Source organism: Olsenella uli (assembly GCF_016899935.1).
Taxonomy (GTDB): Bacteria; Actinomycetota; Coriobacteriia; order Coriobacteriales; family Atopobiaceae; genus Thermophilibacter; species Thermophilibacter uli_B.
In genome coordinates this window covers 1-53,745 of sequence record NZ_JACJJK010000007.1, presented here as the reverse complement: position 1 = coordinate 53,745, position 53,745 = coordinate 1, and the positions used below count along the sequence as shown (strand labels likewise).

Here is a 53,745-nt window from a genome sequence, read left to right as displayed (position 1 = left end):
GTATCAGTGACGAGCTCCCCATGTGCGCCGCGCGTCCGGGCGCACCTCTGGGAGGCACACGTTCGGAGGAACACCAATGATTCAGATGGAGACCATGCTCAACGTCGCTGACAACAGCGGCGCGAAGCGCGTCAAGTGCGTCAAGGTCCTCGGTGGCTCCAAGCGTCGCTACGCGGGTCTTGCCGACGTCATCATCGGCGCCGTGCAGGAGGCCACGCCGGGCGGCTCGGTGAAGAAGGGCGACATCGTCCGCTGCGTCATCGTGCGCACCACCAAGGAGACCCGTCGCAAGGACGGCAGCTACATCAAGTTCGACCAGAACGCCTGCGTGCTGGTCGACAAGGAGGGCGAGCCCAAGGGCACCCGTATCTTCGGGCCCGTCGCTCGTGAGCTCCGCGACCACAAGTACATGAAGATCGTCTCGCTCGCGCCTGAGACGCTCTAGGGAGTGAGTGAATATGGCGAAGATGAACGTGAAGAAGGGCGACAAGGTCGTCGTCCTCTCCGGCAAGGACAAGGGCAAGGAGGGCCAGATCATCCGCGCCCTCCCCGCCGAGGGCAAGGTCGTCGTCGAGGGCGTCGCCGTCGTCAAGAAGGCCGTCCGCCCCAACGCCCAGAACCAGCAGGGCGGCTTCGTCGAGAAGGAGGCGGCGATCGACGTGTCCAACGTCATGCTCGTCTGCCCCAAGTGCGGCAAGCCCACCCGCGTCGGCCATGACGTGAACGACAAGGGCGACAAGGTCCGCGTCTGCAAGAAGTGCGGCGCCCAGTTCTAAGAGCCTGACCTGAGTGCCATCCGGGAGGCCCCCCGGTTCATCTCCGAGAAGTGCGCAACGCGGAACTTCTCTCCGATGAACCGGGGGCCTCTTCGTATAGACGCACGCGCTCGGGTTCGTTCTTCTCACCGCCCTGTCATTTGGCTCGTTGGGGAGAGAGTGCCGGATTTTAGCTTCGAGAAGCGGAATTCTGGCACTGGCGCCCCAACGAGCGGAGGCGGCGGGCGAGAAGAACGTGCGGTTTGTGCAGGAACGGTGCCGAGCAGTTCGTCGTTTCCTTTTGTGGAGAAAGGGCGTAATATGTTTCCTTGCGTCCGTAGGTGGGGAGGATTCTGCCTCGGCCGCGTGACAAGGCTCCCGGCCCCGCCAAGGCAGGGAGGCGCGAGGTTGGAAACCCCGCGCTGAGAACCCCAGGATCTAAGGAGTAGACATGGCAGACAAGTACGTCCCGCGCCTCAAGGAGCAGTATTTCGCCACCGTGCGTGACGAGCTCCAGAAGCAGTTTGGCTACAAGAACGTCAACCAGATCCCCAAGATCGAGAAGATCGTGGTGAACATGGGCGTCGGCGAGGCCGCCACGGACGCCAAGGCCATCGACGGCGCGGTCGCCGACCTGCGCGCCATCACCGGCCAGCAGCCGCTGATCACCCACGCCCGCAAGTCCATTGCCACCTTCCACCTGCGCGCCGGCATGCCGATCGGCGCCAAGGTCACCCTGCGCGGCGACCGCATGTGGGAGTTCTTCGACCGCCTCATCTCCATCGCCATCCCGCGCATCCGCGACTTCCGCGGCATCTCCCCGAAGAGCTTCGACGGCCGCGGCAACTTCTCGATGGGCGTCACCGAGCAGCTCATCTTCCCGGAGATCGACTTCGACAAGGTCGACCACACCCGCGGCATGGACATCACCATCGTGACCACCGCCCAGACTGACGAGGAGGGCAAGGCGCTTCTGTCCGCCTTCCACTTCCCGTTCAAGGCTGAGTAGGTCGAATACCAACAAGGGACGCCCCGCCCCGGCGGGGTGCCCGGGATTGCACTGAAGGAGGATTTGTGGCTAAGACATCGATGATCGTCAAGGCTCAGCGCGAGCCGAAGTTCTCGACGCGCAAGCAGAACCGTTGCCAGCGTTGTGGGCGCCCCCACTCCGTCTATCGCAAGTTCGGCCTCTGCCGCGTGTGCTTCCGCGAGCTTGCGAGCAAGGGCGAGCTTCCTGGCGTCCGCAAGGCGAGCTGGTAGGACGCGGGGCTCTGGCGCCCAGGCGCACGCGCCACGGGTGCGGGCGAACCGGGCACTCAGGTTCATCATTACCGAAGGAGAATGATCCATGAAGATCACTGATCCCATTTCCGACATGCTGACGCGCATCCGCAACGCGAACGCAGCCAACAAGGCCGAGGTGTCCATGCCCTCGACCAAGGTGCTCGTCGAGGTTGCGCGCGTCATCTGCGAGGAGGGCTACATCGCGGGCTACGAGGTCGAGGACACCACCCCGCAGAAGACCCTCCACGTCACGCTCAAGTACGGCGCTCGCCACGCCAAGGTGATTCGCGGCATCCGTCGCATCTCCAAGCCCGGCCTGCGCATCTACGCCACCGCGGACAAGCTCCCGCGCGTGCTCGGCGGCCTCGGCACCGCCGTCATCTCCACCTCCAAGGGCATGATGTGCGACCGCGACGCCCGCAAGCTGGGCATCGGCGGCGAGGTCATCGCCTACGTCTGGTAACTCTCGGCAGGAATGAAAGGAGACAGCCGTGTCTCGTATTGGTAAGCAGCCTGTCCAGGTTCCGGCCGGAGTCACTGTGACAGTCAACGGTTCCACCGTCACCGTCAAGGGTGGCAAGGGCGAGCTCACCCGCACCTTCTCTGAGCTCGTCGAGATCAAGGAGGAGGGCGAGGAGCTCCACGTCGTCCGCGTGGACGAGTCCACCGCCTCCAACGCCCAGCAGGGCCTCACCCGCACCCTGCTCCACAACATGGTCGTGGGCGTCTCCGAGGGCTTCGAGAAGAAGCTCGAGCTCACCGGCGTCGGCTACCGTGCCGCGCTCAAGGGCAAGGACCTCGACCTCTCCCTCGGCTACTCCCACCCGGTGCTCTACCCGGCCCCCGACAACATCACCTTCGAGGTGCCCGACAACACCCACATCACCGTCAAGGGCATCTCCAAGGAGCAGGTCGGCCAGGTCGCGGCCGAGATCCGCATGAAGCGCCCGCCCGAGCCGTACAAGGGCAAGGGCATCCACTACGAGGGCGAGCACATCCGCAGGAAGCTCGGCAAGGCCGCCAAGTAGCCTCGAGGCTTACAAAAGACCGTCACCCCGTCAGGTGGCGGCACGTCTAAGGAGAAGGAATGAACAAGCAGCAGGCGAAGAAGGCCGGTCTCAAGCGCCGCGAGCGCCGCGTCCGCGCCAAGATCTTCGGCACCGCTGAGCGTCCGCGCCTCAGCGTGCACCGCACCAACGCAAACATCTACGCTCAGGTCATCGATGACGCCGACGGCAAGACCATCTGCTCTGCCTCGACCCTCGACCCGGAGTTCCGCGCCACGGGCAAGATCGGCTCCAACAAGGAGGCCGCCGAGTTCGTGGGCGAGCTCGTGGGCAAGCGCGCCGTCGAGAAGGGCGTCACCGAGGTCACCTTCGACCGCGGTGGTCGCATCTATCACGGCCGTGTCAAGGCTCTGGCAGACGGTGCCCGTAACGCGGGCCTGAAGTTCTAGGAGGATTCAATGGCACGAGATCGCAAGCGCCAGCAGGACACGGATCTTCAGGAGCGCGTCGTCTTCATCCACCGCGTCTCCAAGACCGTCAAGGGCGGCCGTCGCATGTCCCTCGTCGCGCTCGTCGTCGTGGGTGACGGCAAGGGCAACGTGGGCCTCGGCATGGGCAAGTCCGCCGAGGTGCCCCTGGCCATTTCCAAGGGCGTCGAGGACGCCAAGAAGAACATGTTCCACGTCCCCGTCACCGAGGCGGGCACCATCCCGCACACGGTCGAGGGCCACTACGGCGCCGGCCACGTGCTGATCAAGCCGGCCATCGAGGGTACCGGCGTCATCGCCGGCGGCCCCGTCCGCCCGCTCTTCGAGCTCGCTGGCATCACCAACGTGCTCTCTAAGTCCCTCGGCACCAACAACGCCATGAACATCATCAAGGCCGCCGCCGAGGGCCTCAAGGAGCTCTCCAGCCCCGCTCAGACCGCCGAGCGCCGCGGCATCACGGTCAGCGAGATGTTCGCCGGGAAGGAGAACTAACGATGGCTCAGTCCCTCAAGATCAAGCTCGTCCGCAGCGCCGTGGCCTCCGTCAAGAAGGATCAGACGGCCACCTGCCGCGCCCTCGGTCTCCGCAAGATCGGCGACGTCGTGGAGCAGCCGGACAACCCGAGCATCCGTGGAATGATCTTCAAGGTCAAGCACCTTGTCGTCGTGGAAGAGAACTAGGAGTCACTCATGCAGCTCAACGATCTGCGTCCCGCTGAGGGCTCGCGCAAGAACCGCAAGCGCATCGGACGCGGCAACTCGTCCGGTCACGGCACCACCGCCGGCCGAGGCACCAAGGGCCAGCTCTCCCGCTCCGGCGGCGGCAAGGGCAAGGGCTTCGAGGGCGGCCAGCAGCCGCTCGCGATGCGCCTCCCCAAGCTCCCCGGCTTTAAGAACCACAACCGCGTGGAGTACGCCCCGGTGAACGTCGCCCGTCTCGACGCGCTGTTCGCCGACGGCGAGACCGTCGACGCCGATTCCCTGGTTGCCAAGGGCGTCATCAAGTACAACTATGTTCCCGTGAAGGTCCTCGGCGACGGCGAGCTCACCAAGAAGCTGACCGTCAAGGTGGACAAGGTCTCCGCCTCTGCCCAGGCCAAGATCGAGGCGGCCGGAGGAAAGGTCGAGCAGGCGTGCTAAAGGGAATCGCCAACGCGTTTCGCGTTCCGGAACTCAGGCAGAAGCTGCTCCTGACGGCGGCCATTCTGCTGCTGTATCGCTTCGGTGCCTATCTGCCCGTTCCGGGCGCGCCGTTCCAGGATCTGCTCGGCGCCTACCAGGCCGGCCTCTCCTCGAGCGGCGCCATGGCGGTGCTCAACCTGTTCTCGGGCGGAGCACTCTCCCGCATGTCGGTGTTCAGCCTCGGAATCATGCCCTACATCACGGCGCAGATCATTCTGCAGCTGCTGCAGGCCGTGATTCCGTCCCTCGGCGAGCTCGCCAAGGAGGGCGAGGCCGGCCAGCGCAGGATCACGCAGTACACGCGCTACCTGACGATCGGCCTCGCCCTGCTCAACGCCATCGGCTACCTGTTCCTGTTCCGCAGCTACGGCGTGAGCCTCGCTGACGCCGGCGCCCCCGAGGCCCTTCTCGACGTCATGGTCGTCTTCACGATGGTCGTCGGCGCGATGATCATCATGTGGCTCGGCGAGATCATCACGCAGCGCGGCGTCGGCAACGGCATGTCGCTCATCATCTTCGCGAACATCATGTCGGGCCTGCCCACGTCACTCATCTCCTCGGTCACGGGGACGGGAAACGTCGTGCTCACCGTGGTGACCCTGCTGGTCATCCTGGCGATCATCCCGATCATCGTCTTCGTGGAGCGCGGCCAGCGCCGCATCCCCATCCAGTACGCCAAGCGCGTCGTGGGCCGTCGCATGATGGGCGGCCAGGCCACCTACCTGCCGATCAAGGTCAACACGGCCGGCGTCGTCCCGATCATCTTCGCCTCGGCGATCCTGTACCTGCCGGCGCAGCTGGCGGTCTTCTTCCCCGGCGTTGACTGGGTCCAGGGCTTTGCCAACGCGCTCTCCTCGGGCTGGATCAACTGGGTGCTCTCGGTGGTGCTGATCGTCGCCTTTGCGTACTTCTACTCATCGATGGTCTTCAACCCCACCGAGACGGCGGACCAGCTGCGCAAGCAGGGCGGCTTCATCCCGGGCGTCCGTCCGGGCGCCGCCACCGCCGCCTACATCAAGAGCGCCATCGACCACGTGACGCTGCCGGGCGCGCTGTTCATGGCCGTCCTCGCCGTGGTCCCCACGATCATCTTCTGGTTCACGGGCAACTCGCTCATCCAGGCGTTTGGCGGCACGTCGGTCCTGATCATGGTCGGCGTCGCCATGGACACGCTCTCCTCCATCGAGAGCCAGCTCAAGATGCACAACTACGACGGGTTCTTCAAGTAGGGCCCGTCGTCGGCACGGTCAGGTCAGCAAGCTAGGAAAGGCGGTCCGCATCATGAACATCGTTCTTCTCGGCGCCCCCGGAGCGGGCAAGGGAACCCAGGCACAGAAGCTCGTGGCTGAGTACGGCCTGGCCCACATCTCCACCGGCGACCTCCTGCGTGCCGCCATCAAGGAGGGCTCCAAGCTCGGCAAGAAGGCCAAGGGCTACATGGACGAGGGCAAGCTCGTCCCCGACGACCTGGTCATCGACCTGGTCAAGGAGCGCCTCGAGGCCGACGACGCCCAGAAGGGCTTCATCCTCGACGGCTTCCCGCGCAACACCGCGCAGGCTGTGACGCTCGACTCCGAGCTTGCCGCCATGGGCCGCACCCTCGACGCGGCGCTGCTCGTCTCCGTGGAGCCCGACGTCATCGTCGAGCGCCTGAGCTCGCGTCGCACCTGCCGCTCCTGCGGCTACACCGCCCCTGCCGGCGTGGACGTCTGCCCGCGCTGCGGCGGCGAGATGTATCAGCGCGACGACGACAAGCCCGAGACGATCCAGCACCGCCTCGACGTCTACCAGTCCCAGACCGCCCCGCTCGTCGAGTACTACCGGGGCCACTCGATTCTCAAGGAGGTTGACGGGGACCGTCCGGTCGACGAGGTCTATGCCGACGTCAAGGTCCTTCTCGGTCTATGATCAAGATCAAGACACCTGAGCAGATCGAGCAGATGAAGGCCGCCGGGGCTCTGTCCAAGGCGGCCCTTCGTCGTGCCGGCAGCCTGGTGAGGCCCGGCGTCACCACCATGGAGATCGACCAGGTGGTGGAGGGCTTCATCAGGCTCCACGGCGCCGTTCCCACCTTCAAGGGGTACGGCGGCTTCCCCGGCAGCGTCTGCTCGTCCGTGAACGAGCAGATCGTCCACGGCATCCCCTCCAAGGGTGTCGTCCTCCAGGAGGGCGACATCGTCTCCATCGACACCGGCGCCACCTACCAGGGCTGGGTCGGCGACAACGCCTGGACCTTCTACGTCGGCACCCCCTGCGAGGAGTGGCGCGCGCTGTGCGAGGTCACCCGCGACTGCCTGAAGGCGGCCATCGAGCAGGCCGTGCCGGGCAACCACCTCGGTGACATCGGCGCGGCGGTCCAGGAGCTCGCCGAGTCCCACGGCTACGGCGTGGTCCGTGACTACGTGGGTCACGGCGTCGGGCGCGTGATGCACGAGGAGCCCGAGGTCCGCAACTACGGCAAGCGCGGCCGGGGCGTCAAGCTGCAGGCTGGCATGGTCATCGCCATCGAGCCGATGATCACGCTCGGGACCTACCGCTGCCACACGCTGCCCAACGCGTGGACGGTCGTAACCGACGACGGCTTGCCCGCCGCGCACTACGAGAACACCGTCGCCGTCACCGAGGACGGCCCGGTCATTCTCACCCAGGACGAGAAGGGCCCGTGGTGCCCCATGCAGGGCGGCACGGACGAGTAACGGGGGTCCCGCAACGGGGTCTCTTGTGTGCGTCTCATGCAGCGCCGACGGCGCCGTGTGGAACGCTCATGGATTTTAGGTATGATGTTAGGTCGCTGTCGGAGTGGAGAGGGCGAGGATTTGAGCAAGCAGGACGCAATCGAGCTGGAGGGCAAGGTCGTCGAGCCCCTGCCCAACGCCATGTTCAACGTTGAGCTCGAGAACGGTAAGACCATTCTCTGCACCATCTCGGGAAAGATTCGGATGAACTACATCCGCATCCTCCCGGGCGACCGGGTCGTCGTGGAGATCTCTCCCTACGACCTCACGAGGGGGCGCATCACCTACCGCTACAAGTAGGCGCGCCCGCTCTTCAGCTGTGGATATTCACGCCAGCGGCTGGGCGAGGAGATAGTTCGTATCAGCACTACCGGAAGGAAGACGCATGAAGGTACGTCCTTCGGTCAAGAAGATGTGCGACAAGTGCAAGGTCATTCGTCGCCATGGCAAGGTTTACGTCATCTGCGAGAACCCGCGCCACAAGCAGCGTCAGGGCTAAGGAAGGAGCTCCAAGTTGGCCCGTATCAACGGCGTCGACCTGCCGCGTGACAAGCGCGTCGAGGTCGGACTCACCTACATCTTCGGCATCGGCCAGACCCGCGCCACCAAGATTTGCGCGGAGACCGGTGTCAACCCCGATACCCGCGTGAAGGACCTGACGGAGGACGAGGTCACCAAGATCCGTGACTTCATCGACGCCAACTACACCACCGAGGGTGACCTTCGCCGCGAGGTTCGTCAGAACACCGCCCGTCTGATGGAGATCGGCTGCTACCGCGGCCTCCGTCACCGCAAGGGCCTTCCTGTCCACGGTCAGCGCACCCACACCAACGCTCGCACCCGCAAGGGCAAGAAGCGTCAGATCGGTGCCAAGAAGAGGGGCTAGGGAGTAGACAATGCCGCAGAAGAAGAACCAGCGCACCACCCGCGTGCGCCGCTCCGAGCGCAAGAACATCGCCGTGGGCCAGGCCCACATCAAGAGCACGTTCAACAACACGATCGTCTCGATCACCGATCCCCAGGGCAACGTGATCTCCTGGCAGTCCGGCGGCACCGTCGGCTTCAAGGGCTCCCGTAAGTCCACGCCGTTCGCCGCGCAGCTCGCCGCCGAGGCCGCCGCGAAGGCGGCCATGGAGCACGGCCTGCACAAGGTCGCCGTGTTCGTCAAGGGCCCCGGCTCCGGCCGCGAGACCGCCATCCGCTCCCTGCAGGCCGCCGGCCTCGAGGTGTCGGGCATCCAGGACAAGACCCCCATCGCGCACAACGGTTGCCGTCTGAGCAAGCGTCGCCGCGTGTAGCTAGGAGGAATATCAATGGCTATCGATAGGACCCCGGTCCTCAAGAGGTGCCGTCAGCTCGGCATCGACCCCGTCGTGATGGGCATCAACAAGACCTCCAACCGCGAGCCCAAGCGCCGTCGCCGCCAGGAGAGCGAGTACGGCATCCAGCTCCGCGAGAAGCAGAAGGCCAAGTTCATCTACGGCGTGCTCGAGAAGCAGTTCCGTCACTACTACGTCCTCGCCATGAAGCGCGAGGGCATCACCGGTGACAACCTGATGAGCCTGCTCGAGTGCCGCCTCGACAACGTGGTCTTCCGTCTGGGCTTTGCCCGCACCCGCAAGGAGGCCCGTCAGACCGTCCGTCACGGCCACATCACCGTGAACGGCAAGCGCGTCGACATCCCCTCCTACCAGGTCAAGGCCGGCGACGTCGTCGCCGTCGCCGAGAAGGCCCGCGACCTGCTCCCCATCAAGGAGGCCCTCATCTCCTCCGAGCACATGGCCGTCCCCGCCTGGCTCGAGGTTGACATCGAGAAGCTCAAGGGCACCGTCCTCCAGCTCCCCACGCGCGATCAGATCGACCTCGACATCGACGCGCAGCTGATCGTCGAGCTCTACTCCAAGTAGGCCCGACCAGATTTGGAGGTAGCAATGTCCGAATTCATCCGACCCCAGGTGTCGGTCGAGGAGATCAACGAGAACCTCGCCCGCGTGAGCGCCGAGCCGCTCGAGCGTGGCTATGGTGACACGCTCGGCAACTCCCTGCGCCGCGTGCTCCTGTCGTCGCTCTCCGGCGCTGCCGTCGAGGCCATCCAGATCGATGGCATCCAGCACGAGTTCACCACCGTCGAGGGCGTCTACGAGGACGTCACCGACATCGTGCTGAACGTCAAGGGCCTGGTCTTCCGCTCCATGGGCACCGGCGACGAGGCCGAGGCCTCCATCTCCATCGACGGTCCCGCCACGGTCACCGGCGGCGACTTCGACGTTCCCGCCGAGTTCGAGCTCGTCAACCCCGAGCACGTCATCTGCACCCTCGGCGCGGGCGCGCACCTCACCATGCGCATGCGCATCGGCGTGGGCCGCGGCTACGTCTCCGGCGAGGACAACGAGCGCGAGAACGACCCGATCGGCATCATCCACGTCGACTCGCTCTACTCGCCCGTGCGCCGCTGCGCCAAGGCCGTCGAGGCCTGCCGCGTCGGCCGTCACACCGACTACGACCGTCTCGTGCTCGAGGTGGAGACCAACGGCTCCATCTCCCCGCGCGACGCCGTGGTCGAGGCGGCCAACATCATCAACCAGCACATGACCGCGTTCATGTGCCTGGCCGAGGAGGACGAGCCCGTCGAGGACGCCTCCATCTTCGCGACCGGGGCCGTCGAGGACAACGTCGAGCTCGACAAGCAGATCGAGGACCTGGACCTCTCCGTCCGCTCCTACAACTGCCTCAAGCGCGCCGGTATCCACTCCGTGCGCCAGCTCGTGGAGTTCTCCGAGAACGACCTTCTCAACATCAGAAACTTTGGCGTCAAGTCCATCGAGGAAGTCAAGGACAAGCTCGAGACCATGGGCCTGTCTCTCAAGGCCTAGGCGCGCCGGATTTAGGAGAAGCGACAAATGCGACACAACAAGAAGAAGGGCATGAAGCTCGGCACCGACGCCAGCCACACCAAGGCCATCAAGAAGAGCCTGGTCCGCGCCCTGTTTGAGAACGACCGCATCAAGACGATCGACGTGCGCGCCAAGGCCATCCGCGGCGACGTCGACCGCGTGATCACGTGGGCCAAGAAGGGCGACATCGCGAGCCGTCGTCACGCCATCGCCGCCGTGGGCGACAAGGACCTCGTCCGCGAGGTCTTCGAGAAGGCCGCCCAGGGCATGTGGGCCGACCGCAACGGCGGCTACACCCGCATCATGAAGCTCGGCCCCCGCAAGGGCGACGGCGCCGAGATCGTCATCATGGAGCTCGTGACCGAGCCCGTGAAGGCCAAGGCCAAGAAGGCCGCCCCCGCCGCCAAGGTGACCAAGGTCGAGGAGGCCCCCGTCGAGGAGCCCAAGGCCGAGGAGACCGAGGCCGTCGAGGAGACCACCGAGGAGAGCGCCGAGTAGCCCAGACGGGAACGGCGTGTGCAGGGGCCCCGGCCGCGTGCCGGGGCCCCTTTCGTATGAGGGGAGGCAGACGTGATCGAGCTCAGGGACGTGAGCTTCTCGTATGACGGCTTGACGCCCGCGCTCGACCACGTCTCGCTGACGGTGGGGCCCGGCGAGCGCGTGGCGCTCCTGGGTCCCAACGGCTCGGGGAAGTCCACGCTCGGGCGCCTGGCCAACGGGTCGCTCGTCCCGGACGCGGGCGAGGTGCTCGTGGACGGGGAGCGCGAAGGTCTGGCGCGCCTCGTCGGCTACGTGCGACAGGACCCCCGTAACCAGATCGTGAGCGCGGTCGTCTCCGACGAGGTGGCCTTTGGCCCGCGCAACCTCGGCCTGCCGCGCGAGGAGGTCCTCGATCGCGTCGACGAGGCGCTTTCGGCCTGCGGGATCGAGGGGCTGCGCGATCGGGTGACCTCCGAGCTCTCCGGCGGCCAGCAGCAGCTCGTGGCGATCGCCGGCGTCCTGGCGATGCACCCGCGCTACCTGGTGCTCGACGAGGCGACCTCGATGCTCGACCGCAAGACGCGGGCGCGCGTGGCGCGCATCGTGGAGGAGGCGGCCGCCCGGGGGGTCGGCGTGCTGGAGATCACGCATCGGCCGCTCGCCGCGCCCGACCGCGCGGTGAGGCTGGAGGGCGGTCGCCTCGTGGCGACGTCCAGCGGCCTCGAGGTCCCGGCGTGTCCGCCGCGCCCGCGCACGCCCGTCGACGGCAACGTGCTCAGCGGGTCCGGACTGACGGTTTCGTATGGCGACGTCGCCGCCCTGACGGACGTCTCGCTGGAGGCGTGGGGCGTGACGCTGCTCACGGGCCCCTCCGGCGCGGGCAAGACCACGCTCGCGCGCGTGCTGACGGGCGTCCTCGCGCCCGACGCCGGCGAGGCGACGCTCTCGGGGCGTCCTGTCCGCGCCGGCGATGTGGGGCTCGCCTTCCAGCGCTCCGAGGACCAGCTCTTCTGCGAGACGGTCCTCGACGACATCGCGTACGGCCCGCGCGCCCGGGGCCTCTCGGAGGAGGGGGCGCTCGCGGCCGCGCGCGAGGCGGCGGCGAGCCTGGGGATAGGCGAGGACCTGCTCGACCGGTCTCCCTTCGAGCTCTCCGGCGGCCAGATGCGCCGCGTGGCGCTCGCCGGCGTGGTCGCGGGGCGGCCGGGGGCCTACGTGCTCGACGAGCCCACGGCAGGGCTGGACGCGCGCGGCATAGCCGACCTGCGGAGGCTCGTCTGCGACCTCGCGAACGATGGGGCGAGCGTCGTAATCATTACGCACGACCCGGAGGAGTGGCTCCCGTGCGCGAACGCGGTCGTCCGCCTCGAGGGCGGCCGGGTCGAGGGGGCGGGCGCCCATGCGTAGGGCATGCGTGCCGGGCGCGTACGCGCCGGGCGACACCGTGGCGCACCGGCTCGACCCCCGCGCCAAGCTCGTGCTGCTCCTCGTCGCCACGGTCGCCGCCTTCGCGGCGGGGGCGCCCTGGGGGCTGGCGCTCGCGGCGGCCGGGCTCGTCGTCGCCCTGGTCGCGAGCCGGACCTCGCCGGCAACGGTCCTGCTCGGCCTGCGTCCCGCCGCCGTCATCCTGGGCGTCTCTGTGCTCTCCAACGCGCTCGTGCTGACGGGCGGCCCGGGCTTCTCGCTTGAGGGCCTGGCGAGAAGCGCCGCCGTGGTGTGCCGGATCGCGCTCGTCGTGGGCTTTGCGCTGTCCTTCTCGTCCACCACGCGTCCGCCCGCGATTGCCGACGCGCTGGCCTCCCTCATGGGGCCGCTGCGGCGCCTGGGGGTCCCGGTGGGCGCCCTGGCGATGTCCTCCTCCATCGCCCTGCGCTTCATCCCGCTCGCCGTCGAGGAGGTGGACCGCATCCGGTGCGCCCAGCGTGCTCGGGGAGCGCGCCTCGACGAGGGAGGGCTCCTGGCGCGCCTGCGCGGCTGGGGGCAGGTCCTGGTGCCGCTCGTGGCGAGCCTTCTGCGCCGCGCGGACGAGCTGGCCTCGGCGATGGTCGACCGCTGCTACACCGGCGAGCAGACCGCGCTCCTGGGCCCGCTCGCGGGGCGGGACCGGGCCGCGCTCGCCCTCGGCGCGCTGTGGGCCGCGGCGACGGTCGTGCTCTGACGCGGTCGCGTGCGGCCCCGTCCCCGTCACGTGATACGCTAGGCGCGTCGAAGGGAGAGAGATGGACGAAGGCGGAACGCTCGTCATACGCCTTGGCTACCGGGGGGCGGGCTTTTCCGGCTTCGCCGAGCAGCCGGGCGTGCGCACCGTGGCCGGCGAGCTGCGCCGCGCGCTGGAGACCACGCTGCGGCGGCCCTGCGAGCTCACGTGCGCCGGACGCACCGACGCCGGCGTGCACGCGATCGCCCAGTACGTGAGCCTGCCCGTGGGCGAGGACGAGCTCTCCCTCCCGGGGAGCCGGCTCATGCGCAGTCTCTGCGCCCTCACGCCCGACGACCTCTCCGTCCAGGCGCTCCTTCGCGCGCCTGCGGGCTTCTCGGCGCGCTTTGACGCGCTGAGCCGCAGCTACCGCTACCGCATCGCCGCGTCCCAGGCGCGCCCCGTGCTCACGTGGGGCCACAGCTGGTGGTATCGCGGCGAGCTGGACGCGGACGCGATGGCCGAGGCGGCGCGCCCGCTCCTGGGCGAGCACGACTTCAAGAGCTTCTGCAAGGCGAGCTCCGCCGAGGGCAAGCCGACCTGCCGCTTCGTCGCGGCCCTCGACGTGGCGCGCGTGACGGAGGCGGGCGAGGAGCTCGTGGTCGTGGACGTTACGGGCAACGCGTTCCTGCACAACATGGTCCGCACGATCGTGGGGTCGCTCGTCGAGGTGGGGCGGGGCCATCGCCCGGTCGGCTGGCTCGCGGACGTCCTCGCCGCGCGGGACCGGAGGGCGGCCGGGCCCTGCGCCCCCGCGAAAGGCCTCACCTTCGTCGGGGTAGAATACCCTGAGCTAACTCTTTCGCCCTGGGAGTGACCCTCCCGGCGGTCCCGCTTGGGAGGCAAACCGTGGACTTTCTCCTGCACGTCCTCGAGCACAGCGTCCTCGACACGCTGCCGCTCGTCCCGCTGCTCTTTGTGACCTACCTCGCCATGGAGGCGATCGAGCACACCGCGAGCGCCCACGTGCGCGCGGTCGTGGAGCGCTCGGGCGCGGCCGGCCCGGTCGTGGGCGCCCTGCTGGGCGCGCTGCCCCAGTGCGGCTTCTCCGCCATGGCGGCGACCCTCTACGCCGGGCGCGTGGTCACGGTCGGCACGCTCGTCGCGGTGGTGCTCTCCACCTCGGACGAGATGGTGCCCGTGTTCCTGGCCCACCAGGAGCCGCTGGGGCGCCTCTTCGCGATCATGGGGGTCAAGGTGCTCGTGGGCCTCGCGGTGGGCCTCGTCGTGGACGCGCTGCTGCGCGCCTGGCACCGCGCCGGCGACGGCCACGTGCACATCCACGAGCTGTGCGAGCGCGAGCACTGCCACTGCGACGACGACCACGGCCACGACCACGCCCACGGCCGCTGGGCGATCGTTCGCTCCGCGCTGGTCCACACCGTCCAGGTGACCCTGTTCATCCTCGCGGTGACCTTCGTCTTTGGCCTCGCGATCGAGTACGTGGGCCAGGACGCCCTCGGCGCCCTTCTCGCCAACCACCCGGTCCGGGCGACCTTCCTCGCGGCGCTCGTGGGGCTGATCCCCAACTGCGGCGCGAGCGTCGCGATCACGGAGCTCTACCTCGACGGCGTGCTGGCTACGGGCCCGATGCTCGCGGGGCTGCTCGCCTCCGGCGGCGTGGGCCTGCTCGTGCTCTGGCGCACCAACGCCGACGCGCGGCAGAACGCCCTCGTGACCGCGTTCGTGTACGTCGTCGCCGTCGCGACGGGGCTGCTCGTGGGCGCGTCGGGTATGCTGGTGTAGGACGGTCTGGCGAGAAGGGCGGTGCGTCATGGCAAGAAAGCGCGAGAGGTTCGAGCGGACCGACGTTCCCGAGCCCAGTCCCCGGCGCAACCTGGTCGGCGGCATCGTGGCCGCGGCGGCGCTCGTGGCGACGGCCGTGATCGTCATGCTCGCCTGGAACCGCGCGAGCCTGGAGAGCCGCATGGGGGACGCCTCACTCTCCGGCGCGCTCTCCTCGCAGGGGGCCGCGGCGGGCCCCGCCGAGGGCTACGTGGACACCGGCAACGAGATCCACAGCACGCTGCTGCTCACCTCGGACAGCCTCGACGCGGGCGGCTCCCTCACGGACGCGCGCATCCTCTCCGTCAACGCCACGGCGGGGACCGCGACCCTCGTGAGCCTGCCGACGGACCTCGCCCTCACGGTCGACGACCAGCCGACGACGCTCGCCGAGCTCTTCTCGTCCGAGGGCTACGCCGCCTGCGTCGTCCCGCTCGGGAGCGCGGCGGGGATCGACTTTGACAACGTCGTCCTGGCGACCGGCGACGTCCTGGAGGAGGCCGCCCAGCTCGCGGGGTCGGGGACGGAGAACCTCGTGCGCTCGGCGTCGGGGTTCCTCTCCCGGATCAGGACCAACATGGACGCGCCGGGGCTGCTCTCCTTTGCCGAGACGCTGTCCTCGATCGGGGTCGCCAACCTCGTCCCCGCAGACGCCCCGCTCACGGCCGAGACCACGACCGACGAGGCCGGCACCGTGACGGAGACCGGGCGCCAGGTGCTCGACCAGACGCAGCTCGGCGTCACCATCGGCCGCTTTGCGGCGGCGTAGCTTACCCGCACCTTCCACAACTCTGTCGTTTTTCTGCAGGGACGGCGGGCCCGCCGGGCGCTGATACCCTAGAGGGAGTGTCCCCGGGACGTCCCCGGTCGGGCGAGAGGATGCGGAGATGGCGCGCGGCACAACCAGAGGGCCTGTCGTCTCGGTGCTCATGGCGGTCCATGACGCCGAGGGGTCCGTGCGCCGCGTCGTGGAGAGCGTCCAGAACCAGTCCCTGCGCGAGCTCGAGCTCGTGGTGGTTGACGCCGGTTCGCAGGACGGGACCGTCCGGATCCTGGAGGGCGTCGCGGAGCGCGACCTGCGCGTGGAGGTCGTCCGCGCCGACGCCTGTTCGCGCGGGACGGCCCTCGACCTCGCCCTCGAGCGCGCCTCGGGCACCTACCTCACCGTCATGGACGCCGACGCCTACGCCCGCCCGAACATGCTCGCCGACCTCGTGGGCCTCGCCGGGGAGCGCTCGCTCGAGCTTGCGGTCGGCGGGCTGGAGCTCTGCCTGGTCGGCGCGGGCGGCCGCGCGACGGAGGTCGAGCTCGCCTCCGAGGCGACCGTCTTTCCCACGCAGCACGACCTGCGGACCAACGCCTGGAAGCTCCTCTCCTCGGGCCAGCTCCTGCCGGCGGCGGGCAAGCTCTTCTCGCTGGCGCGCGTGCGCGAGCTGGGCCTGGGCTTTGCCGCCGACGGGCTTTACGACCACCGCTTCGTGCTCGGCTACCTCGCGGACGTCGAGCGCGCGGGCGTCCTCGGGGGCGTCTGCTGCCGCGTCGAGCGCGCCGTGGCGCCCCAGGAGCGCAGGCTCGGGCGGGCCGAGGGCTACCAGCTGCTGGAGCGCGAGCACGCGGCGCTTCTCGACCTCTACCGGCACTGGGGTCTCGAGGGGGACGCCGCCAGCATGGAGGCGCTCCAGAGCCGCTACATGGAGCAGCTCGTGGCCTGCGTGGAGGAGACGTGCGCGAGCGGGCTGCCCGCCGCCGAGCAGCGGCGTGCGGTGGCGGCGATGATCGGGACCGACCAGGCGCGCCTCGCGGCCTCCGTGGCGCGGCCCGCGAGCAGCGCGGCGCGCTCGATGCTCGCCCCGGTGCGCGGCGGCAACGTCCGCCTGGCCTGCGCGCAGGCGCGGCTCCTCTCGCTGCTCGGGCGCGGCAGCGCGGCCTGGGCCATGCCGGACGCCTACGTCTGAGGGCGCGCCCGCGCCTACCCCAGCCTGCCCCCGCGCCGGCTCAGCGCCGTGCGCACGGAGAAGGCGAGGCCGTTGGTGCGCACGCGGTAGAGCCCCTCGCGCGCGAGGTACGCCAGGTGGGCCGCCCGACCGCCGCGCGGCGCGCGGACGCCGCGGACCCGCGCGAAGAGCTCCCGTCCCGCCGACGATATCCCTGGCTCCGAGAAGACCACCTTGGGGTCGAGCCGTCCCATCGACCGCTCCAGCAGCTCCCGCACGCCGGGCGCGTCCTCGCCGGCGCCCTCGAGCGTGATCAGGGCGTAGTTCACCCCGCGCAGCGCGAGGGCGGAGAGGACCCGGCGGTCGCTCACCCCCGCGCGCTCGGCGGCGTCCATCATGTCGTTCCAGCGCTCGAGCGGCGTCAGCGGCGAGCGCGCGGCGAGCGACTCGGCCTCGCGCAGGTCGCGCTCGCGGTAGACGTAGACGCAGCGGTCCGTGTACGCGATCTTTTTGGTGCGGCAGAGCGTCTCCACCAGAAACGGGTTGTCCGCCCAGCCGGCCCCGGGCACCTCGACGAAGCGGATTCCCTGCTCGACGAGGTAGGCGCGCCGGTAGGCGCCGGCCCAGATCGCGGGGTGGTGACGCAGCAGCTCAACGCCGTCCCCGACCGCGAAGGGCTGACGACGCGGCCTGACGCGGCCCCGGTACGGGCAGCTCACGCGCGCCTCGCCGCCGCGCCCGTCCGCGACGACGCGCCAGTAGGCGCCGCGCACGACGTCGACCGCGCCCGCGCCGCCCAGCTCGTCCGCCCGGGCGAGAAGGTCCTCGTAGGCCGTCGGGGGCAGGACGTCGTCCGGCTCGAGGATGGCGACCCAGGTGCCGCGCGCCGCGCCGACGCCCCGGTTGCAGGAGGCGCCGTAGCCCTCGTTGGGCTTGTCGATGAGGACGATGCGGCTGTCGCGGGCGGCATGGTCGCGCGCGATCCGCGCCGACCCGTCCGTGGAGCCGTCGTTCACGCAGATGATCTCGAGCTCGCGGTGCGTCTGCGACTCGACGCTGGCCAGGCACTCGTCGAGCGTGGCCCCGGCGTTGTAGATCGGGATGACCACGGAGACCAGCTCGTGGTTCTCGGATGGGTTTATGGCGCCCATGCTCCTCCCTGGGTCGGGGGCTCCCTGCGTCGTACCCTATAATACTAGGGCGCATGACGGGCCGGGAGAGACGGGGGAAGCCATGAGGCGAGCCGCGATCGTGATCGTGACCTTCAAGCGCCAGGAACTTCTCGCCGGCCTGCTCGAGTCCGTGCTCGCGCTGAGCGAGGCGCCCTGGCGCGTGGTGGTGGTGGACAACGAGGACTCCGCCGAGACCGCGCGCATCGTGGCGGACTTTGCGGCCCGCGCCGACGCCCTCTGGGGCGCCACGACGGACGACCCGGACGCCTCGGGCGGCATCTCGCGCGCGCTCTACGTGGGCATGAAGACCAACACCGGCGGCTCGGGCGGCTTCTCCGAGGGAGTCCGCCGTGCCTTCGAGCTGGGCGCCGAGTGGTTCTGGGTCATGGACGACGATGTCCGCGTGGACCCGGACGGCCTGGCGACGCTGGGCCGCTGGAGCGCCGAGGCGCAGGCCGTCATGGGCCAGCGCCGCGACTTCGACGGCGGCCACTTCTACTGGCAGTACCGCTTCTGGCCGCGCCTGTGCATCTACAACCCCGTCTCCCGCGACCGCTGGCGCCCGGGCGAGCGCTACAAGCTCGCCAACGCGCTGTGCTTCGAGGGCGGGTTCTTCTCGCGCGGGGTGGTCGAGAAGATCGGCGTGCCCGATGCCCGCTTCTTCATCTACTTCGACGACGCCCTCTACGGCTACCTGGCGAGCAAGGTGACGGACGTCTACTACGTGCCGGACTACGTGCTCTCGCGCAGCCGCGAGGTCGCCAACCAGGGGATTGGCTCGGTGCGCCAGCTCAACTCCACCTCCGACATGACTCGCTACTACATCACGCGCAACCGGGGCTACCTGGCGCGCTACGCCCGCCTCCACGGGGACTACAGCGCGGTCGGCTTTGCGACGGGGACGCTGCTCACCTTTGCGAAGGAGCTCGTGCGGCTGCTCGTCGTGGACCGCGCGCACCTCGGCTCGGGCCTGCGCCGCCTGGCGGCCGGCCAGCGCGACGCCCGCAAGATCCTGCACGACCCCGCGTGGGAGCCGATGCCGCCGCTCGCGTAGCGCGGGCGTACAATGGGAGACCGTGACGCGAGGGGGAGAGGAAGGGGACCCGTGGCCGAGAAGAGAGACTTTCTCGATGAGCTCATAGACCTGCAGAGCGACTGGCGCTCCCTCAAGGAGATGCCCAACCAGATGGTGGGCTCGATTATGGACGACGGGGAGCAGAAGGTCTACAACCCCGCCGACTACAAGGAGAAGCCCTTCGCCAACTCCGGGCGCTGCCTGCGCGTGGCGGGCCAGCGCACCGACGTGTGCTCGCGCTGCCTGGACGTGTGCCCCACGCACTCGATCACGATTCACAACAAGTCCGTCTCGGTGGCGGACGACTGCCGCAAGTGCGGCCTGTGCGCCGCCGTGTGCCCGACGGAGGCGTTCTCCACGCGCCGTCACATGCCGCGTCAGCTCTACGACCAGATCGCGCGCGTGGCGTCGTCCTACGAGCAGTGCTACGTGACGTGCACCCGCGCGCTGGGGCGGCTGCCGCACGGCAACGAGGTCGTGCTCGCGTGCGTGGGCGCCGTGCCGCGCGACCTGTGGTTCTCGCTGCTCGCGGACTACGACAACATCAGCGTCTACCTGCCCGTGGGCATCTGCGACCGCTGCCGGACCACCACCGGGGAAGAGACCTACGTCGACGCCATCGGCACGGCGGAGGAGTGGGCGGACGCGCCGCTCGGCCTGGAGGTCGAGGAGTCGGCGATGACGCACGAGCTCACGCGCGCCTACAAGCGCAGCCAGTTCGTGAGCGGGGCCGTGACCTCGGTCGAGCGCCTCGTCACGCGCACCGCCCCGGCGCTCGCCGGCGCGAAGGCGGTGGCCAAGAAGATCTCCGACCACTCGCAGCGCCTCAACCGCCTGCAGAAGGAGCTCGAGAACGCCGTGGGCTCCAAGACGGCGGGCAACCACGTGCGCCTGCTCACCCAGGGCCGCAAGCTCATGATGGGCGCGCTGCAGCATGACGAGTCGCTCGCCGCGCTGGTGCGGCTCGAGGTGCCCGTCTGCGACCACGCGCTGTGCACGATGTGCGGCGACTGCGCCAAGGTCTGCACCACGCACGCGCTCGACCTCGGGCGCGACGGCATGGTGACGGTTCAGAGCGCCTACTGCGTGAGCTGCGGCGCCTGCGCGACCGTGTGCGAGGAGGGCGCGCTCTCGATGGAGCCCATGGACGTGCGCGAGCTCGTGGTGCCGGACAAGGTGGCCGAGGAGGTCGCCCGCAAGAAGGCCGAGGCCAAGGCCAAGGCCTCCGAGTACGTGGCCAAGGGCAAGAAGCAGCTCGGGCGGGTCGCCGACGCCCTGGAGAGACTCGACGACTCCGCCGCCCCCGCTCCCGCGAGTCCCGCCGCCCCCGCCGCCGAGAAGAGCAAGAAGTAAGGAGAAGGACGTGTCGCTTTCCATTGGCATCGTGGGCCTGCCCAACGTGGGCAAGTCGACGCTTTTCACCGCGCTCACCAAGAAGGGCGGCCTCGCGGCCAACTACCCCTTCGCCACGATCGACCCCAACGTGGGCATCGTGGACGTGCCCGACGAGCGGCTGGGCAAGCTCGCGGAGATCGTGCACCCCGGGCGCATCGTGCCTGCCACGGTGGAGTTCGTGGACATCGCGGGCCTGGTCAAGGGCGCCAACGAGGGCGAGGGCCTCGGCAACCAGTTCCTGGCCAACATCCGCGAGACGGACGCGATCTGCGAGGTCGTGCGCTACTTCACCGACCCCAACGTCATGCGCGAGGTCGGGCGCGTGGGCGAGTTCGTGGACCCCGCCGGGGACGCGGACACGATCATGACCGAGCTCATCCTCGCGGACATCCAGAGCCTGGAGAAGCAGCTCCCTCGCCTCGAGAAGGACGCCAAGCGCGACAAGGAGCTCGCCGTGAAGGCCGACGTGGCGCGCCGCCTGCTCGCGTGGCTGAACGAGGGCAACCGCGCCGCCACGATGGAGATGACCGACGAGGAGCGCGCCGAGACCAAGGGGCTCTTCCTGCTCACGATGAAGCCGATCCTCTACGTGGCCAACGTCGACGAGGATCAGCTCGGCGAGGAGCTGGCCCCGATTGACGGCGTGACGCCGATCCCCATCTGCGCCAAGGTGGAGGCCGAGCTCTCCGAGCTCGAGCCCGAGGAGGCCGCCGAGTACCTGGCGGACCTGGGCCTGGAGAAGAGCGGCCTGGAGACGCTCGCTCAGGCGGCGTATAGGCTGCTGGGGCTGCAGAGCTACTTCACGGCCGGCGAGATGGAGGTCAAGGCCTGGACCGTGCGCGTGGGCGCCAAGGCGCCGGAGGCCGCCGGCGTGATCCACTCGGACTTCGAGCGCGGCTTCATCAAGGCCGAGGTTGCCAGCTACGCCGACTACGTCGCGCTCGGCGGCGAGGCCGGCTGCAAGAACGCCGGTAAGCTCCGCATCGAGGGCAAGGACTACGTCGTCCAGGACGGCGACGTCATGCACTTCCGCTTCAACGTCTAGCACTTGCCTAAAATGCCTAAAAGGGGTCAGACCCCTTTTAGGCAAGTTTTACGCCTGATCGGCGCCCAGGACCACGATGACGTCGTAGCCGGTGGAGTAGCCGACGGTGTTCTCGGCGACGTTGGACTTGTCGATGCCGAGGGTCTGCGCGACGCCGAGGGCGGCGGAGCGGTGGCTGCCGTTGTAGTAGACCGTCGAGGTGGCGTGGTCCATCGAGTCGGCGCTGTCCGCGTAGGGTGAGAAGCCCGCGCCCTCGAGCTCGGTGGACGTGCTCGCGGCGAGACCTCTCACGTTCGTGCCGTTGAGGACGAGGACGCTGCCGGAGAAGGTTGCGTCGCCGGTCGAGGAGCCGGAGCCCGTGCCCGAGGCGTCGCCGTCTGAGCCGCTGCCCGAGGAGACGCCGATGGACCCGGCCACGCCGTGGGTGAAGTCCTGGCTCTCGTCGGCGTAGGGGGTCTCGCCGGCCTTGACGCGCTCCATCATCTCGTCCCAGGCGACCTCGTCCGGCATCTCGTACCAGACGTCGTTGACGTACTCGGAGATGGTGGGCGTCTGGCCCGAGTAGAAGCCGGAGTCCACGTCGAAGTTCTGGAACTGCACCGCGAGGCTCACGATGTCGGTGACCGTGAGGGGGTAGACCGTGACGCTCTCCGCCATGGCGGAGACGGCGTTGACCATGCCCACGGGGTCGAGCGTGAGGACCTTCTTGATGATGGCGCCGATGACCATGCGCTGGTTGGCGGCGCGGTAGAAGTCGCCGCCGCCGTACTCGTCATAGGCGTGGCGCGCGCGGCACAGGCCGAGCGCCTGCTCGCCGTTGAGGGTCTGGGTGCCCTCGGGCAGGTCGATGTTGGCGTAACTGTCCTTGACGGCGACGGGCAGGGTGACCTCCACGCCGCCGATGGTGTCGACGATGGAGGTGAACTGCTCGAAGTCCACCTCGGCGTAGGCCGTGATGTCGACCCCGGCGAACTCCTCGACGACCTCCATCATGTAGGCGCCGCCGCCGATCGAGTAGGCGTCGTTGATCTTGCGCTCGCCGTTGGCGCCCATGTCGACGAGGGTGTCACGCGGGATGGAGACGAGGGTGACCTTCTGCGACGGCGCGTCGATGCGGGCGAGGATGATCGTGTCGGAGCGGAAGTTGGAGGTGGCGTCGCCCCAGTCCTCGGCGCGGCCCTGGCTCTTGTCGACGCCCAGAAGCAGCATGTAGAACGGGTCCTGCATCTCGACGGGCTCGGTGAGCTGGGCACGGATCTCGTCGGTGACGTCCTCCTGGAAGGAGTTGTTGATACGGACGATGTAGGCCGCCGCAGCCGCGCCCACGCCGACGAACGCGACGAGGAGCAGAACCAGGATTGTGCGGAGCACGCGTCCGCGACGCTTCTTCTTGCGGCGGGCGGCGTAGGACTCGGCGCCCTCGGCGCGCGTGGCGATGTGCCTCGGGCTGGTGGTGACGCGGCGCGTGGTGCGGGGGGTCTGGTCGGCCGCGACGCGGGCGGCGCGGCCCCCGCCGTGGTTGCTCTGGGAGCGACGAACCTGCTCGGCGCCGGTCATGCGTCGGTGGGTTTTCCTGTCGGCCACGCGGGCCCTCCTTGCGGTCTTGAGGTGCGGTTGCTCCGCCGGCTTCGGCTCAGACGCACAAATGATAGGCAAGCGAGATGTGGGACGCGTGTAGGGGCACAAAAAACGCGGTATTCTCTATAAACTGTCACTATCTGACGACGCGAGAGGAAAGAGGATTCATGAGCGAAGCTAGCCCGAGGCAGTTTGTCGCGGTTCTCGACTTTGGCGCCCAGTACGGGCAGCTCATCGCGCGCCGCGTGCGAGACCTGCACGTGTACTCCGAGATCGTGCCGTGCGACATCCCGGCCGACGAGCTCGCGGCCATGGGGCCTGCGGCGCTCATCCTCTCCGGCGGCCCGGCGAGCGTGTACGCCGAGGACGCGCCGAGCGTGGACCCGGCGATCTTCTCGCTTGGCGTGCCGGTGCTCGGCTTCTGCTACGGTCACCAGATCATGGCCGTGACGCTGGGCGGCGAGGTGGCGCACTCCGAGGTGGGCGAGTACGGGCCCGCCGCGATCACGCGTAGCGGCGAGTCCGCGCTGTTCGCGGGGACGCCCGACGAGCAGACCGTGTGGATGAGCCACCGCGACGCCGTGAGCCGCGTGCCCGAGGGCTTCGTCGTCACGTCGTCGACCGACGTCTGCCCCGTGGCCTCGATGGAAGACCCGGCGCGCCGGTTCTTCTCGACGCAGTTCCACCCGGAGGTGCGCCACACCGAGCACGGGCGCAAGCTCCTGGAGAACTTCCTCTTTGGCATCTGCGGCCTCACGGCCAGCTGGACGATGGACAACATCATTGACGAGAAGGTCGCGGAGATCCGCGCGCAGGTGGGAGGGCGCAAGGTCATCCTGGGCCTCTCCGGCGGCGTGGACTCCTCCGTGGTGGCCGCGCTCGTGCACCGCGCGATCGGCGACCAGCTGACCTGCGTCTTCGTGAACCACGGGATGCTGCGCAAGGGCGAGCCGGAGATGGTCGAGGAGGTCTTCCGCGACCAGTTCCAGGTGCCGCTCGTGCACGTGCACGCCGAGGAGCGCTACGCGCGCCTGCTCGCCGGCGTGACCGAGCCGGAGGAGAAGCGCCGTCGCATTGGCACGGAGTTCTGGAAGGTCTTCTTCGACGAGGCCCAGAAAATCGGCGACGTGGAGATGCTCGCTCAGGGCACCATCTACCCGGACATCATCGAGTCCGGCGCGCGCAAGACGGGAGGCAAGGCGTCCACGATCAAGAGCCACCACAACCTGATCCCCTTCCCCGAGGGCGTGCACTTTGACCTGATCGAGCCGCTCGACCACTTCTTCAAGGACGAGGTGCGCGAGCTGGGCGTGGCGCTGGGGCTGCCGGACCGCATGGTCTACCGTCAGCCGTTCCCGGGCCCGGGCCTGGCGATCCGCATCATCGGCGAGGTGACGCCGGAGAAGCTGGAGATTCTGAAGAACGCCGACGCGATCGTGCGCGAGGAGCTGGACGCCTACAACGAGCGCCTCTTCGAGGAGACGGGCGAGCGCAACTCCGAGCACAGCTGCTGGCAGTACTTTGCCGTGCTGCCGGACATCCGCTCCGTGGGCGTCATGGGCGACGAGCGCACCTACGCGCGCCCGGTGATCGTGCGCGCCGTGGAGAGCTCCGACGCGATGACGGCGGACTGGGCGAAGCTGCCGTACGACGTGCTGGGCAAGATCTCCAGCAGGATCGTGGCGGAGGTTCCTGGCGTGAACCGCGTGGTGTACGACGTGACGCCCAAGCCGCCCGCGACGATCGAGTGGGAGTAAACGTTACCAGAACTCCACCACCTTCTACCTGCGGCTTAGCAACAGTGTAGGTACATCAACGGCAAATATCAAGCCCCTTTTGATGGACAGATGATGTACAATCCCGAACATCGGGTGGGAGTACATCACGAGCCATTGAAAGGGGCTTTTCCTATGGCTGAGGACTTCTACAAGGGCACAGGGCTTGTCTGGCGAGACAACAAGGGCAAGTGGCAAGGAAACCTCTACTGGTACGACGAGGACGGCAAGAGACACCAGAAGAGCAAGCTCTTCACCGCCAAGAAGCGTGAGTCCCAAGCACTCTTCGAGGAGTGGAAGCACGAGCTGAACCGCAAGGCACGCACCACAAACCCGATTGAGACAGTCAAGGACACCAACCGCAAGACTGTCGGCGAGAGGTTGCGGGAATACCTCAACTACCTACAGCACGAGGTATCGAAGGGTACTTACGAACAGTCAACCCTAACTGCCAAGTGGCAGGTTGCCAACCTCTATATCTTCCCCGACCCGATAGCCGACAAGTCCTATACCAGACTCTCCAAGAGCGACATAGAAGAGTGGGAAACCCGTATGCTTGAGGACAAGGGAATCTCTACTGGCACTCTTGGAATCCCGTACTCTCTCTTGCGGCGAGTCTATAACTTCGACTTGGAGAGAGAGAAGATTGAGGACACCCCCTTCCGCTTCCTCAAGTCCCCCAAGGCGGGCAAGCGTGAAAAGGCTTACGCCACGGACGAATCACTCCGTAGGCTCACGGAAGCCCTTGAGAGGAGATGGAAGAAGGAGCGTGGGGACGTACACGCGATGTGCTATTTCCTCGCCTTGTACACGGGTATGAGAGGGCAAGAGATTTGCGGGCTTCGTTGGAGGGACGTTTACCTCTCTCAAGACAAGATGGCGATACGCAACGCCATAGCCCGCAACGGCAACGAGCCTTACGCCAAGAGTCCAAAGACGAAGAACTCCGAACGCATCATCCCGATAGCCCCGCGTCTCAAGGAGAAGTTGGTTGAATGGAAGAGAAGAGTCTGTTGGATGGAGGGCGTAGACGAACCAGAACCGAACTGGTACGTAGTCGGGGACAAAGAAGAGTTCCGCAAGCCGCAGTGGGTTACTCAGAACTTCGGTAGGTTCTGCCGACGCAACAACGTCAAGGCGAGCGACGGTACCTATCTGACTATGCACGGCTTACGCCACACGTTCGCAACCGTGGCAGTCCAAGAGAAGGTAGTAGATATAAAGACTCTCGCCGCCATTCTCGGCGATACCGTCACTATGGTTATGGACACCTACGCGGGCGTCGGCGACGATGACTTGAAGTATCAGAGCATGGAACTCATAGCCAAGGCGTTCGAAGAGAGGGTGGAACGGGATGATTAGCGAGAGCCGAGACGATTTCACGCAATGGATTATCGACTCCTACAACTCGCTCCACGACACCTTGTTCGACGGCGGCAAGTTCAAGATGAATTACGTTCTCAGCGGGGAGATGCTTTGCTACCTCTTGGTGAAGCCGTGGAAGAAGAGAGTGGACAGCGACGAATACTTCAAGGAGGACGCGGACATACGCCAAGAGGTAGACGAGCAACAGGTTGCGGACGTTAGGGACTATCTGGACAACCCGACTATGGACGTTCAAGCCGCTATGGTTCGCTACTTCCTGCCGACAGAGGGGGACTATCCCGCGTACCTCGACAGCGAGATTGGCAAGTCCATGTTCTCGTTAGTCCTCAACTACGGGCTACCCGAACGGCTCAGGTTCATCAAGGAGAAGAAGGGGGACTTGCCCCAAGAGACGATAGAGAAAGAGTTGGAATACCTCACAACGTCCGAGGGCTTCGAGAACCTTTACTTTCACCTCATGGACTACGTTGACAGGTTGAACGAGTGCGGCGAGGACATACCGGAGGACTTCAGGAAGTTCGTTAGGCTCTTGGAGTCCAAAGAAGACTATCTGACTTACTGACGTAGGGGGCGGCAACGCCCCCTTCTCTTATCGTAGGCACCCGTTTCACGGTTGGGACTTGAAGCCCCGCTGGGTAGAATAGATACAGAAAAAAGTTTTGGATTTCTGGGCAAGAAGTAATAAAAACCACCGCCCAAATTTCAATACATAGTGAACAACCAAATATGCCTTTTCCTTCCTGAAAGGGGGAGTCCCAAACGGGACTTCCTCTTTTTTCAGGCAAGGAACTTTGGGCAAATACCGAAAGGAGAAACAGCAATGAACGACAAGCAGAAGGAATACTGGGCGAAGCGTTACGAGAAGCTAATCAGTCTCTCAGTCGAACTTCCAAGAGAGTTGAGAGAGGAACTTCGAATCGCCGCCAAGCAAGAGGGAATCAGCAGCGGCGAGTTCATCCGCCGTGCTATCCGCGAACGCCTAGCCGACTAACAAACGACTACTGACAACTGAATATAGGAGGGAAAGAGTAATGATTACTGACTTCAACTTAGAAGCCTGCCGCGACAGTGCGGTTATCTACAGTTCCGTTCTTGAGCAAGTGAAGATGGTTTACGACAGCGACCCGACGTTAGCGGGCGAGCTTGCTATCGCCGCGATACAGACGGTTATATGCGGGGAATCTAAATCAGACAATGGAATGGTGAACGCGATGCTGACACCGTTGAAGCAAGCATCCGACAAGAACTATCAACGCTACAAGAAGACCTGCGATTCCAAGAGAGCGGCAAAGATTAAAGACTTGCGGCTTGACGAGATAGCCGAACTAAAGAACGAGGGCAAGACAACGAGAGAGATTGAAGAGGAACTTGGGATACCGAAGAGTACCGTTGCCTATCGAATCGGGATTATAGAAGCGGACTATCCTGAACTTTGTCCAACTTGTCCAACTTGTCCAACCTATGAGTATGAGTATGATTATGAATATGATAATGAGAATGATATTGAGACTGAGAATGTAATTGAGAGTGAGAATGAGATTGAGAATGAAAATGAGAATGTAGTTGCGTTTTCGGACAAGCCGAAAACGGGCGTTGCCTTCGGCAACGCTCCAAGAGTCTCTAAGAACTATATCTACTGATAGGAAGGGGAAGGAATAATGGGATTATTCGGAAGCAAGGAATCACGCGAGGAAAAGCAAGCCCGCAAGGCGGCGAAGAAGCAAGCAGAGCAAGAGAAACTTCAGAAATACGGCAAGGTTGTCCAGTTCATGTTCAGCGACGATATGACGGCAACCCTGTTCCTCCGCGAGAACGGCATCGAGTACAAGGTGACGAACAACGAGGAGGAGTCTGGAATCGCACTTTGGAGCGAAATCAACTCCATCACCCTTGAGGACGGCGAGGAACTTCAATCCCGCGTGACGGCTACCCGCCTTCTCATGCTTGGCGTGTTCGCATTCGCCGCCAAGAAGAAGACTGGCGGCAACAAGTTCATCACCGTAGAGGGCGAAGACTTCCTCTGGGCTTTGGAGGTTGGACGCAAGAAGGTTTCCGACGCTCAGAAACTCGTTCTGAAGGCTCGCCAACTCATGAAGAAGGCTTAGCCGCACGAGACTTCTACATCTTGAGTCTCTTGGAAAAAAAGTTTTAGAAAAGTTGGGCATAACAGGCTAAAAACCATAGCCCAACTTTCATATATAAGTGAATAGCGAGTGCCATTGCTATTTACTCTTTCCTTTCTATTGGGGAGGGACGGTTTCACCGCCGTCCTTCCTTTTTATTTGGGGGAAAGAGGTAATACAAATCACTACAACGAAAGGAAAGAAACAATGATGAACAACACAATCCAAGTCCGCGTATCCGACTCTATGAAGGCGAAGATTGACGCCTTCGCCGCAGCCCACGAGATGAACGTGTCCGAAGCGTGCCGCAACCTTATCTCCATGGAACTCAACCGCAAGGAAACCGTCTTCGCCGCAAGCGACTTCGTTAAGTTCCTCCAATCAGTCGGCTTCAACGCACTCGATGAAATCGAGCCTGAGACGTTGAACGACGCCGCCAAGTTCTACGAGTCATACCGCGAGGGGCTGGCAAAGGAACCCGATTACTGGCGTGCTCTTGGGGAGCGGGAACTAAAGCTCAAGAACGACTTCGAGAAGAGCAAGCGTGAGAACCCGAGCGTAAAGCACTCCTACGCCGCCCGCGTGGCTCACTGCCTGAACGGGCGATAGTCGATAAAACACAGCAGGGATTTTTCAAATAGAGAAGCAGTCATATCTGCTGTTTCTCTTGGAAGAGGGCAGGGGCTAACACCCCTGCCCTTTTTCATAAGCAGGAACAAGGAAAGGAAAAGGTGAAACATTGAAATGGGTTTTATACAGGACAAGAGACGCGGCAAAGTCGGCGAGAAAGTCGTGAAGGGCTACTTCGAAGCCATAGGAGCCGATATAAGGGACTTATCCGAGGAATCCGAGTACCAAGCCCAAGACGTAGATTTGATAGCCGCAGACGGGCTTACATACGAGGTTAAGACTGATTACAGGTTCAGCGAAACCGGAAACCTCGCCTTGGAGGACTCTATCACGAACGCCTACGGCAAGCATAAGAGTTGGCTTTGGACTTCCAAGGCTGACTACTTCTGCTTCGTTGACCCGAACCAAGAGAGCAAGTTTGTAGCTATTAAAGCCGAGGATTTGCGGCACTTGGTTAGAACCGAGTCGTTCCGCAGGGTGACGAAGGACGATGAATACAAGTTCATAACCCTCTACCTCTTGCCCTATTGGAAGTACCAAGAGTGCTTCGAGACTTATGAGTATTAGTTAGGAGGTGCGGCGATTGTACACGCCCGCGAAAGCCACTACAGACGGTTGGACAACCGCAAAGAAGAACAAGCGGTTTGCGGAACTCTACGTAATCGAGTGCGGCTACAACGCAAGTGCCGCATACCGCCGACTTTGGCACGAGATAAACCCGGACAAGGACGAGTCCGAAATGCCTTGTCCGAACACAATCAGGACTAAAGCTTACGCCTACCGACACAAGGAAGCCGTCAAGAAGCAGATAGAGAAGATTGAGCAGAAGATTGAAGAGTCTCAAGCCATTCGCCGCAACGAGACGATATTCAGCCTTCGAGAGATTGCATTTAACGAAGAGAACTCCAACACGGACAGACTCAAGGCTATCGACTTATTGAACAAGATGGGCGGCTTCTACACCGAGAACTACAAGGTTGACGCCAACTCAACCATAGAAGTATCGCTTGTTGACTAAAGCGGTGAACACAATTGAATATCAAGGTTTCCCGCCGCATATTCGCACCGGCGTTTCTTCCCTTGCTCTTGGACAACGAGCACAGGGTGATACTTCTTTTAGGCGGTGGCGGCTCAGGGAAGTCCTACTTCTCTTTCCAGCGAGCCGTGTACCGTGCGTTGTCCGAACCCAACAGGAAGATATTGATTGTCCGCAAGAGTGCGGTTGACGTTCGCCGTTCCTGTTGGGAAGACTTGCTCAGGACTCTTGGACAGTTCAAGGTTAAGAACCTCTGCCAAGTCAACCAAACGACTATGGAAGTGCGGCTGTCGAACGGTAGCCGTTTCCTTTTGATGGGGCTTGACGATTTCGAGAAAGTCAAGTCGATACCGGACATTAACGACATTCTCATTGAGGAAGCGTCTGAGATTACATTCGATGATTACTCGCAGTTGCTTCAGCGTACACGCGGCAAGGGTACGTTGCACAACCAAGTGGTACTAATGAGCAACCCCGTATCCAAGGCTAACTGGCTCTTCAAGCACTTCTTCGAGGACGGTTGCAAGGAACCTAACTGCATCATCAGCCGCACGACGTACAAGGACAACCCGTTCCTCAACCAAGAGACGGTGGACACGCTTGAGAACTACGAGCGTACCAACCCTTACTACTACCGCGTCTACACTCTCGGTGAGTGGGGTTCGCTGTCAAAGCAGGTTTTCACCAACTACCGCTCAGAGGAGCTTGATATAGACGAACTCAGGAGCCGCGACCTACAGCATCTAGTGGGGTTGGACTTCGGCTTCGTCAACGACCCGACAGCCATTGTCGATTGCCTGTTGGACGAAGAGGAATCCAAACTCTACGTAATCCGAGAGTTCTTCAAGACTGGGCTTCTGAACGACGAGATAGCCGCACAACTGAAGTTGATGGGGCTATCGAAGTCAACGATAATCGCGGACTCCGCCGAGCAGAAGTCAATCGAGGAGATAAAGCGTGCGGGCATTTCCCGCATCAAGCCCGCCGCCAAGGGACAAGGCTCAGTCCTACAGGGCATCCAGAAACTACAGCAATACGAGATAGTTGTCGATTCAAGTTGCTTCAACCTCTTGGAGGAACTTGAGAACTACTCGTGGAAGAAGGACAAGTCCACGGGTGAGTACGTCAACGAACCGATAGACGCCTACAACCACGCCATAGACGCACTTCGCTACTCGCTCCAATGCAGCGAGCACAAGCACCGTCTTAAGACACTACCCAAGTACACGTTATAGAGGGGTGAGAACGATTTACAAGATTCTATTCGACAAGGGTGAAGAACTCACCCCGCAAATCATCGGCAAGATTATCCGCAAGCACCAAGAGAAGGTTGTCCCCATGCTCGAACGTGCCAACGGATACTACGAGGGACGCGGGCAGGCTATCATGAGCCGCACCAACCCAGACCCGACACGCCCCAACAACCGAATCGTAAAGAACTACTGCAAAACCATCGTAGAGAATTTCCAAGGCTACCTAACAGGCAACCCCGTGTCCTACTCGGGGATTGACGAAGCGGACGTTTCCGCCATTCAGGAAATTCTCAACGACAACGACGTTATAAACACGGACTCCGAGTTCCTACAGGAAGCGTTGGTAAACGGGATAGCCTTCGAACTATGCTACGTGAACGAGAACAACGAGAAGCGTTTCAAGAACATCGACGCCCGCTCAGTGGCACCAGTCTACTCGAACGACTTGGACGAGGAACTTCTATACGCAATCTACTACACGCCCGTCCAGAACTGGCAGGACGAGACGGCACCCGAAATCTGGGACGTTGACGTTTACACCGAGTCGGAAATCTACCACTACGAGTCAACCAACACCTTCAACGACTTCACCCTCTTGGAAGTAGAGCCGCATTACTTCAACGAGGTACCCTTCGTTATCTTCGATTTGAACAAGTCCAACACGCCCATCTTCGAGCCTATCGTCTCCCTACAGGACGCCTACAACGCACTCCTTTCCGACGAGGTGAACGACTTCGCGGCGTTCGTTGACGCCTACATGGTTCTAAAGAACCTAGACGCCACGGCGGAGGACTTGGCAGAGATGAAGGCTAACCGCACAATCATCATCGACGGCGAGAGCGACGTTTCCTATCTAACCAAGAACATCTCCGACACACAGATTCAGAACCTCTTGGACAACATCAACACGAGCATCCACACCGTTAGCAACTCGCCCGACTTCAGTTCAGAGGAGTTCAACAACGGCGTATCGAGCGGCATAGCACTTCAGTTCAAACTCGTTGGGTTCAACAACATCGCATCCAACATCGAAGCGAGGTTCCGCAAGGCACTACAGAAGCGTATCTCGCTTATCAACACAATCCTCGAACTCGTTGACACGGACGTTTGCCCCGTGGAGGTTTCCTTCAAGCACAATCTACCTACCTCAATCCTCGACACGGTAAACATGGTGAACTCCCTACGCGGGCTTGTAAGCGACGAAACCCTGCTCGCACAAATCCCGTTCATCAAGGACGTAGCCGCCGAAGTCGAGCGTATCGAGCGACAGAACGAACCGTACCTCGACCCATATGCGGCTGAGCAGGTGGTAGCAAATGGCGAAGAGACGGAATAGCTACTGGCAAGAGAGAATCAAGGAAGAGCAAGAGAACTCCTACAAGCGACTCAACAAGGACACTGAAAGGGAACTAGCCGCGATATACCAAGAGCAAGCAACCGCACTCCGCAACAGCATCCTAGAGGTGTTCGCAAAGATAGAGTCGCAGAAGGGTACGGGCGAGCCGATACAGGCGAACGACTTGTACCGCAACCGTAGATATTGGCAACTCTTGGAGGAGATAAACGAGCGGCTAAAGGCACTCGGACGCGAGCAGATTAGAATCACGGAACCAGCGATTGTGAAAGCCTACCAAGAGACGCTGGATATAGTTGACTCCAACATCGTAGCCACAACATCCGGCGTGAACACCGCGTTGATGAACGCACACGCCATAGACGGCAAGCAGATAGTCAATCAGGTTTGGTGCTTGGACGGCAAGAACTTTTCTGACAGGGTTTGGCAGGACAAGCAGAAGCTACTCCCGCAAATCAAGAAGGCACTCTCTGACGCACTCGTTCAGGGCAAGTCCCCTTGGGAGATTGCCAAGGCTATGAGCGACAAGCTTGAGGTTAGCCGTGAGAACGCCTTTAGGCTCGTGAGAACCGAAACCGCACACGCACAGGTATACGCACAAACCCAACGCTACAAGGAGTACGGCTTCACCAAGGGGAAGTTCTTAGCTTCCCCGACTTGTTGCGAAGAGTGCCAAGAGTACAACGGTGAGATTTACACGTTAGAGGAACTTGAGAAACTTCTACCAGTACACCCGCGTTGCACCTGCACTTACACGCTTGTAGGTGATTAGCGTGCTCGAACTCATATCTACCTACACTCTTGGGGAGTTCATAGGATTCTGCTCGATATTGGCGGGTTGCATCGCCGCTATCGTGAAGTTCCTCAGCTACCTCAACGAGCACTTCCACTTCGTAGAGACGAAGAAGACGAAGATGGACAACTTGAACTCCAAGCTTGACTCTCTCTTGGAGAAGGTTGAGAAGAACGAGGACGATACGCAAGTCCTCAAGGAAGCGAGCATATCCCGCATCAAGGGAAAGATAGTCGATAGGCACAAGGAGTATATGGAACTCGGATACATCGACTATCGCACGCTCGATTATCTCCAAGCACAGTTCAGAGCCTACGAGAAGATGGGCGGCAACTCATACGTCCACGAACTCATGCGGGACTTGGAGGGGCTACCTCTAAAGGATTAGGGCTAAAGCCGATAAAAGACAGCCCGCTTTTTTCAAATACAGATGAACGAACGAGAGGGGGAGCAGAACGCTCCAACTCTCTTTTTTGGCAGGGGCGGTATATCGCCGCAACTCGAATGAAAGGAAACGAATATGGAAAACGAAGCCGTGAACCAGTCCCAAGAGACTCAGGCAACCGAGACTCAGGAATCCACACCCCGCACCTACACGGAAGAGGAAGTCCGCGAACTCTTGCAAAAAGAGGGCGATAAGCGAGTCTCAGAAGCGATGAAGAAGGCTGAGCGAAAGAGCCAAGCGAAGATAAAGGAAGCTGCCAAGCTCGCACAGATGAACGAGGAGCAGAAGTTCCAGTACGAACTTGAGCAACGCGAGAAGGCAATCGAAGCCAAGGAAAAGGAACTCGCACTCGCAGAGAACAAGGCTACCGCTTCTCAGATTCTCGCAGACAGGGGAATCTCCGCTCAACTCGTGGACATGGTAGTTGCGGAGGACGCGGACGAGATGATGGAGAACATCAACCGTCTGGACAACGCATTCAAGGCTTCCGTCAAAGCAGAGGTAGAGAAGCGTCTTGCTACAAAGACACCGAAGAAGAACCTACCTCTTGACACCCACATCACCCAAGAGCAGTTCCGAGCAATGCCGCTATCGCAGCAAGCGGAACTCTACAAGACGAATCCCGACTTGTACAAGCAACTATCGGGGCGATAAACCGCACCTACAACTGAATAAGGAGAAAACCGAATATGGCTATCCAACTCTATGACAACTTCGTTGTCGAAAACAAAATCACCGAGACAGTCAACTCTCTACTTGACGTCAACTCTCTAATGACTCTCGACACCACCCTCACCACCGACGCCGGACTCACCAAGAAGGTTCACAAGTACACCTACACCGGACACGTCGAGCAACTAGCCAAGGGTGCCAAGAACACCACCTACGGCGAAATCGCTATGGCTGAATCCGAATACACAGTCAAGCGTTATCAGCAGGCCTACAAGTTCAACGACATTGACGTTATGACTGACCCAACCATTCAGGACGTTTTCGCCGATGGTGCCGCCAAGGCTATGGCTAACGAAATCCGCACCGAATACTTCACCGAACTCGCCAAAATCTCCAAGAGCACAAGCGTTACTGGTGCTCTTACCTACGACGCTGTAGTAGACGCTCTACAACAGGTTGGCGTTGAAGACGAAGACAACCTCTTCCTACTTATGGGCGGTGACGGCAAAGCCGCTATCCGCAAGGACGATGACTTCATCAACTCCCGCCAAGGCGAAATCCTCTACACAGGTCAATTCGGCACCATTTGCGGCGTTCCTTGCGTATTCTCCAAACTCGTACCTGCCAACACCGTCTACGCAACCAAGCGTGACGCCGTTAAGTTCTTCGTCAAGCGTGAGGGCACCGTCGAACAAGACAGAGATATCGAAACCAAGGACAACACCGTAGTCTACGAACGTCACGGACTAATCGCACTCGTTGACGATACCGAGTCCTGCATCATCAAGTTCAATCAAGAAGCTTAGTAACAACCGAATAGAGAGGGGTAGCAGATGCTAAGCAAGCTCAAAATCCTATACCCCGCACTCTCTGACGAACTTCTATCCCTTCTCTTGGAGAACGCAATCACCTTCGTTTGCGACTACTGCCACATTGACGAGATTGATTCATCGCTCAACGCGACGCTCTTCAAGATAATCCAAGAGGACTTGAGCAAGATTGACTCTCAGGGCTTGAGTTCGGAATCGGCGGGCGGCGTTAGCGTCTCTTACACGAGCGACTACAGCCCCGCTATCTACGCATCCCTCAACAAGCACAAGCGTATACGCACCGCTTAGGGGTGAGTGCCTATGTTCCGTTCACGAATGACTGAGCACGAAATCCAAGAGCCAATCAAGAAGACAGACGGCTTGGGGTTCGCTTTCGACGATTACGACGAATCCCGAGCCGTTCCCCTCTACATCACCACGCCAACTCAATCCATCTTCAACCAGAACGAACTCTACACCACCCGCTATGACGCGGTTGGCTTCTCGTTGGAGGACTTGTCGAAAGGCACCCTTATAGACGGGGAGTTCACCGTCGAGACTTCGACGCCGCACAAGGGCTTCGAATGGGTTCTCGAACTGAAGCGAATCGGGAACGCCAATGCCTAGCAATCACGAGGTATCACAGAACCTTAGCGAGTTCATACACAAAGACTTACCTAACTACCTCAAGCGGGCGATGGCGGAAGCGTGTGCGGAGGTTCAGGGTGCGGCGAGGGAGAAGTGTCCGTCCGACACGGGCAACCTCAGACGCTCAATCGACTTCGAGGTTGAGGACGATGGGCGAGAGGGAGTTGTCTTCTCGAACGTCGAGTACGCCCCGTATGTGGAAGTCGGTACGGGCATCCACTCAAGCAAGGGCAACGGACGCAAGACGCCTTGGAGATACGAGGGTTCGCACGGCTGGGTTACGACTAGCGGCAACGAGCCGCAACCCTTCTTGGAACCAGCCGCACGAGAGAAGCAATCAGACATAACAAAGAAGTTCGAGGGGTTGTTTTAGATGATACTTGAAAGCCTATTGGGGGCTATCCAACAGGCTACAGGAATAGCCCCGCAAGCATATATGACAGAGAAGGCGGGAAAGCCCGCTATCACATATTCCTTCTACCGTGCCACGGACAACGGTGCGGTAGCCACATACCGTCTGCAAACGCGGGTTTTCGGAAAGACTCAGGAGCAGGCAATAGAGGTTGAGCAGAAGATAACCGACTCCTTGGTGACTCTTGGGGACTCCACCAAGTTCGGCTGCTCCATTTCCTCGAACGGGGGCGGTGCGTTGATTGACGCCGACACGAACACCCCGCAAGTCCTCACCTACTTCGACGTGGTAGCCAAGCACTAGGCTCCACGACTTCAAAACTGAATAACGCAAAGGAGTTGAATAGATGGCTATCAACAAGAAGATTGTACTCGGTAGCGGCAAGCTCTACGCAACAGAGTTCACCGACACCATCCCCGAGGACACCGCCCTTGAGGTTGAAGACAACATCCTCGGACTTATCAGCGGTGGTGCAACACTCACCTACGAGCCTGAGTTCTACACCGCTAGCGACGATTTAGGCATCGCCGTAAAGAAGATGATTACCAACGAGAACGTAACCCTACAGTCCGGCATTATGACTTGGAACGGCAAAACCCTTCAAAAGCTAGTCAACACCGGACGAGTTGACGAGTCCGTTACAGGCAAACGCACCGTGAAAATCGGCGGCGTGGGCAACTACGACGGCAAGAAGTACGTCCTCCGCTTCGTCCACGAGGACGCCGTTGAGGGTGACATTCGCATCACCATCGTAGGCTCCAACGAAGCCGGTTTCGAAATCGCCTTCACCAAGGACGAGGAAACCGTTATCGACGCCGAGTTCACCGCATTCCCGATTGACGATGAAGGAACCCTAATCATCTACGAAGAGGAAGACAAGAGCGTAACCGGCACCGTTGAGTAGAAGCCATAAGGGGCAAGGGCAAAGTCCCCTGCCCCTTTTTCTTTTTTAGGAGCGGACTTTGATTAGAACACAAGAAAAGATTTACCAGTGGAGCACGAACGTACCCGTCTACGTTGACTCCGCTTCAACAGTCCAGTTCGCTCAGGTTGGTTCAAGCGAGACTATGAACGTCGAGCCGCAAGCGAGCGGGGAAGTGTTCGTCGCAACGATTCCCAACGTCCTGCTCCAAGAAGCTAAGGACATATTCATCTACCAAGGGGAAGAGAGCGAACGAGTCTCAATCATCTACCGAGCGAAGCCGGACGATTACGTTTACACCGAGACTGAGGTGAAGGACTACGACGCCTTAGCCGCACAGCTCGAAGAACTCCAAGAGCAAGTGGACGCTATCGACGTTGACCCTTATGAACTCCCCATAGCCACTACCGACTCTCTTGGGGGAATCAAGGTTGGCGAGAACCTAACCATTTCCTCAGACGGCACTCTTGGAGCACCCTACGCCGAGAAGGGCGAGAAGGGAGACAAGGGCGATAAGGGAGACAAGGGGGACAAAGGCGAACCCGGCGAACCCGGACAGAATGGAGCACCCGGAACAGATGGAGTAAACGGACAGGACGGGCAAGACGGCTACACACCGCAACGGGGCGTTGACTACTGGACTGACTCAGACGTAGCCGCCATTCACTCCTACATAGACACGCAACTTGGGGTGATTGAGAATGGCACTTACTGACAAACTAACCGCAATCGCCAACGCTATCCGTTCTAAGACTGGCAAATCTGAACTACTTACCTTAGACGCTATGCCGCAAGAGATACAGTCGATTCAGACTGGCGGCGGCGGCGATGCTAGCACAGAAGACTATGATGATGTTGTTGCCACTGACACAGACATTTCACCGGCAATCACTCATTACAAGCAGACGAATCCAAGCTTGAACTACATAAGGAACTATGGTTTCTATGGCTGTAATAGGCTTGAGAGTATCGACGTTCCGAATATCATCCAATTTGGAACCTACTCGTTTATGTATTGCTCCGCATTGAAGAATGTCGTGGCACCGAAAATTGAGGTTGTAAACACCAGTGCCTTTCAAGATAGCGGACTTGAGAGATTAGACTGTTCGCCAAATAGGGAAGATGAACCAATAACGTTCAATACCGCGTGTTTCCGTAGAAGCAACTTGGAAACGCTAATTATTCGGCACGCAACTCAGGTAGCGAAGTGCGGTTCGTCTACAACCTTCAACTCAACGCCAATAGCTGAAGGCACCGGCTACATCTACGTCCCGCAAGCACTTATCGAACAATATAAGGTTGCTACCAACTGGGCTACCTACGCCAACCAGTTCCGAGCCATAGAGGACTACCCCGAGATTTGCGGCGATACCGCTGCTGATACAAACGTGGAGGTGCTCTAATGGTTGTTCAGACTATCAAAGTAATCAACGGCACGCCCTTCATCTATCACTACTCAGATAAGGGCTATTACATCGAGCGTGACGGCACCAAGTACGCAGACGCTATCGACTTGCCGCAGTTCGAGTACAGATACACCGAGACTACCGAGCCGCTTGAACAAGAAGTGGCTCAGGAAATAGCGACTTTCGCAAACGACTAAACAAAAGGAGAAACAGAATGCTTGATTTGACTGCTGCTTTCAGCGAACTCTATCAGGTTCGTCTATTCGACGGCACCGAACTAAACCTCAGCCGCCCGACTCAGGCTCTTCAAGAGTCCATTATGCGGCTTCAGGAGATGGGCAACGACGCCAAGAACTCTTCCAAGATTATGAAGGAGACTATGGCTATCTTCTGCCGTGTCCTCAACCGCAACACTCAGGGAATCACCTTCACCCAAGAGCAGCTTGAGGACGATTACGACTATTCGGTTGCCCTCTTGGTAATCGGCGATTACCTACAGTTCTACGCCAAAGAGGTAGCCGCCAAAGTCTCTTTCCGCACTACCCAATAGCAGACAAGCAAAAAGAAGATAACGAACCCTACCTCGCTGTTGGGTTAGAGAGATACAGTCTCATATTTCACTACTTTGGAGTGTCCATTTCCGAGCAGATGGAAATGGACACTCTCACTTTTAACGAGTTGCTACGCGATTCATACGTTATGCGGCTCAAGGAGACTGACGAAGGTAGGGAATACCTCGAAAACTGTTGGCGTTTCGCACAACAGGAACCTGATAGAGCCGCACTTAGAAAACAGTTCAAAGACTAACTAAGGCGGTGAACACTTGTTAGATTTAGGCACACTACGAATCGGCATCGAAGCCGACTCCACAGCCGCTAAGTCCGAGATTGAGGGCGTCAAGAAGACAACTCAGGACACGGAGAGCCAAACCGAGCAATCGACGAAATCAATGTCGGACTCTTGGAACTCCTTTTCCTCAAGCGTTAAGACAGCCGCCGCAGTAGGCTTTGCGGCTATCACAGCAGCCGTGGCGAGCCTTGTTAGCGTCGCGAACGAGACTCAAGAGGACATGGGCAAACTCGATACCGCATTCCAGCAAGCGGGTTGGAGTGCCGAGGAAGCCGGGAACACCTACAAGGGCTTCGTCGGACTCTTGGGGGAAACCGACACAGCCGTTGAAGCGTCTAACCACTTGGCTCAACTCTGCACGAGCGAAGAGGAACTAAGCCAATGGACTAACATCGCGGCTGGCGTGTTCGCGACGTTCGGTGACTCCCTGCCGCTTGAATCCCTTACAGAAGCAGCCAACGAAACCGCGAAAACCGGAACCGTTGTCGGCTCGCTTGCCGACGCCCTCAACTGGGCTGGCGTATCGGAGGACGAGTTCAACGCCAAGCTCGCCGCGTGCAACTCGGAAGCCGAGCGAAGCCAACTCATTACCGACACGCTGAACGGACTCTACAGCGAGACTGGACAGGCTTACCGCGACAACAACGCGGACTTAATCGCATACCGTGAAGCACAGGACGCAATGAACCAAGCACTTTCGGACTTGGGTATGGCGTTAATGCCAATCGTCACGGACTTAACCAACTTCGGCACAACGCTTCTCACCAACTGCCAACCTGCTATCCAATGGTTCAAGGACAACTTGCCCGCTATCAAGGACACCTTCGTACAGTGGGCACCCGCTATCGCCGCCGTCGTGGGCGGAATAATGGGATTCCAAGCCGCACAGGCGGTAATCGGAATCATCACCGGAATCCAAGCCGCTATCACGGCGTTCAAGACTGCTACCGAAGCGACAACGATTGCTCAGGCGGCACTCAACGCGGTTATGAATGCAAACCCGTTCGTCTTAGTCGCAACCCTAATCGCCGCACTCGTGGCGGCACTCGTTACGCTATGGACTACCAACGAGGACTTCCGCAACGCCGTTATTAACGCTTGGAACGCGATTAGTGCAACCGCTAGCCAAGTGTGGGGTGCGGTAATCAACTTCTTCACGGTACAGGTACCGAACGCAATTCAGAGTATGGTTGACTGGTTCAGCCAACTCCCCGGACGGATTGCGAGCTTCTTCTCCCAAATCCTTTCCAACGTTGTCTCTTGGGTGAGCAATATGGCGAGCAACGCTACGCGAGCCGGTTCTCAGTTCCTAAACAACGTAATCAACTTCATCACTCAGCTACCCGGACGCATAGCCTCGTTCCTCTCCAACATCATCTCGAACGTCGGCTCTTGGGTGGGGCAGATGGCTTCGAACGCAACCAGAGCCGCGTCTCAGTTCGCTTCGAACCTAATCAACGGAATCACGAGCCTACCGAGCCGAGTGGTTCAGATTGGCTCGAACATCATCCAAGGACTCGTGAACGGAATCACGAGCGGTGCCCAGAGCGTAATCAACGCAATTGGCGGCGTCGTGAACGACGCTATCGGGTGGGCGAAGAGCCTTCTCGGCATCCACTCGCCCTCAAAGGTATTCGCCGAAATCGGTGACTTCACTATGGCTGGTATGGAAGAGGGAATCGAGGGCGGACTCAAGGGCGTACTAAAGACAGTCAAGAATGCCGCCACGAGCGTAACTGACGCCTTCGCGGTAGATATGCCGGACGTTGAAGCAAACTACCGAGCCTACAGCAACGCACGCCTTGGGGGAGCTGGCACAGGCACGCAAGGCACCACAACCAACAACAGCACTTCCACGACAACTGTTGTCGTGAACAATTACTCGCCCAAGACGCTGAACGAGAAGGACTCAGCACGAGAGTTCAAACGCTCAGTCCGTCAACTCGCACTCGCCTAGATTGGAGGGATATGAGAAAACGCAAGTACACCATCACGAACCTTGATGGCACAGTGGCTATCAACTTCGACAACAAGACGTACACCAAGAGCCTATTGGACTTGGGTTCAATCGAAGCGAACCTTTCATCCTACGTGGGTGCGGGACAGGCGGGACAGACGATAACCGCACGACAGTACGGCACGCGAGAAGTCGTTATCGAGGGGTACGTACTCGCCGACACCGAAGAGGAGATGAAGAGTCGAAAAGCGACTCTACAGAAGGTAATCGTCCCCACTACGGACTTCTACCTAGTCATTGACAACAAGTATCGTCTCCGCATCACGGCAACCTCTACTCTTCAATATGAGACTGACTGGTATCTCAACTGCGAGATGCTTACGAAGTTCACGATAGAGGGGACTTGCTCGAACCCGTTCTTCGAGACTATCCAAGAGCAGCAAGCAAGCATCACGGGTTGGATAAAGGACTTCCACTTTCCCTACTGCAACCCGGTAGGGCAGAAGTTCACCATCGGGCACAGAAGCACTTCCAAGATTGTTGACTTACGCAACGAGTCCGAAGTCGAAACCGGAATGATTATCACCTTCAAGGCGGTAGCCGGAACAATCGTCAACCCGTCCCTTATGAACGTGAACACCGGCGAGGAACTAACCATCGAAGCGACTCTTGAGAGCGGCGAGGAGGTAATCGTCAACACGGGTTACGGCACCAAGAGTTGCCGCAACACCACGCTTGACGAGAACTGGCTACAGCACGTGTCGCTAGAGTCCACTTGGCTACAAATGCCGGTTGGTATCTCAAGTTTCCGATACGACTACGACGAAGAGTCAACCGGAACGCTTGAGTGCAACGTCTACTACACACCTCAGCTAATCGAGGTGTAGCGGATGAACATATACGTTTACAAAGTCGAGGGCGTCACGCCTACAGAGTGCGTCGGCGTCCTCGACTCCTACGCTTCGCTCAACTTCACTAAGTCCTTCAAGGGGTGCGGCACTTGGACAATCAAGGGCAACTTCACCCAAGAGATAGGGCAGATGTTGAAGGTTGGACGCTTCATCTACATCAGCCCCAAGATTTGCGGCATCTGCTACTCAATCGAGTACAGCACGGACGAGGACGGCACGACAACCTACACCGCATACGGCAACGAGCTAAAGGGGATTCTCGCCTACCGCATCGTGTGGGACACCTACAGCCGCAAAGTGAACCTCAGAGACTACGTGAACGACTTGGTTGAGAGGAACACTCAGGGCAACCGAGCACTCTTCTCACGTATGGACAAGCCGCAAATCTCAACCCCGACAATCGACAAGCAGGTTTCCTACTCTAACCTCTTGGAGACGCTTGAGGAAGTCGTTGAGACTGCTAACTCCACGAGCGGCAACCCGATAGGCTTCGACGTGTACTGCGAGAACGCGGAACGGTTCGTCTTCACTCTCTTGGAGGGCGAGGACAGGACAATCACGAGCGACGAGCCGCTTCTCTTCTCACGCGACCTGAACAACGTCTCCACCCTCAACTACTCCGAGTCTGACAAGGAGCTAGTCAACGTCGTGAAGGCTGGCGGTGAGGGCGAGGGTGCCGAGCGTGTGCTAACCGTAGTCGGTGACGAGACGAAGAGCGGGCTTGCTAGGCGTGAGACGTTCGCGGACTGCCGCGACCTACAGTCAACCTACCGAGACGCTAACGGTGACGAGCAGACTATCAGCTCACAGGACTATCTGGCGATGCTCCAAGAGGAAGCTAAGACTTCTCTAAAGCCCGCAACGCTATCGGTTGACGCGGAGTCCGTTGTCACCGTCCAGCAAGCCCTAGACGCTCTTGGGGCGAGAGTCACGCTACGCGACAGGGCTTTCAACGTACAGACAACCGATTACGTCTCGGAAGTCAACGTGATTGACGAGGGGGACGGGATGTTGGTAACGCTCACCATCGGCGAGGGGCTGACGGCACAGCGACTAATCCTATAAACGAAAGGACAACTGAATATGGCTGAACACTACTCTTTCTTTGACGCTCAGGGGGCGGAAGGAAGTTATGATAGGACTTACTCAAGTGCCGACTTGGCTTCTTACTTCGCTTCATTCATCGGCAACGGAGTCTACGCAAGCCCCGCGAACCAGCTAAAGGTTTCTCCCGCCAACGGCAAGATGGCGGTTAGCGTCGCACCGGGCAAGGCTTGGATTAACGGCTACTTCTACGAGCTAAGCGACTCCGCAAAGGAACTTGCAATCGCTACGGGTGACGCCAACAACCCACGAATCGACAAGGTTGTTTGTTCGCTCAACCTCTCACAGCGACTTATCGAACTGAAAGTTATTCAGGGTGCGGCTTCCGCCAACCCGCAAGCACCCGCACACTCACGCGAGGACGAACTCTTCGACTTGGTTCTCGCCGAGGTTCGCGTCGCTTCGGGTGCGGTGGAACTCTCTGAGGAGGACATTACCGACAAGCGACCCGACAACACCGTTTGCGGCTTCGTGACGGGCGTAGTCGAGCAAATCGACACAACCGGACTCTTCTCTCAGTACGACGCCGAGTTCAACACTTGGTTCGATGGCGTGAAGGAAACTCTCGACGGTGACACAGCGGGAAACATCTACGGCGAGATTACGGCTATCCAAGAGCAGCTTGCTCAGACTCTCGCAGTCGAGAAGGGCGGCACGGGTGCGACAACCGCCGAACAGGCACGTACCAACCTAGGAGCGGCAGCTGCTACCCACAACCACTCAGCCGCCGAAATCACGAGCGGGACACTCCCAATCTCCCGTGGCGGCACGGGTGCAACCTCACGCTACGCCGCACTACAGGCTCTTGGCGTGACTATGGGAACCTCAGCCGCACCCGCCAAGGGAACCGCCAACTCCATCTACATCCAACTTCTCTAGGGGGTGGTTGCTAGATGGCAGACGCATACGGAAGTTGGGCGGGTCCGAAGAAGAAGTGGCGTTGCCACATCCACTACGGCATAGAGAGCGAGACTGAGACTTCCGCCGTAGTCTACTGTCAGACCCGATTCAACACTAATGCTTGGGGCTTCGACGTTTTCGGTACCGACAAGGCAACCGTAAACGGGCAGACAGCTTCTCAACAGACTGTCACTCACTACTCCGCGAACGGGCAGACAGTCGATACCACGATGATTACCAAGAAAGTCACGATTACCAAGAACGGCTCCTCGCAGAGCATCCCGGTAAGCGGCTCGATTCAAATCACGGGCGGCTACGAGAACGGAACCTCCTCCGCGAGCGGTACAGTGACGGTGAAGGCGAGAACCTACCACGCCCACGGCAACCCCTCAGTCACGCTTGCGACAAGCTGCACCCAAGGGCAACAAGTCACAGTCTCTTGGGCGAAGAGCGGCACTCAGGGCAACGCTTCCTTCACACGCTTCGAACTGTGGCAGGGGAGCAACAAGCTTTACAGTGGCACAGGAACCTCCTACAAAGTCACTCCCTCCTCAGTTACGGGGGCTAAGGGCGGTAGCGTGAGCTACACAGTCAAGGAGATTCACACTTGGTACAGCTCCGAGAAGACTACCTCCGCGAGCAAGTCAATCGCGGTACACGGGATGCACGGCAACCCGACGATTAGTGCTTCGAAGACAACCGCCAACTACGGCGAGAGCGTGAACCTCTCGTGGGCGAAGTCCGCGACGCAGGGCAACGCCCCGTTTGTCCGCTTCGAGCTTTGGCAGGGTAGCAACAAGCTCTACTCCGGCAGTGCCGTATCCAAGAGCGTCAAACCATCAGACGCGACGGGTGCGAGGGGCGGCACGGCAACCTACACGCTCAAGGAGATTCACGAGTGGTACGGTGCCTACCCGACAACTCAGACAACCTGCTCCATCACGGTTAGAAGCGGCGTGGTTAGCGTCTATGACGCGAGCGGCAACAAGCACACGGGACTCGTAACCGCCTACGACTCAAGCGGCAACTCCCACTACGTGCTTATCTCCGCCTACGACTCAAGCGGAAACAAGCACAGCGTGGTTTAGGGGGTGAGCCTATGGAGACAAGCCTTTTCTGGGACGCCCAAGAGAATCAGGACGGAACCTTAGACAGGGTTTACAACTCAGACGATTTCGCCGCGATGTTCTTAGGGTTCTGGGGTGATGGTATCATCCCCAACGTCTCAACCGCACTCTTGGTTGAACCAATCGAGAACTCCTTCGCGGTAGTCGTGAATCCGGGCGATGCTTTCATCAAGGGACGCTTCTACCAGAACACCGAGGACAAGCAATTCACGCTTGCCAACGGCAACGCACAAGAGAGAGTTGATTACATAGCACTACGCTTCGACTCAGAGAAGCGTAGCGTCTATTTGAAATACTTGGAGGGTGCGGAAGGGGAGGGCAACCCGCTGTACGCCCGCTCAGCCGCACTCTTCGACTTACTATTGGCGAAGATTACCATTCCCGCCAACGCCCAATACCTCACGGACGAGATGGTTGAGGACTTGCGTGGAACGAGTGATTGCCCTTGGATAAACCTACGCTTCGACTTGGACGCTATCACTTCGAGTTTTCAATCTTGGTACGACAGCGTTAGGGAACTCTTGGACGAGGACGTAGCGGCACAGCTACAAGGGGAGATAGACGCCCTTGAGACTAAGCACAATGAGGACGTGGCTTTAATCAATTCGAAGCACTCTCAGGACGTTCAAAGTCTCAACGCCACAATCACGTCACTCAATACCCAAGTGACTTCTCTGAACTCTCAGGTTTCGGCTCTACAGACTAAGAGCACTGAGCTACAGAACAAGCTGAACCAAGAGAGAAAGTACGACAATGTAATCAAGAACGGCAACATATACATAAACACCCGTCCGTATGACGCTTCCATTGATACGGACATTCCATAAACGAAACGGGCACCTACCTTGCGGCGGGTGCCCGTTTTTTTGTTACCTATTGGGTTTGGCTACTCTTCAATGAGACTAAGAGAAAGTCCCTGCGGACTAGGTTTGTCGTATTAGAAAAGGGAATCTACTTCATTAGCTCCTCTTTTTTCTTGTCAAACTCTTCTTGGGTAATGACTCCCTTATCAAGAAGCTCCTTGTATTTCAGAAGAGCATCAGGATTACCGCCTCTCTTATCAGGCAGCACGGCGGCAACTATTACGCCGATGATTCCTGTGACAAGTCCGAGTAGGGCGAAGGCGTTATAGCTATAGCCCTTTTTACTTGCCATATTCCCAGATGCAAAGGCACAGATAATCCATATGACGATGAACACCACTATCTCGAAAGAAACTCTGAACATAGCTTGCTCCTTCCAAAAGCAGCCCAATAGAGACTGTGGGAGAAGACTCCCCCTGACTAACTGCTTACCTAGGTTGTGAACACCACCCGTTAGGGCGGCAGTGTGGTAACTTGGATTCTAGCAAAGTTCGGGATAATTTACACTTAGCCAACAGCTAAGAAAAAGGGCGTTCCGCAAGGGAACGCCCTACTTTATCTGCTCTATTGGAGAAAGTTATTCCTCAGCCTACTCCTCGTCCTTCTTGGGGCTGTTCCTCTTCTTCTGTTCGGCAAGCTCCTTGCTCTTCGCGTCAAAGAACGCGGTGTACTGCTCGCCGTACACGTCCGCGAGAATGTCCTCCGCCGCCTGAGCGAAGTAGGCATCGAACTTGGCGAGAATGCCCTTGTAGAGCTTCACATACTCCTCGTCCGTCTCGTCGTTGATGAACTGAAGGAGGTTGCGATAGTAGGCGGCGTTTGTCTTGACAGTCTTCTTGACGCTGTTGAGGTGCGGCGTGTCGAACTCAAAGGCTTCCGGGTCCTCGCCGCAAACCGCGAAATACTCGCAGATTGCAACGTTGTCCTCAGAGATGGCGGCGGCGTCCTCGTTCATAAAGTCGCTGACGGAAACCTTCTTCGCAAGAAGCGGGTGCTGGGAGATAGCATCGTCATAGGACTTCTGAGCACCGTCGCTAAGAGTCTTGGCGAAAGCCTTGTGAATAGTCTGCTGATACTTGATTGCCATTTTGGAACCCCTTCCATAGAGTTGAGAAACTACGTTGACGCAAGTCTATCACTGTTACACGAGAAGTCACTTTTGGGAGTGCGTGAGTTCGTACCAAGATTCAAGAATCTTGATTTCGAGACTTTCCATTTCGCCGCACACCCTCAGATAGGAAGTCTCGTCAATCACTTGGGTATACAAGTCGTACCAAGAGCGAACCAACTCTCGGTTCTCTTGAGACGTATCCAAGAGCGTGAGAGCCTTGCGGACAAGTGAGTAGCGGCTACCGAACTCCGCAATGTCTCTTGCCAACCCCTCTCGGCACTCTTGGAGGGTATGATTGAACCGTCCGAAATCGTTGGCACCCATAGCGGTTTCCCTTTCTCTCTTGGAATGATGTACTCAAGTGATGTACTCATTCCATCTGATAGAAAAACCGCAGGTAGCAGAGGTAGAGTGTTTATCGAGTGGGAGTAGGAAATTCGGTAGTTATGGGGGTATAAGACGACAAGCCCACGAATAATACCCCAATAAGCGAACGATTTGACGCACTGGCTTCAATCTATGAGGTTGGAGCCAGTGCGTATTTGTGTTGACGGTGACGGGTGCTTCGTACTGCGCTGTGCGAGTTAGAGCAATGGGTATACAATGTCAGACAAAGTAGGAGATTATAAAGAAAGGTCCGCTATGGCTACGGCTGTTGCATCCGAATCCATTTCCGCCAAGCTCCGCAAGGACGAGAAGGACCGTTTCACCGCCGTCTGCGAGGAGATTGGCACCTCCCCGAGCAAGGCCATCCGCATGTTCGTCTCCGCGTTCAACCGTCGGGGCGGATTCCCGTTCGACCCGTCGAACCCCTGTGGGTTCAGCCCGGAGACGCTCGCCGCGATGGACGACGCGGCGGCGGGAAGGAACCTCTCCGGTCCCTATCGCACGGTGAGGGAGGCCATGGCCGCGCTCGACGAGGAGTAGGCCATGATGGAACTGAGGTTCACGACCAAGTTCAAGAAGGACTACAAACGCATCAAGAGGCAAGGTAAGGACCTATCAAAGCTCGAGGTGACCCTCGAGGCGCTCGTGCGTGGGCAGGACCTGCCAGAGGCAATGCGCGACCACTCGCTGGGCGGAACGTACCGTGGGCACCGCGAGTGCCATATCGAGCCTGATTGGCTCCTCATCTATCGGATTGATGAGGAGGGTCTCGTCCTTGTCGCTACGCGTACGGGAAGTCACAGCGAGTTGTTGGGGCTTTAAGAATTCGTTGGCGTTGAATCATCCTCTTTTGAAGAGCTGAACTCGATCAAGGTTCAGCCTCGGGATTAATAATCGTAGCGGTTTCAGCGAGGGGCTGCGTACGCCATTCAGACATGAGTGCGCGAGAGCCCACTTTTCACCTATTGAGCAGGGAGTAATGAGTGCTGAAACCCTGCTACTGCCGCTCCTGAGCTCGCCCCACGGTGCGAGCCTTGATGCTGACAGTCTTTAAACGAGACGGGCACCTGCTTTTGCGGAGGGCGCCCGTTTTCCGCTCGTCACATTGTTTTCTGTCGAGCTTATCCGTAGTTCTCTATCGCCCATTTAAGCAAATCATCATTATCAAGATGGACTTCAATTCTGCCCATATCCACCTCAGTCCAAAGAATAGTCATCCAATATGCATCCTGCCCGTTTATTGAGCACCTTCCAGCGGCAAGATAGCTGACTCCATCATCTCCCTCGACTTCTAAATTTGAGAACCCGCACTTCTCGACAATTTCGCTGGTCACACTCTGGGCGCTTTTCGTGTCATAGGCATCGCAAATGAAGTGGACTCGAACGCCTTCAATCTGCTCACCATTTAGCAGCGCGTCTCTACTCAACACCTCATTATCAGTTCCGAGGAAATACAGCGAATAATCAGTGTCTTCGACAATTATGTCTTTCGGAACTCCCCGCCACTCGTATCTATCGTCTTCTTCGCCGAGCTCTCCGGCCTCAAGCTCATACTCGAATCCTTGACCCTCTTCAAGCTGATTGACTATCGCCGAAGGTTCCATAGAGAGCAGCTTGTCAAGTTGATACCAAGTGACTGTATTGGAGCAACCGACAAGCCCGATGGCAATCAACGCGGTAGCGAGTAGAGCGGCAATCTTCTTCATTTACATCACCTACTCAACGACAAAGGCATCTATGAGACGTGGTTCAACTTGCACGCACTGGAACTTCCCGCACGTCGGAAGCTCTTGTTCTTTGAAAAGGCTCGCAAGTTCCTCCTCGGTCAGTTCAATGCATGTGGTGAGCGGGTTTCCGCCCCTGCTGCCATGTGACACCTACTTTTCTAGCAGGGGAAGTCGTCCTTTTTGTTGTGTCAACATTTACGAGCGCGCCGAATGGCCCGTGGGCGGCATGAGAAAAGGGGCGCCCCGTACCGGAGCGCCCCAATCCGTGCATTGATTGCCTTGTTCCTGAGTCTCCTGCTACGAAGACCATGGCCATCGTGATTGTCTGGCCAGATTCAAAACGACTGGTTGAACGCGCCGCGCACGTCTCCGCTAGATCGCCTCGAACTCCCTCAGGACCTTCTCGATGTCCGTCCCCCTGATCTTCTTGAGCGCCTCCTTGAGCGCAAACCGCTCGACCAGGCCAAGCTTCATGTCGGTGACCGGCTTGCCGTCGCGCAGCTTCACGCTCGCCATGAGCAGGTCGCGCACGTCAAAGACGCTGCCCCACACCTCGGGCACGCCGCGGTCGACGTCGCAGAGCGTGTAGACGGCCTCCATGCCCGTGCGCATGGAGTACTCGGTGGTGAAGATGGTGTCGCGCGGCGTCTCGGCAAACTGGCCGATGAAGGCAAAGTTGACCGCGCCGTCGGGCACCACGTCGGGGCGGTCTCCCGCGGCCCGCGGCATGAAGAACGCCGTGATGTAGGGCATCATGACCGGCACCGTGTTGGCGTGTCGCGCGGCGAGCTCGGCGATGCGGTCCTCGGGAACGCCCATGTGGTAGAGCCACTCCTGGCAGATCTCCTCGCCGGTGCAGTCGCGCATGGGCTTTCTCACGTAGTTGCCGGGCTTGTCGGGGAAGAGACCGTACACCCAGACGCACAGCTCGTTCTTGGGCTGGTCGCGGAACTGCTGTTGGCGGTTGAGCGTCCAGCTCATGAGCCAGTTGGAGTCGGTGCAGGTCACAATGCCGCCGGTGACCACGTGGCCGCTGAAGGGGTCGCGCTTGCAGATCGCCTGGATGTAGGGTGGAATCTCGCCGTCGAGGGTCGTCACCGTGGCGCTCATCCACTTGGTCTTCTCGGGGTCGCCGCAGAAGGTGTCGGGATGGCCGAAGCTGGGGTCCTGTGCCGCGATGCGGCGCCACATGTCCCAGCCGCCGCCGGGGGCGAGCTCGGGCCTCCATGCGGCGGGTCTGTCTTGCGCCCCCATGGTTGAGTTCTCGACGCAGCCGCCGTTGGTGATGAAGACAAGGTCGTCCTCGGTGAGGTCAACGACCGTGGTCGCGCCGGGTTCGGCTTCGCCACTCACGGCGGTCTGGCTCAGCACGATGCGCGTCGCCACCTTCTTCGCGGGCGAGCTGTAGGGGTTGCGCGGGAAGGCTGCTTGCTGGATGCGCTGGATGGTGTCCTGGCCGGTGCCTGTGTGCGGGCGCATCGGGCCCGCGCCGCCTCCGATGGAGAACCTTATGTCCTCGACCTTCGTGTTGAAGTGGAACTGCACGCCCGCTGCCTTGAGGTATTCGACGAGGGGCAAGATCATCGACTCGTACTGGTTGTACCTGGTGAAGCGCAGGGCCGAGAAGTCCGGCAGCCCGGCGATATGGTGGATGTAGCGCTTGATGTAGAGCTTCATCTCGAGTGCGGAGTGCCAGTTCTCGAACGCGAACATGGTGCGCCAGTACATCCAGAAGTTGGAGGAGAGCACCTCGTCGTCAAAGAAGTCGGTGATGGGACGGTCGTAGAGCTTCTCGTCGGGTGTGAAGAAGAGCTCCATGATCTCCATAGCCGCCTTGTCCGAGAGGCCGAACTTCCCGGCGCATCCCGCGTCTTGCCCGCGGTTCTTCGTTGCGCGGCAGAGCGAGTAGTTGGGGTCTTCCTTGTTGAGCCAGTAATACTCGTCCAAAACGGAAACGCCGGGGGTCTCGATGGAGGGGATGGAGCGGAAGAGGTCCCACATCACCTCGAAGTGGTTGTCCATCTCGCGCCCTCCGCGCATGACGTAGCCGAGGCCGGGAATGTCGAGACCGTCGCATGCGCCGCCGGGCACGCTGTCTTTCTCGAAGATGTGGATGTTCTTGCCCGGCATCTGGGCGTCGCGGACGAGATAGCACGCGGCGGAGAGCGCCGCCAAGCCCGTGCCCACGATGTAGGCGCTCTTGTGCTCGATGCTCGCGGGTTTCTTGGGACGAGCGAAGGCCTCGTAGTTGCCGCTTGAATAGTACATGATCGCACCTTTCTTACGTGCGCACCGGGCGTGTCCGATGCGTCTGGTTCCATGGTGGGTTCGCGGAGGGCGGCGCACCATGGGCAGAACGGTGCTTCTGTACGGTTTCTTATCAATGCGGCAGGATTGTACAGACGGGGGAGAAGAACGGGCAAGGCCCGCGTCCCCTTATGACGCGGCGGGTCCCTCCGGCACGCTGCCCTCGCTCCCGGCGACGTAGCCGCCGGGGATCTCGAGTCGGTCGAGCGCGGTCTCGATGGCGCCGTCTGCGACGGTGGCCACCCGCTGCACCAGCTGCCGCGGGTCGTCGCGCATGTCTCGGGCGATCCAGTCCAGGACCGTTCCGATGAGGGCGTGGGCGAAGAAGCGCGCGATGAAGTCCCTGTCCTGTTCGCGCACGCACCTACGCGCTGCGTGCTCGTCAACCACGTCCTTCACCAGGTCGCTCACCACGGGGACGAGAAACCGCTCCACCTGCTCGCGGCTCATGTCATGGTATATGCTCGTGATGAAGGGCTTGTTCTCGCGCAGGGAGAGAAACGTGTCGAGGAGGCCGGTCTGCCAGGTGTCGGCGGTCTTGTTGCCGGCGATGGCCTGCGCGGCGTCCTCCTCGCACGACCACTCGACCAGGTCGTAGATGTCCTGGAAGTGATAGTAGAACGTCATGCGGCTGATGCCGCAGTCGTCGGTGATGTCTGCGATGGTGATCTTGCCCAGGGGCTTTTCGAGCAGGAGGCGCTTGAGCGACTCCTCGAGCGCGCGCTTGGTGAGCTGGCTTGGCATGGGCCCTCCCAGTGGTCGTTTCTCTCCGTATACCCTTGCGTGCCGGAGGGGCTTGCGGACAACGGCGACGGGTGCGAGAACAGGCGCGGCGACGGCGGATGTGCGTCACCCACGGCCGCGAGCTCATGGGCTTGCGTGGCAAGGCCCGGGGCCTCACCGGGCCTATGCCGCGACGAACTTGCGCCGCAGCTCTTCGCGCGCGTCGTCGTCGACGCCGAGTGCGTCGGCGAGATATGCGTCGAGCGAGCCGTACGCCTCGTTGACCGCATCGAGCGCCGCGTGGAGGTAGCGCGCGTCCACGCCGCCGACGTCGAACATGTTCTGTGCGGAGCCCTTCGCCTCGATCAGCTCGTTCGTGGCGAGATAGTCCTTCTCGACAAGGTCCCAAGGGATGCCAAGCGCCGTCTCCACCAGCATAGAGGCCATCCCGCAGCGGTCCTTGCCGGCGGAGCAGTGCCAGAGCGCGGCGCCCTCCTCGAGGGAGAGAAGCTCACGGAAGAGGCCGCGGTAGGCGGCGATTCCGTCCTCGCCGAGCACGAAGCGCGGGTAGAGGCCAGCGAACAGGTCGGTGATGTCCAACTCGCCGCTCTTGAGCTTCTCGCCCAGCGTCCTTATCGCCTCCTGCGCGTCCCCGCCGCTCGGCGCCCGGAACACGGGCAGGCGGACGAGGCGCGCCTCCGGAAGGAGCCCCATAGGATCGGGCCAGTGCGCCGCCTCCTCGTCGGTGCGGAGGTCTATGACCAGGCGCACGTCGTAGGCGTTCCGCAGGGTCGCCAGGTCCCCGGCGGTCGCCGGGGCGAGCATCCCGGAGCGCAGGAGGCGCCGAGGCTTGACGTGTCCGCTGCCAGCGAAAAGCCCTCCCAGGTCGCGGGTGTTGTGCAGACCCTCGAGGACAATCTTTCCGTGGTTGGTGAGGCTCGGCTCGATCGTGTCCGTCATGCGGCGCTCCCTGTCGGCGGCGTGCGTTGCCGAGGCTACTTATTCCCAAAAGTCACGTCTCCCACGCGGTTCGGCTATGCTAGGTGGCTCTTGCACGCAACCGTTTGGAGCCACAGACACATGGACCTTATCGCCACGCTCGCAAGTGAG

The 53,745-nt window shown here is 60.9% G+C and carries 70 protein-coding genes; 61 read left to right on the top strand and 9 right to left on the bottom strand.

Features of this window, described 5'->3' with window-relative positions; genetic code table 11:
* The first annotated feature begins 76 nt into the window (after positions 1-76).
* The 26 genes from rplN to H6A07_RS07365 all read left to right on the top strand — a co-directional run bounded on the left by rplN (position 77) and on the right by H6A07_RS07365 (position 16,761).
* Complete coding sequence (gene rplN, locus H6A07_RS07490) at positions 77-445, top strand: 50S ribosomal protein L14 (protein WP_204814313.1); 369 nt, start codon at positions 77-79, stop codon at positions 443-445.
* Positions 446-458: 13 nt separating this feature from the next.
* A complete protein-coding gene (gene rplX, locus H6A07_RS07485; protein ID WP_239471152.1) occupies positions 459-776 on the top strand; it encodes a 50S ribosomal protein L24 in 318 nt (105 codons plus the stop codon).
* Positions 777-1,206: 430 nt separating this feature from the next.
* Positions 1,207-1,764 carry a 50S ribosomal protein L5 gene (gene rplE / locus H6A07_RS07480; RefSeq protein WP_075575865.1) on the top strand — a complete coding sequence of 186 codons (558 nt, stop codon included), beginning with the start codon at positions 1,207-1,209 and terminating at the stop codon, positions 1,762-1,764.
* Between the two features lie 65 nt (positions 1,765-1,829).
* The gene (locus H6A07_RS07475) at positions 1,830-2,015 is read left to right on the top strand and encodes a type Z 30S ribosomal protein S14 (RefSeq protein ID WP_075279264.1); all 186 of its coding nucleotides are present in this window, start codon (positions 1,830-1,832) and stop codon (positions 2,013-2,015) included.
* A gap of 88 nt (positions 2,016-2,103) precedes the next feature.
* The gene (rpsH, locus tag H6A07_RS07470; protein WP_204814312.1) at positions 2,104-2,502 is read left to right on the top strand and encodes a 30S ribosomal protein S8; all 399 of its coding nucleotides are present in this window, start codon (positions 2,104-2,106) and stop codon (positions 2,500-2,502) included.
* Between the two features lie 28 nt (positions 2,503-2,530).
* The gene (gene rplF / locus H6A07_RS07465; RefSeq protein WP_204814311.1) at positions 2,531-3,067 is read left to right on the top strand and encodes a 50S ribosomal protein L6; all 537 of its coding nucleotides are present in this window, start codon (positions 2,531-2,533) and stop codon (positions 3,065-3,067) included.
* Positions 3,068-3,126: 59 nt separating this feature from the next.
* Entirely contained in the window at positions 3,127-3,495 is a 369-nt protein-coding gene (gene rplR / locus H6A07_RS07460; RefSeq protein ID WP_087227325.1) for a 50S ribosomal protein L18, read from the top strand.
* Between the two features lie 9 nt (positions 3,496-3,504).
* Positions 3,505-4,026 (top strand): 30S ribosomal protein S5, encoded by a 522-nt coding sequence (gene rpsE / locus H6A07_RS07455; RefSeq protein WP_204814310.1) that lies wholly within the window; start codon positions 3,505-3,507, stop codon positions 4,024-4,026.
* A 2-nt stretch (positions 4,027-4,028) separates the two neighbouring features.
* Entirely contained in the window at positions 4,029-4,214 is a 186-nt protein-coding gene (gene rpmD / locus H6A07_RS07450; protein ID WP_087227327.1) for a 50S ribosomal protein L30, read from the top strand.
* A gap of 9 nt (positions 4,215-4,223) precedes the next feature.
* Positions 4,224-4,673, top strand: a complete 450-nt coding sequence (gene rplO / locus H6A07_RS07445; RefSeq protein WP_204814309.1) for a 50S ribosomal protein L15 — start codon at positions 4,224-4,226, stop codon at positions 4,671-4,673.
* Positions 4,667-5,944 (top strand): preprotein translocase subunit SecY, encoded by a 1,278-nt coding sequence (secY, locus tag H6A07_RS07440; protein WP_204814308.1) that lies wholly within the window; start codon positions 4,667-4,669, stop codon positions 5,942-5,944. Before rplO ends, secY begins: the two co-directional genes overlap by 7 nt.
* Before the next feature lie 52 nt (positions 5,945-5,996).
* On the top strand, positions 5,997-6,623 hold the full coding sequence (locus tag H6A07_RS07435) for an adenylate kinase (protein ID WP_204814307.1): 627 nt from the start codon (positions 5,997-5,999) through the stop codon (positions 6,621-6,623).
* Positions 6,620-7,411, top strand: a complete 792-nt coding sequence (map, locus tag H6A07_RS07430) for a type I methionyl aminopeptidase (RefSeq protein WP_204814306.1) — start codon at positions 6,620-6,622, stop codon at positions 7,409-7,411. Before H6A07_RS07435 ends, map begins: the two co-directional genes overlap by 4 nt.
* Before the next feature lie 120 nt (positions 7,412-7,531).
* Complete coding sequence (gene infA / locus H6A07_RS07425; RefSeq protein ID WP_072374229.1) at positions 7,532-7,750, top strand: translation initiation factor IF-1; 219 nt, start codon at positions 7,532-7,534, stop codon at positions 7,748-7,750.
* Positions 7,751-7,835: 85 nt separating this feature from the next.
* Positions 7,836-7,949: a 50S ribosomal protein L36 gene (rpmJ, locus tag H6A07_RS07420; protein WP_002563183.1), complete on the top strand. Its 114-nt coding sequence runs from the start codon at positions 7,836-7,838 to the stop codon at positions 7,947-7,949.
* A gap of 15 nt (positions 7,950-7,964) precedes the next feature.
* A complete protein-coding gene (rpsM, locus tag H6A07_RS07415) occupies positions 7,965-8,336 on the top strand; it encodes a 30S ribosomal protein S13 (protein ID WP_087227332.1) in 372 nt (123 codons plus the stop codon).
* A gap of 10 nt (positions 8,337-8,346) precedes the next feature.
* Complete coding sequence (gene rpsK, locus H6A07_RS07410) at positions 8,347-8,748, top strand: 30S ribosomal protein S11 (RefSeq protein WP_075279274.1); 402 nt, start codon at positions 8,347-8,349, stop codon at positions 8,746-8,748.
* Between the two features lie 15 nt (positions 8,749-8,763).
* Positions 8,764-9,357 carry a 30S ribosomal protein S4 gene (rpsD, locus tag H6A07_RS07405; protein WP_204814305.1) on the top strand — a complete coding sequence of 198 codons (594 nt, stop codon included), beginning with the start codon at positions 8,764-8,766 and terminating at the stop codon, positions 9,355-9,357.
* A 24-nt stretch (positions 9,358-9,381) separates the two neighbouring features.
* On the top strand, positions 9,382-10,323 hold the full coding sequence (locus tag H6A07_RS07400) for a DNA-directed RNA polymerase subunit alpha (RefSeq protein WP_204814304.1): 942 nt from the start codon (positions 9,382-9,384) through the stop codon (positions 10,321-10,323).
* Between the two features lie 27 nt (positions 10,324-10,350).
* The gene (rplQ, locus tag H6A07_RS07395; RefSeq protein ID WP_204814303.1) at positions 10,351-10,842 is read left to right on the top strand and encodes a 50S ribosomal protein L17; all 492 of its coding nucleotides are present in this window, start codon (positions 10,351-10,353) and stop codon (positions 10,840-10,842) included.
* A gap of 72 nt (positions 10,843-10,914) precedes the next feature.
* Entirely contained in the window at positions 10,915-12,231 is a 1,317-nt protein-coding gene (locus H6A07_RS07390) for an ATP-binding cassette domain-containing protein (RefSeq protein ID WP_204814302.1), read from the top strand.
* The gene (locus H6A07_RS07385; RefSeq protein ID WP_204814301.1) at positions 12,224-12,982 is read left to right on the top strand and encodes an energy-coupling factor transporter transmembrane component T family protein; all 759 of its coding nucleotides are present in this window, start codon (positions 12,224-12,226) and stop codon (positions 12,980-12,982) included. Before H6A07_RS07390 ends, H6A07_RS07385 begins: the two co-directional genes overlap by 8 nt.
* 61 nt (positions 12,983-13,043) lie before the next feature.
* Positions 13,044-13,838, top strand: coding sequence for a tRNA pseudouridine(38-40) synthase TruA (gene truA / locus H6A07_RS07380; RefSeq protein ID WP_204814300.1), 795 nt, complete (start codon positions 13,044-13,046; stop codon positions 13,836-13,838).
* A 32-nt stretch (positions 13,839-13,870) separates the two neighbouring features.
* Positions 13,871-14,767: a putative manganese transporter gene (locus H6A07_RS07375; protein WP_204814299.1), complete on the top strand. Its 897-nt coding sequence runs from the start codon at positions 13,871-13,873 to the stop codon at positions 14,765-14,767.
* 28 nt (positions 14,768-14,795) lie between these two features.
* Entirely contained in the window at positions 14,796-15,575 is a 780-nt protein-coding gene (locus H6A07_RS07370; RefSeq protein ID WP_204814298.1) for a hypothetical protein, read from the top strand.
* 118 nt (positions 15,576-15,693) lie between these two features.
* Positions 15,694-16,761 carry a glycosyltransferase family 2 protein gene (locus tag H6A07_RS07365; protein WP_204814297.1) on the top strand — a complete coding sequence of 356 codons (1,068 nt, stop codon included), beginning with the start codon at positions 15,694-15,696 and terminating at the stop codon, positions 16,759-16,761.
* A 14-nt stretch (positions 16,762-16,775) separates the two neighbouring features.
* Here H6A07_RS07365 and H6A07_RS07360 read toward each other — a convergent pair whose 3' ends face one another.
* Positions 16,776-17,891, bottom strand: coding sequence for a glycosyltransferase (locus H6A07_RS07360; RefSeq protein ID WP_204814296.1), 1,116 nt, complete (start codon positions 17,889-17,891; stop codon positions 16,776-16,778).
* An 82-nt stretch (positions 17,892-17,973) separates the two neighbouring features.
* Between H6A07_RS07360 and H6A07_RS07355 the strand changes: the two genes are divergently transcribed.
* From H6A07_RS07355 to ychF, 3 genes are read left to right on the top strand one after another with little or no spacing between them, the layout of a single operon-like run.
* Entirely contained in the window at positions 17,974-18,966 is a 993-nt protein-coding gene (locus H6A07_RS07355) for a glycosyltransferase (protein ID WP_204814295.1), read from the top strand.
* Between the two features lie 51 nt (positions 18,967-19,017).
* Complete coding sequence (locus H6A07_RS07350) at positions 19,018-20,340, top strand: 4Fe-4S binding protein (RefSeq protein ID WP_204814294.1); 1,323 nt, start codon at positions 19,018-19,020, stop codon at positions 20,338-20,340.
* Between the two features lie 10 nt (positions 20,341-20,350).
* On the top strand, positions 20,351-21,427 hold the full coding sequence (gene ychF / locus H6A07_RS07345; RefSeq protein ID WP_204814293.1) for a redox-regulated ATPase YchF: 1,077 nt from the start codon (positions 20,351-20,353) through the stop codon (positions 21,425-21,427).
* A gap of 48 nt (positions 21,428-21,475) precedes the next feature.
* Here ychF and H6A07_RS07340 read toward each other — a convergent pair whose 3' ends face one another.
* Complete coding sequence (locus H6A07_RS07340; RefSeq protein WP_204814292.1) at positions 21,476-23,011, bottom strand: LCP family glycopolymer transferase; 1,536 nt, start codon at positions 23,009-23,011, stop codon at positions 21,476-21,478.
* A 161-nt stretch (positions 23,012-23,172) separates the two neighbouring features.
* On the opposite strand from H6A07_RS07340, the gene guaA reads away from it, so the two are divergent.
* From guaA to H6A07_RS07190, 30 genes are all read left to right on the top strand, one after another.
* On the top strand, positions 23,173-24,762 hold the full coding sequence (gene guaA / locus H6A07_RS07335; RefSeq protein ID WP_204814291.1) for a glutamine-hydrolyzing GMP synthase: 1,590 nt from the start codon (positions 23,173-23,175) through the stop codon (positions 24,760-24,762).
* A 153-nt stretch (positions 24,763-24,915) separates the two neighbouring features.
* The gene (locus H6A07_RS07330; protein ID WP_204814290.1) at positions 24,916-26,142 is read left to right on the top strand and encodes a tyrosine-type recombinase/integrase; all 1,227 of its coding nucleotides are present in this window, start codon (positions 24,916-24,918) and stop codon (positions 26,140-26,142) included.
* Entirely contained in the window at positions 26,135-26,728 is a 594-nt protein-coding gene (locus H6A07_RS07325; RefSeq protein WP_204814289.1) for a hypothetical protein, read from the top strand. Before H6A07_RS07330 ends, H6A07_RS07325 begins: the two co-directional genes overlap by 8 nt.
* A gap of 258 nt (positions 26,729-26,986) precedes the next feature.
* Positions 26,987-27,157, top strand: coding sequence for a ribbon-helix-helix protein, CopG family (locus tag H6A07_RS07320; protein ID WP_204814288.1), 171 nt, complete (start codon positions 26,987-26,989; stop codon positions 27,155-27,157).
* 40 nt (positions 27,158-27,197) lie between these two features.
* Complete coding sequence (locus H6A07_RS07315) at positions 27,198-27,806, top strand: response regulator transcription factor (RefSeq protein ID WP_204814287.1); 609 nt, start codon at positions 27,198-27,200, stop codon at positions 27,804-27,806.
* 18 nt (positions 27,807-27,824) lie between these two features.
* Positions 27,825-28,271 (top strand): hypothetical protein, encoded by a 447-nt coding sequence (locus H6A07_RS07310; RefSeq protein WP_204814286.1) that lies wholly within the window; start codon positions 27,825-27,827, stop codon positions 28,269-28,271.
* 228 nt (positions 28,272-28,499) lie between these two features.
* Positions 28,500-28,898, top strand: a complete 399-nt coding sequence (locus tag H6A07_RS07305) for a hypothetical protein (protein ID WP_204814285.1) — start codon at positions 28,500-28,502, stop codon at positions 28,896-28,898.
* Between the two features lie 183 nt (positions 28,899-29,081).
* The gene (locus tag H6A07_RS07300; RefSeq protein WP_204814284.1) at positions 29,082-29,486 is read left to right on the top strand and encodes a hypothetical protein; all 405 of its coding nucleotides are present in this window, start codon (positions 29,082-29,084) and stop codon (positions 29,484-29,486) included.
* Positions 29,487-29,502: 16 nt separating this feature from the next.
* Positions 29,503-29,937, top strand: a complete 435-nt coding sequence (locus H6A07_RS07295; RefSeq protein WP_204814283.1) for a hypothetical protein — start codon at positions 29,503-29,505, stop codon at positions 29,935-29,937.
* A 14-nt stretch (positions 29,938-29,951) separates the two neighbouring features.
* Positions 29,952-31,190, top strand: a complete 1,239-nt coding sequence (locus H6A07_RS07290) for a PBSX family phage terminase large subunit (RefSeq protein ID WP_204814282.1) — start codon at positions 29,952-29,954, stop codon at positions 31,188-31,190.
* A gap of 4 nt (positions 31,191-31,194) precedes the next feature.
* Positions 31,195-32,544: a phage portal protein gene (locus H6A07_RS07285; protein WP_204814281.1), complete on the top strand. Its 1,350-nt coding sequence runs from the start codon at positions 31,195-31,197 to the stop codon at positions 32,542-32,544.
* Positions 32,525-33,334 (top strand): minor capsid protein, encoded by an 810-nt coding sequence (locus H6A07_RS07280; protein ID WP_204814280.1) that lies wholly within the window; start codon positions 32,525-32,527, stop codon positions 33,332-33,334. Before H6A07_RS07285 ends, H6A07_RS07280 begins: the two co-directional genes overlap by 20 nt.
* A gap of 1 nt (position 33,335) precedes the next feature.
* Positions 33,336-33,743 carry a hypothetical protein gene (locus H6A07_RS07275; RefSeq protein WP_204814279.1) on the top strand — a complete coding sequence of 136 codons (408 nt, stop codon included), beginning with the start codon at positions 33,336-33,338 and terminating at the stop codon, positions 33,741-33,743.
* A 132-nt stretch (positions 33,744-33,875) separates the two neighbouring features.
* Positions 33,876-34,454, top strand: coding sequence for a DUF4355 domain-containing protein (locus H6A07_RS07270; RefSeq protein WP_204814278.1), 579 nt, complete (start codon positions 33,876-33,878; stop codon positions 34,452-34,454).
* 35 nt (positions 34,455-34,489) lie between these two features.
* On the top strand, positions 34,490-35,278 hold the full coding sequence (locus H6A07_RS07265) for a phage major capsid protein (RefSeq protein ID WP_204814277.1): 789 nt from the start codon (positions 34,490-34,492) through the stop codon (positions 35,276-35,278).
* A 27-nt stretch (positions 35,279-35,305) separates the two neighbouring features.
* A complete protein-coding gene (locus H6A07_RS07260; protein WP_204814276.1) occupies positions 35,306-35,590 on the top strand; it encodes a phage head-tail connector protein in 285 nt (94 codons plus the stop codon).
* Positions 35,591-35,602: 12 nt separating this feature from the next.
* Positions 35,603-35,908 carry a hypothetical protein gene (locus H6A07_RS07255; RefSeq protein WP_204814275.1) on the top strand — a complete coding sequence of 102 codons (306 nt, stop codon included), beginning with the start codon at positions 35,603-35,605 and terminating at the stop codon, positions 35,906-35,908.
* The gene (locus H6A07_RS07250; RefSeq protein WP_102337852.1) at positions 35,901-36,302 is read left to right on the top strand and encodes an HK97-gp10 family putative phage morphogenesis protein; all 402 of its coding nucleotides are present in this window, start codon (positions 35,901-35,903) and stop codon (positions 36,300-36,302) included. Before H6A07_RS07255 ends, H6A07_RS07250 begins: the two co-directional genes overlap by 8 nt.
* Positions 36,303-36,644 carry a hypothetical protein gene (locus H6A07_RS07245; protein ID WP_204814274.1) on the top strand — a complete coding sequence of 114 codons (342 nt, stop codon included), beginning with the start codon at positions 36,303-36,305 and terminating at the stop codon, positions 36,642-36,644.
* 43 nt (positions 36,645-36,687) lie between these two features.
* Positions 36,688-37,245: a hypothetical protein gene (locus H6A07_RS07240; protein ID WP_204814273.1), complete on the top strand. Its 558-nt coding sequence runs from the start codon at positions 36,688-36,690 to the stop codon at positions 37,243-37,245.
* Between the two features lie 58 nt (positions 37,246-37,303).
* Positions 37,304-37,978 carry a hypothetical protein gene (locus tag H6A07_RS07235; protein ID WP_204814272.1) on the top strand — a complete coding sequence of 225 codons (675 nt, stop codon included), beginning with the start codon at positions 37,304-37,306 and terminating at the stop codon, positions 37,976-37,978.
* Positions 37,965-38,666: a leucine-rich repeat protein gene (locus H6A07_RS07230; RefSeq protein ID WP_204814271.1), complete on the top strand. Its 702-nt coding sequence runs from the start codon at positions 37,965-37,967 to the stop codon at positions 38,664-38,666. The genes H6A07_RS07235 and H6A07_RS07230 overlap by 14 nt, the downstream gene beginning before the upstream one ends.
* The gene (locus H6A07_RS07225; protein WP_204814270.1) at positions 38,666-38,866 is read left to right on the top strand and encodes a hypothetical protein; all 201 of its coding nucleotides are present in this window, start codon (positions 38,666-38,668) and stop codon (positions 38,864-38,866) included. The genes H6A07_RS07230 and H6A07_RS07225 overlap by 1 nt, the downstream gene beginning before the upstream one ends.
* A gap of 17 nt (positions 38,867-38,883) precedes the next feature.
* The gene (locus H6A07_RS07220) at positions 38,884-39,219 is read left to right on the top strand and encodes a hypothetical protein (protein WP_204814269.1); all 336 of its coding nucleotides are present in this window, start codon (positions 38,884-38,886) and stop codon (positions 39,217-39,219) included.
* Positions 39,220-39,492: 273 nt separating this feature from the next.
* Complete coding sequence (locus H6A07_RS07215) at positions 39,493-41,475, top strand: phage tail protein (RefSeq protein ID WP_204814268.1); 1,983 nt, start codon at positions 39,493-39,495, stop codon at positions 41,473-41,475.
* 11 nt (positions 41,476-41,486) lie between these two features.
* Positions 41,487-42,362: a phage tail domain-containing protein gene (locus tag H6A07_RS07210; protein ID WP_204814267.1), complete on the top strand. Its 876-nt coding sequence runs from the start codon at positions 41,487-41,489 to the stop codon at positions 42,360-42,362.
* A 3-nt stretch (positions 42,363-42,365) separates the two neighbouring features.
* Positions 42,366-43,451: a siphovirus ReqiPepy6 Gp37-like family protein gene (locus H6A07_RS07205; RefSeq protein WP_204814266.1), complete on the top strand. Its 1,086-nt coding sequence runs from the start codon at positions 42,366-42,368 to the stop codon at positions 43,449-43,451.
* 18 nt (positions 43,452-43,469) lie between these two features.
* Entirely contained in the window at positions 43,470-44,369 is a 900-nt protein-coding gene (locus H6A07_RS07200; RefSeq protein ID WP_204814265.1) for a hypothetical protein, read from the top strand.
* Between the two features lie 14 nt (positions 44,370-44,383).
* Complete coding sequence (locus H6A07_RS07195) at positions 44,384-45,478, top strand: hypothetical protein (RefSeq protein WP_204814264.1); 1,095 nt, start codon at positions 44,384-44,386, stop codon at positions 45,476-45,478.
* A gap of 11 nt (positions 45,479-45,489) precedes the next feature.
* Positions 45,490-46,344: a hypothetical protein gene (locus H6A07_RS07190; RefSeq protein WP_204814263.1), complete on the top strand. Its 855-nt coding sequence runs from the start codon at positions 45,490-45,492 to the stop codon at positions 46,342-46,344.
* A gap of 124 nt (positions 46,345-46,468) precedes the next feature.
* Here H6A07_RS07190 and H6A07_RS07185 read toward each other — a convergent pair whose 3' ends face one another.
* The 3 genes from H6A07_RS07185 to H6A07_RS07175 all read right to left on the bottom strand — a co-directional run bounded on the left by H6A07_RS07185 (position 46,469) and on the right by H6A07_RS07175 (position 47,815).
* Entirely contained in the window at positions 46,469-46,744 is a 276-nt protein-coding gene (locus tag H6A07_RS07185; protein WP_204814262.1) for an SHOCT domain-containing protein, read from the bottom strand.
* Between the two features lie 225 nt (positions 46,745-46,969).
* Positions 46,970-47,467, bottom strand: a complete 498-nt coding sequence (locus H6A07_RS07180; protein ID WP_204814261.1) for a hypothetical protein — start codon at positions 47,465-47,467, stop codon at positions 46,970-46,972.
* Between the two features lie 66 nt (positions 47,468-47,533).
* Positions 47,534-47,815, bottom strand: a complete 282-nt coding sequence (locus H6A07_RS07175; RefSeq protein ID WP_204814260.1) for a hypothetical protein — start codon at positions 47,813-47,815, stop codon at positions 47,534-47,536.
* A 318-nt stretch (positions 47,816-48,133) separates the two neighbouring features.
* Between H6A07_RS07175 and H6A07_RS07170 the strand changes: the two genes are divergently transcribed.
* On the top strand, positions 48,134-48,418 hold the full coding sequence (locus H6A07_RS07170) for a type II toxin-antitoxin system RelB/DinJ family antitoxin (RefSeq protein WP_204814259.1): 285 nt from the start codon (positions 48,134-48,136) through the stop codon (positions 48,416-48,418).
* A gap of 3 nt (positions 48,419-48,421) precedes the next feature.
* Positions 48,422-48,700, top strand: a complete 279-nt coding sequence (locus tag H6A07_RS07165) for a type II toxin-antitoxin system YafQ family toxin (RefSeq protein WP_204814258.1) — start codon at positions 48,422-48,424, stop codon at positions 48,698-48,700.
* A gap of 299 nt (positions 48,701-48,999) precedes the next feature.
* Here H6A07_RS07165 and H6A07_RS07160 read toward each other — a convergent pair whose 3' ends face one another.
* From H6A07_RS07160 to H6A07_RS07145, 4 genes are all read right to left on the bottom strand, one after another.
* Positions 49,000-49,584: a hypothetical protein gene (locus H6A07_RS07160; protein WP_204814257.1), complete on the bottom strand. Its 585-nt coding sequence runs from the start codon at positions 49,582-49,584 to the stop codon at positions 49,000-49,002.
* A gap of 393 nt (positions 49,585-49,977) precedes the next feature.
* Complete coding sequence (locus H6A07_RS07155; RefSeq protein WP_204814256.1) at positions 49,978-51,873, bottom strand: oleate hydratase; 1,896 nt, start codon at positions 51,871-51,873, stop codon at positions 49,978-49,980.
* Positions 51,874-52,041: 168 nt separating this feature from the next.
* Positions 52,042-52,656, bottom strand: a complete 615-nt coding sequence (locus tag H6A07_RS07150) for a TetR/AcrR family transcriptional regulator (RefSeq protein ID WP_204814255.1) — start codon at positions 52,654-52,656, stop codon at positions 52,042-52,044.
* 162 nt (positions 52,657-52,818) lie between these two features.
* The gene (locus tag H6A07_RS07145) at positions 52,819-53,595 is read right to left on the bottom strand and encodes a tyrosine-protein phosphatase (RefSeq protein WP_204814254.1); all 777 of its coding nucleotides are present in this window, start codon (positions 53,593-53,595) and stop codon (positions 52,819-52,821) included.
* Between the last annotated feature and the right edge of the window lie 150 nt (positions 53,596-53,745).

Excerpts from the sequence above, each read along its gene's own strand:
- H6A07_RS07265 (WP_204814277.1), top strand. The coding sequence starts at position 34,490 with ATGGCTATCCAACTCTATGACAACTTCGTTGTCGAAAACAAAATCACC.
- H6A07_RS07210 (WP_204814267.1), top strand. The coding sequence starts at position 41,487 with ATGAGAAAACGCAAGTACACCATCACGAACCTTGATGGCACAGTGGCT.
- rpmJ (WP_002563183.1), top strand. The coding sequence starts at position 7,836 with ATGAAGGTACGTCCTTCGGTCAAGAAGATGTGCGACAAGTGCAAGGTC.
- H6A07_RS07175 (WP_204814260.1), bottom strand. The coding sequence starts at position 47,815 with ATGGGTGCCAACGATTTCGGACGGTTCAATCATACCCTCCAAGAGTGC.
- rpsH (WP_204814312.1), top strand. The coding sequence starts at position 2,104 with ATGAAGATCACTGATCCCATTTCCGACATGCTGACGCGCATCCGCAAC.
- H6A07_RS07225 (WP_204814270.1), top strand. The coding sequence starts at position 38,666 with ATGGTTGTTCAGACTATCAAAGTAATCAACGGCACGCCCTTCATCTAT.
- H6A07_RS07315 (WP_204814287.1), top strand. The coding sequence starts at position 27,198 with ATGATTACTGACTTCAACTTAGAAGCCTGCCGCGACAGTGCGGTTATC.
- rplR (WP_087227325.1), top strand. The coding sequence starts at position 3,127 with ATGAACAAGCAGCAGGCGAAGAAGGCCGGTCTCAAGCGCCGCGAGCGC.
- H6A07_RS07305 (WP_204814285.1), top strand. The coding sequence starts at position 28,500 with ATGAACAACACAATCCAAGTCCGCGTATCCGACTCTATGAAGGCGAAG.
- map (WP_204814306.1), top strand. The coding sequence starts at position 6,620 with ATGATCAAGATCAAGACACCTGAGCAGATCGAGCAGATGAAGGCCGCC.
- H6A07_RS07325 (WP_204814289.1), top strand. The coding sequence starts at position 26,135 with ATGATTAGCGAGAGCCGAGACGATTTCACGCAATGGATTATCGACTCC.
- H6A07_RS07220 (WP_204814269.1), top strand. The coding sequence starts at position 38,884 with ATGCTTGATTTGACTGCTGCTTTCAGCGAACTCTATCAGGTTCGTCTA.
- H6A07_RS07270 (WP_204814278.1), top strand. The coding sequence starts at position 33,876 with ATGGAAAACGAAGCCGTGAACCAGTCCCAAGAGACTCAGGCAACCGAG.
- H6A07_RS07185 (WP_204814262.1), bottom strand. The coding sequence starts at position 46,744 with ATGTTCAGAGTTTCTTTCGAGATAGTGGTGTTCATCGTCATATGGATT.
- H6A07_RS07310 (WP_204814286.1), top strand. The coding sequence starts at position 27,825 with ATGGGATTATTCGGAAGCAAGGAATCACGCGAGGAAAAGCAAGCCCGC.
- H6A07_RS07170 (WP_204814259.1), top strand. The coding sequence starts at position 48,134 with ATGGCTACGGCTGTTGCATCCGAATCCATTTCCGCCAAGCTCCGCAAG.
- H6A07_RS07260 (WP_204814276.1), top strand. The coding sequence starts at position 35,306 with ATGCTAAGCAAGCTCAAAATCCTATACCCCGCACTCTCTGACGAACTT.
- H6A07_RS07195 (WP_204814264.1), top strand. The coding sequence starts at position 44,384 with ATGGCAGACGCATACGGAAGTTGGGCGGGTCCGAAGAAGAAGTGGCGT.
- H6A07_RS07355 (WP_204814295.1), top strand. The coding sequence starts at position 17,974 with ATGAGGCGAGCCGCGATCGTGATCGTGACCTTCAAGCGCCAGGAACTT.
- H6A07_RS07240 (WP_204814273.1), top strand. The coding sequence starts at position 36,688 with ATGGCTATCAACAAGAAGATTGTACTCGGTAGCGGCAAGCTCTACGCA.
- H6A07_RS07160 (WP_204814257.1), bottom strand. The coding sequence starts at position 49,584 with ATGAAGAAGATTGCCGCTCTACTCGCTACCGCGTTGATTGCCATCGGG.
- rpsD (WP_204814305.1), top strand. The coding sequence starts at position 8,764 with ATGGCTATCGATAGGACCCCGGTCCTCAAGAGGTGCCGTCAGCTCGGC.
- H6A07_RS07155 (WP_204814256.1), bottom strand. The coding sequence starts at position 51,873 with ATGTACTATTCAAGCGGCAACTACGAGGCCTTCGCTCGTCCCAAGAAA.
- H6A07_RS07435 (WP_204814307.1), top strand. The coding sequence starts at position 5,997 with ATGAACATCGTTCTTCTCGGCGCCCCCGGAGCGGGCAAGGGAACCCAG.
- rplE (WP_075575865.1), top strand. The coding sequence starts at position 1,207 with ATGGCAGACAAGTACGTCCCGCGCCTCAAGGAGCAGTATTTCGCCACC.
- H6A07_RS07180 (WP_204814261.1), bottom strand. The coding sequence starts at position 47,467 with ATGGCAATCAAGTATCAGCAGACTATTCACAAGGCTTTCGCCAAGACT.
- H6A07_RS07400 (WP_204814304.1), top strand. The coding sequence starts at position 9,382 with ATGTCCGAATTCATCCGACCCCAGGTGTCGGTCGAGGAGATCAACGAG.
- rpmD (WP_087227327.1), top strand. The coding sequence starts at position 4,029 with ATGGCTCAGTCCCTCAAGATCAAGCTCGTCCGCAGCGCCGTGGCCTCC.
- H6A07_RS07365 (WP_204814297.1), top strand. The coding sequence starts at position 15,694 with ATGGCGCGCGGCACAACCAGAGGGCCTGTCGTCTCGGTGCTCATGGCG.
- H6A07_RS07250 (WP_102337852.1), top strand. The coding sequence starts at position 35,901 with ATGCCTAGCAATCACGAGGTATCACAGAACCTTAGCGAGTTCATACAC.
- rplO (WP_204814309.1), top strand. The coding sequence starts at position 4,224 with ATGCAGCTCAACGATCTGCGTCCCGCTGAGGGCTCGCGCAAGAACCGC.
- H6A07_RS07370 (WP_204814298.1), top strand. The coding sequence starts at position 14,796 with ATGGCAAGAAAGCGCGAGAGGTTCGAGCGGACCGACGTTCCCGAGCCC.
- H6A07_RS07145 (WP_204814254.1), bottom strand. The coding sequence starts at position 53,595 with ATGACGGACACGATCGAGCCGAGCCTCACCAACCACGGAAAGATTGTC.
- H6A07_RS07190 (WP_204814263.1), top strand. The coding sequence starts at position 45,490 with ATGGAGACAAGCCTTTTCTGGGACGCCCAAGAGAATCAGGACGGAACC.
- H6A07_RS07165 (WP_204814258.1), top strand. The coding sequence starts at position 48,422 with ATGATGGAACTGAGGTTCACGACCAAGTTCAAGAAGGACTACAAACGC.
- guaA (WP_204814291.1), top strand. The coding sequence starts at position 23,173 with ATGAGCGAAGCTAGCCCGAGGCAGTTTGTCGCGGTTCTCGACTTTGGC.
- rpsK (WP_075279274.1), top strand. The coding sequence starts at position 8,347 with ATGCCGCAGAAGAAGAACCAGCGCACCACCCGCGTGCGCCGCTCCGAG.
- rplN (WP_204814313.1), top strand. The coding sequence starts at position 77 with ATGATTCAGATGGAGACCATGCTCAACGTCGCTGACAACAGCGGCGCG.
- H6A07_RS07205 (WP_204814266.1), top strand. The coding sequence starts at position 42,366 with ATGAACATATACGTTTACAAAGTCGAGGGCGTCACGCCTACAGAGTGC.
- H6A07_RS07150 (WP_204814255.1), bottom strand. The coding sequence starts at position 52,656 with ATGCCAAGCCAGCTCACCAAGCGCGCGCTCGAGGAGTCGCTCAAGCGC.
- H6A07_RS07320 (WP_204814288.1), top strand. The coding sequence starts at position 26,987 with ATGAACGACAAGCAGAAGGAATACTGGGCGAAGCGTTACGAGAAGCTA.
- H6A07_RS07230 (WP_204814271.1), top strand. The coding sequence starts at position 37,965 with ATGGCACTTACTGACAAACTAACCGCAATCGCCAACGCTATCCGTTCT.
- H6A07_RS07255 (WP_204814275.1), top strand. The coding sequence starts at position 35,603 with ATGTTCCGTTCACGAATGACTGAGCACGAAATCCAAGAGCCAATCAAG.
- rpsE (WP_204814310.1), top strand. The coding sequence starts at position 3,505 with ATGGCACGAGATCGCAAGCGCCAGCAGGACACGGATCTTCAGGAGCGC.
- rplQ (WP_204814303.1), top strand. The coding sequence starts at position 10,351 with ATGCGACACAACAAGAAGAAGGGCATGAAGCTCGGCACCGACGCCAGC.
- H6A07_RS07385 (WP_204814301.1), top strand. The coding sequence starts at position 12,224 with ATGCGTAGGGCATGCGTGCCGGGCGCGTACGCGCCGGGCGACACCGTG.
- rplX (WP_239471152.1), top strand. The coding sequence starts at position 459 with ATGGCGAAGATGAACGTGAAGAAGGGCGACAAGGTCGTCGTCCTCTCC.
- H6A07_RS07280 (WP_204814280.1), top strand. The coding sequence starts at position 32,525 with ATGGCGAAGAGACGGAATAGCTACTGGCAAGAGAGAATCAAGGAAGAG.
- H6A07_RS07330 (WP_204814290.1), top strand. The coding sequence starts at position 24,916 with ATGGCTGAGGACTTCTACAAGGGCACAGGGCTTGTCTGGCGAGACAAC.
- H6A07_RS07200 (WP_204814265.1), top strand. The coding sequence starts at position 43,470 with ATGGCTGAACACTACTCTTTCTTTGACGCTCAGGGGGCGGAAGGAAGT.
- H6A07_RS07245 (WP_204814274.1), top strand. The coding sequence starts at position 36,303 with ATGATACTTGAAAGCCTATTGGGGGCTATCCAACAGGCTACAGGAATA.
- truA (WP_204814300.1), top strand. The coding sequence starts at position 13,044 with ATGGACGAAGGCGGAACGCTCGTCATACGCCTTGGCTACCGGGGGGCG.
- H6A07_RS07360 (WP_204814296.1), bottom strand. The coding sequence starts at position 17,891 with ATGGGCGCCATAAACCCATCCGAGAACCACGAGCTGGTCTCCGTGGTC.